This window comes from Bacteroidota bacterium (genome assembly GCA_016722375.1).
Lineage (GTDB): Bacteria > Bacteroidota > Bacteroidia > Chitinophagales > LD1 > Bog-950.
Genome location: JADKJG010000011.1, coordinates 1 through 57,671 on the forward strand (window position 1 = coordinate 1; position 57,671 = coordinate 57,671).

At 42.4% G+C, this 57,671-nt stretch carries 49 protein-coding genes, 1 tRNA gene and 3 pseudogenes; 31 read left to right on the forward strand and 22 right to left on the reverse strand.

The window, feature by feature from the left end:
- Positions 1 to 174 precede the first annotated feature (174 nt).
- From nuoL to IPP77_14535, 4 genes are all read left to right on the forward strand, one after another.
- Positions 175 to 2,076: an NADH-quinone oxidoreductase subunit L gene (gene nuoL / locus IPP77_14520; GenBank protein MBL0310831.1), complete on the forward strand. Its 1,902-nt coding sequence runs from the start codon at positions 175 to 177 to the stop codon at positions 2,074 to 2,076.
- A 3-nt stretch (positions 2,077 to 2,079) separates the two neighbouring features.
- Positions 2,080 to 3,531 (forward strand): NADH-quinone oxidoreductase subunit M, encoded by a 1,452-nt coding sequence (locus IPP77_14525; GenBank protein MBL0310832.1) that lies wholly within the window; start codon positions 2,080 to 2,082, stop codon positions 3,529 to 3,531.
- Positions 3,531 to 4,901, forward strand: a complete 1,371-nt coding sequence (locus tag IPP77_14530; GenBank protein MBL0310833.1) for an NADH-quinone oxidoreductase subunit N — start codon at positions 3,531 to 3,533, stop codon at positions 4,899 to 4,901. The genes IPP77_14525 and IPP77_14530 overlap by 1 nt, the downstream gene beginning before the upstream one ends.
- Before the next feature lie 164 nt (positions 4,902 to 5,065).
- Complete coding sequence (locus IPP77_14535) at positions 5,066 to 5,263, forward strand: PLDc N-terminal domain-containing protein (protein ID MBL0310834.1); 198 nt, start codon at positions 5,066 to 5,068, stop codon at positions 5,261 to 5,263.
- Here IPP77_14535 and IPP77_14540 read toward each other — a convergent pair.
- Positions 5,256 to 6,090 (reverse strand): annotated as a pseudogene (locus IPP77_14540) (IS5 family transposase). The gene IPP77_14535 and the pseudogene IPP77_14540 overlap by 8 nt on opposite strands.
- Before the next feature lie 254 nt (positions 6,091 to 6,344).
- On the opposite strand from IPP77_14540, the pseudogene tnpA reads away from it, so the two are divergent.
- Positions 6,345 to 6,782, forward strand: a pseudogene (gene tnpA / locus IPP77_14545) (IS200/IS605 family transposase).
- A gap of 344 nt (positions 6,783 to 7,126) precedes the next feature.
- Here tnpA and IPP77_14550 read toward each other — a convergent pair.
- From IPP77_14550 to IPP77_14560, 3 genes are all read right to left on the reverse strand, one after another.
- Positions 7,127 to 9,505: a TonB-dependent receptor gene (locus IPP77_14550; protein MBL0310835.1), complete on the reverse strand. Its 2,379-nt coding sequence runs from the start codon at positions 9,503 to 9,505 to the stop codon at positions 7,127 to 7,129.
- 3 nt (positions 9,506 to 9,508) lie between these two features.
- The gene (locus tag IPP77_14555) at positions 9,509 to 12,055 is read right to left on the reverse strand and encodes a TonB-dependent receptor (protein ID MBL0310836.1); all 2,547 of its coding nucleotides are present in this window, start codon (positions 12,053 to 12,055) and stop codon (positions 9,509 to 9,511) included.
- A gap of 117 nt (positions 12,056 to 12,172) precedes the next feature.
- Positions 12,173 to 14,179, reverse strand: a complete 2,007-nt coding sequence (locus IPP77_14560; GenBank protein MBL0310837.1) for a thioredoxin domain-containing protein — start codon at positions 14,177 to 14,179, stop codon at positions 12,173 to 12,175.
- A 216-nt stretch (positions 14,180 to 14,395) separates the two neighbouring features.
- Here IPP77_14560 and IPP77_14565 point away from each other — a divergent pair, with 216 nt between their 5' ends.
- The 3 genes from IPP77_14565 (at position 14,396) to IPP77_14575 (ending at position 17,244) form a co-directional block, all read left to right on the forward strand.
- Positions 14,396 to 15,499, forward strand: a complete 1,104-nt coding sequence (locus IPP77_14565) for a glycosyltransferase family 4 protein (protein ID MBL0310838.1) — start codon at positions 14,396 to 14,398, stop codon at positions 15,497 to 15,499.
- The gene (locus IPP77_14570; protein MBL0310839.1) at positions 15,480 to 16,610 is read left to right on the forward strand and encodes a glycosyltransferase; all 1,131 of its coding nucleotides are present in this window, start codon (positions 15,480 to 15,482) and stop codon (positions 16,608 to 16,610) included. Before IPP77_14565 ends, IPP77_14570 begins: the two co-directional genes overlap by 20 nt.
- A gap of 424 nt (positions 16,611 to 17,034) precedes the next feature.
- Complete coding sequence (locus IPP77_14575) at positions 17,035 to 17,244, forward strand: hypothetical protein (protein MBL0310840.1); 210 nt, start codon at positions 17,035 to 17,037, stop codon at positions 17,242 to 17,244.
- A gap of 129 nt (positions 17,245 to 17,373) precedes the next feature.
- Here the strand turns inward: IPP77_14575 and IPP77_14580 are convergent, their stop codons facing one another.
- Both IPP77_14580 and pdhA read right to left on the reverse strand, forming a co-directional pair.
- The gene (locus IPP77_14580) at positions 17,374 to 18,051 is read right to left on the reverse strand and encodes a tetratricopeptide repeat protein (protein MBL0310841.1); all 678 of its coding nucleotides are present in this window, start codon (positions 18,049 to 18,051) and stop codon (positions 17,374 to 17,376) included.
- Between the two features lie 51 nt (positions 18,052 to 18,102).
- Positions 18,103 to 19,092 (reverse strand): pyruvate dehydrogenase (acetyl-transferring) E1 component subunit alpha, encoded by a 990-nt coding sequence (gene pdhA / locus IPP77_14585; GenBank protein ID MBL0310842.1) that lies wholly within the window; start codon positions 19,090 to 19,092, stop codon positions 18,103 to 18,105.
- Between the two features lie 35 nt (positions 19,093 to 19,127).
- On the opposite strand from pdhA, the gene IPP77_14590 reads away from it, so the two are divergent.
- From IPP77_14590 to IPP77_14605, 4 genes are all read left to right on the forward strand, one after another.
- Positions 19,128 to 20,207, forward strand: coding sequence for a DNA replication/repair protein RecF (locus IPP77_14590; GenBank protein MBL0310843.1), 1,080 nt, complete (start codon positions 19,128 to 19,130; stop codon positions 20,205 to 20,207).
- 7 nt (positions 20,208 to 20,214) lie between these two features.
- Positions 20,215 to 20,502: a DUF721 domain-containing protein gene (locus tag IPP77_14595; protein MBL0310844.1), complete on the forward strand. Its 288-nt coding sequence runs from the start codon at positions 20,215 to 20,217 to the stop codon at positions 20,500 to 20,502.
- Between the two features lie 21 nt (positions 20,503 to 20,523).
- Entirely contained in the window at positions 20,524 to 21,882 is a 1,359-nt protein-coding gene (locus IPP77_14600; protein ID MBL0310845.1) for a hypothetical protein, read from the forward strand.
- 252 nt (positions 21,883 to 22,134) lie between these two features.
- The gene (locus IPP77_14605; protein MBL0310846.1) at positions 22,135 to 22,872 is read left to right on the forward strand and encodes a CDP-alcohol phosphatidyltransferase family protein; all 738 of its coding nucleotides are present in this window, start codon (positions 22,135 to 22,137) and stop codon (positions 22,870 to 22,872) included.
- A 47-nt stretch (positions 22,873 to 22,919) separates the two neighbouring features.
- On the opposite strand, the gene IPP77_14610 is transcribed toward IPP77_14605, so the two are convergent.
- Positions 22,920 to 23,108, reverse strand: a complete 189-nt coding sequence (locus tag IPP77_14610; GenBank protein ID MBL0310847.1) for a hypothetical protein — start codon at positions 23,106 to 23,108, stop codon at positions 22,920 to 22,922.
- A gap of 89 nt (positions 23,109 to 23,197) precedes the next feature.
- Here IPP77_14610 and IPP77_14615 point away from each other — a divergent pair.
- Together IPP77_14615 and rfaD are read left to right on the forward strand one after the other, a co-directional pair.
- Positions 23,198 to 23,270, forward strand: a tRNA-Gly gene (locus IPP77_14615).
- Between the two features lie 13 nt (positions 23,271 to 23,283).
- Positions 23,284 to 24,237 carry an ADP-glyceromanno-heptose 6-epimerase gene (rfaD, locus tag IPP77_14620; protein MBL0310848.1) on the forward strand — a complete coding sequence of 318 codons (954 nt, stop codon included), beginning with the start codon at positions 23,284 to 23,286 and terminating at the stop codon, positions 24,235 to 24,237.
- Between the two features lie 5 nt (positions 24,238 to 24,242).
- Here rfaD and IPP77_14625 read toward each other — a convergent pair whose 3' ends face one another.
- From IPP77_14625 to IPP77_14635, 3 genes are all read right to left on the reverse strand, one after another.
- A complete protein-coding gene (locus IPP77_14625; GenBank protein MBL0310849.1) occupies positions 24,243 to 24,959 on the reverse strand; it encodes a thioredoxin in 717 nt (238 codons plus the stop codon).
- A 180-nt stretch (positions 24,960 to 25,139) separates the two neighbouring features.
- A complete protein-coding gene (locus tag IPP77_14630; GenBank protein MBL0310850.1) occupies positions 25,140 to 25,466 on the reverse strand; it encodes a fibronectin type III domain-containing protein in 327 nt (108 codons plus the stop codon).
- Positions 25,463 to 25,756, reverse strand: a complete 294-nt coding sequence (locus IPP77_14635; protein ID MBL0310851.1) for a hypothetical protein — start codon at positions 25,754 to 25,756, stop codon at positions 25,463 to 25,465. The genes IPP77_14630 and IPP77_14635 overlap by 4 nt, the downstream gene beginning before the upstream one ends.
- A 265-nt stretch (positions 25,757 to 26,021) precedes the next feature.
- Here IPP77_14635 and IPP77_14640 point away from each other — a divergent pair, with 265 nt between their 5' ends.
- From IPP77_14640 to IPP77_14665, 6 genes are all read left to right on the forward strand, one after another.
- Entirely contained in the window at positions 26,022 to 26,312 is a 291-nt protein-coding gene (locus IPP77_14640) for a hypothetical protein (GenBank protein ID MBL0310852.1), read from the forward strand.
- A 103-nt stretch (positions 26,313 to 26,415) separates the two neighbouring features.
- Positions 26,416 to 28,011: a T9SS type A sorting domain-containing protein gene (locus IPP77_14645; protein ID MBL0310853.1), complete on the forward strand. Its 1,596-nt coding sequence runs from the start codon at positions 26,416 to 26,418 to the stop codon at positions 28,009 to 28,011.
- Between the two features lie 17 nt (positions 28,012 to 28,028).
- Complete coding sequence (locus tag IPP77_14650; GenBank protein ID MBL0310854.1) at positions 28,029 to 29,024, forward strand: HAMP domain-containing histidine kinase; 996 nt, start codon at positions 28,029 to 28,031, stop codon at positions 29,022 to 29,024.
- Positions 29,025 to 29,056: 32 nt separating this feature from the next.
- Positions 29,057 to 29,785, forward strand: coding sequence for a response regulator transcription factor (locus IPP77_14655; GenBank protein ID MBL0310855.1), 729 nt, complete (start codon positions 29,057 to 29,059; stop codon positions 29,783 to 29,785).
- Positions 29,786 to 29,860: 75 nt separating this feature from the next.
- Positions 29,861 to 30,382, forward strand: a complete 522-nt coding sequence (locus IPP77_14660) for a hypothetical protein (GenBank protein ID MBL0310856.1) — start codon at positions 29,861 to 29,863, stop codon at positions 30,380 to 30,382.
- 99 nt (positions 30,383 to 30,481) lie between these two features.
- A complete protein-coding gene (locus IPP77_14665) occupies positions 30,482 to 31,150 on the forward strand; it encodes a sterol desaturase family protein (GenBank protein MBL0310857.1) in 669 nt (222 codons plus the stop codon).
- Here IPP77_14665 and IPP77_14670 read toward each other — a convergent pair.
- A complete protein-coding gene (locus IPP77_14670; protein ID MBL0310858.1) occupies positions 31,147 to 31,704 on the reverse strand; it encodes a peptide deformylase in 558 nt (185 codons plus the stop codon). The genes IPP77_14665 and IPP77_14670 overlap by 4 nt on opposite strands.
- A gap of 137 nt (positions 31,705 to 31,841) precedes the next feature.
- Positions 31,842 to 35,987 (reverse strand): gliding motility-associated C-terminal domain-containing protein, encoded by a 4,146-nt coding sequence (locus IPP77_14675; protein MBL0310859.1) that lies wholly within the window; start codon positions 35,985 to 35,987, stop codon positions 31,842 to 31,844.
- Positions 35,988 to 36,260: 273 nt separating this feature from the next.
- Here IPP77_14675 and IPP77_14680 point away from each other — a divergent pair, with 273 nt between their 5' ends.
- Positions 36,261 to 36,995 (forward strand): hypothetical protein, encoded by a 735-nt coding sequence (locus tag IPP77_14680; GenBank protein MBL0310860.1) that lies wholly within the window; start codon positions 36,261 to 36,263, stop codon positions 36,993 to 36,995.
- A 28-nt stretch (positions 36,996 to 37,023) separates the two neighbouring features.
- Here the strand turns inward: IPP77_14680 and IPP77_14685 are convergent, their stop codons facing one another.
- The 3 genes from IPP77_14685 to IPP77_14695 all read right to left on the reverse strand — a co-directional run bounded on the left by IPP77_14685 (position 37,024) and on the right by IPP77_14695 (position 40,789).
- Entirely contained in the window at positions 37,024 to 38,064 is a 1,041-nt protein-coding gene (locus tag IPP77_14685; GenBank protein ID MBL0310861.1) for a hypothetical protein, read from the reverse strand.
- Positions 38,065 to 38,554: 490 nt separating this feature from the next.
- Positions 38,555 to 40,336, reverse strand: a complete 1,782-nt coding sequence (locus tag IPP77_14690) for a long-chain fatty acid--CoA ligase (GenBank protein ID MBL0310862.1) — start codon at positions 40,334 to 40,336, stop codon at positions 38,555 to 38,557.
- A 66-nt stretch (positions 40,337 to 40,402) separates the two neighbouring features.
- Positions 40,403 to 40,789: a YraN family protein gene (locus tag IPP77_14695; GenBank protein MBL0310863.1), complete on the reverse strand. Its 387-nt coding sequence runs from the start codon at positions 40,787 to 40,789 to the stop codon at positions 40,403 to 40,405.
- Positions 40,790 to 40,867: 78 nt separating this feature from the next.
- On the opposite strand from IPP77_14695, the gene IPP77_14700 reads away from it, so the two are divergent.
- Positions 40,868 to 41,317: a hypothetical protein gene (locus IPP77_14700; protein MBL0310864.1), complete on the forward strand. Its 450-nt coding sequence runs from the start codon at positions 40,868 to 40,870 to the stop codon at positions 41,315 to 41,317.
- Here IPP77_14700 and IPP77_14705 read toward each other — a convergent pair.
- The 4 genes and pseudogenes from IPP77_14705 to IPP77_14720 all read right to left on the reverse strand — a co-directional run bounded on the left by IPP77_14705 (position 41,303) and on the right by IPP77_14720 (position 45,394).
- Positions 41,303 to 42,235 (reverse strand): bifunctional riboflavin kinase/FAD synthetase, encoded by a 933-nt coding sequence (locus IPP77_14705; GenBank protein MBL0310865.1) that lies wholly within the window; start codon positions 42,233 to 42,235, stop codon positions 41,303 to 41,305. The genes IPP77_14700 and IPP77_14705 overlap by 15 nt on opposite strands.
- Positions 42,236 to 42,325: 90 nt before the next feature.
- A pseudogene (locus IPP77_14710) lies at positions 42,326 to 43,256 on the reverse strand (hypothetical protein).
- Positions 43,257 to 43,272: 16 nt separating this feature from the next.
- The gene (locus IPP77_14715) at positions 43,273 to 44,736 is read right to left on the reverse strand and encodes an MBOAT family protein (GenBank protein ID MBL0310866.1); all 1,464 of its coding nucleotides are present in this window, start codon (positions 44,734 to 44,736) and stop codon (positions 43,273 to 43,275) included.
- Positions 44,737 to 44,986: 250 nt separating this feature from the next.
- Entirely contained in the window at positions 44,987 to 45,394 is a 408-nt protein-coding gene (locus IPP77_14720; protein MBL0310867.1) for a Smr/MutS family protein, read from the reverse strand.
- Positions 45,395 to 45,580: 186 nt separating this feature from the next.
- On the opposite strand from IPP77_14720, the gene IPP77_14725 reads away from it, so the two are divergent.
- The 7 genes from IPP77_14725 (at position 45,581) to IPP77_14755 (ending at position 53,156) form a co-directional block, all read left to right on the forward strand.
- On the forward strand, positions 45,581 to 46,453 hold the full coding sequence (locus tag IPP77_14725; protein MBL0310868.1) for an RNA polymerase sigma factor RpoD/SigA: 873 nt from the start codon (positions 45,581 to 45,583) through the stop codon (positions 46,451 to 46,453).
- A gap of 858 nt (positions 46,454 to 47,311) precedes the next feature.
- Complete coding sequence (locus tag IPP77_14730; protein ID MBL0310869.1) at positions 47,312 to 48,250, forward strand: hypothetical protein; 939 nt, start codon at positions 47,312 to 47,314, stop codon at positions 48,248 to 48,250.
- 293 nt (positions 48,251 to 48,543) lie between these two features.
- Positions 48,544 to 49,992, forward strand: a complete 1,449-nt coding sequence (locus IPP77_14735) for a glyceraldehyde-3-phosphate dehydrogenase (protein ID MBL0310870.1) — start codon at positions 48,544 to 48,546, stop codon at positions 49,990 to 49,992.
- Positions 49,993 to 50,086: 94 nt separating this feature from the next.
- Positions 50,087 to 51,385 (forward strand): signal recognition particle protein, encoded by a 1,299-nt coding sequence (gene ffh, locus IPP77_14740; GenBank protein ID MBL0310871.1) that lies wholly within the window; start codon positions 50,087 to 50,089, stop codon positions 51,383 to 51,385.
- A gap of 164 nt (positions 51,386 to 51,549) precedes the next feature.
- Positions 51,550 to 51,888, forward strand: a complete 339-nt coding sequence (locus tag IPP77_14745; protein ID MBL0310872.1) for a winged helix-turn-helix transcriptional regulator — start codon at positions 51,550 to 51,552, stop codon at positions 51,886 to 51,888.
- A gap of 30 nt (positions 51,889 to 51,918) precedes the next feature.
- On the forward strand, positions 51,919 to 52,764 hold the full coding sequence (locus tag IPP77_14750) for an arsenite methyltransferase (protein MBL0310873.1): 846 nt from the start codon (positions 51,919 to 51,921) through the stop codon (positions 52,762 to 52,764).
- A complete protein-coding gene (locus IPP77_14755; protein MBL0310874.1) occupies positions 52,764 to 53,156 on the forward strand; it encodes an arsenate reductase ArsC in 393 nt (130 codons plus the stop codon). The genes IPP77_14750 and IPP77_14755 overlap by 1 nt, the downstream gene beginning before the upstream one ends.
- An 11-nt stretch (positions 53,157 to 53,167) precedes the next feature.
- On the opposite strand, the gene IPP77_14760 is transcribed toward IPP77_14755, so the two are convergent.
- The gene (locus IPP77_14760; protein ID MBL0310875.1) at positions 53,168 to 54,067 is read right to left on the reverse strand and encodes a gliding motility-associated C-terminal domain-containing protein; all 900 of its coding nucleotides are present in this window, start codon (positions 54,065 to 54,067) and stop codon (positions 53,168 to 53,170) included.
- Between the two features lie 9 nt (positions 54,068 to 54,076).
- Entirely contained in the window at positions 54,077 to 55,054 is a 978-nt protein-coding gene (gene fbp / locus IPP77_14765; GenBank protein MBL0310876.1) for a class 1 fructose-bisphosphatase, read from the reverse strand.
- A 109-nt stretch (positions 55,055 to 55,163) separates the two neighbouring features.
- Here fbp and IPP77_14770 point away from each other — a divergent pair, with 109 nt between their 5' ends.
- Positions 55,164 to 55,649, forward strand: coding sequence for a GNAT family N-acetyltransferase (locus IPP77_14770; protein ID MBL0310877.1), 486 nt, complete (start codon positions 55,164 to 55,166; stop codon positions 55,647 to 55,649).
- A 21-nt stretch (positions 55,650 to 55,670) separates the two neighbouring features.
- The gene (locus IPP77_14775; GenBank protein ID MBL0310878.1) at positions 55,671 to 56,936 is read left to right on the forward strand and encodes an aspartate kinase; all 1,266 of its coding nucleotides are present in this window, start codon (positions 55,671 to 55,673) and stop codon (positions 56,934 to 56,936) included.
- 30 nt (positions 56,937 to 56,966) lie between these two features.
- On the opposite strand, the gene IPP77_14780 is transcribed toward IPP77_14775, so the two are convergent.
- Positions 56,967 to 57,650 carry a hypothetical protein gene (locus IPP77_14780; GenBank protein MBL0310879.1) on the reverse strand — a complete coding sequence of 228 codons (684 nt, stop codon included), beginning with the start codon at positions 57,648 to 57,650 and terminating at the stop codon, positions 56,967 to 56,969.
- Positions 57,651 to 57,671: the final 21 nt, after the last annotated feature.

Here is a 57,671-nt window from a genome sequence, read left to right on the forward strand (position 1 = left end):
CTGCCGAGGTGGCGGTAGGCCTAGCGATATTAGTGACGATATTCAGAAATGTTCATTCGGTGGATATTGATGAATTGAAAAATTTGAAATGGTAGGAGAAAATAGAATACAGGGTATAGAACTCAGAATTGTCTGACATCTGATTTCTATTCTCTAGATATCCAAAAAGAAAAAGTGATTGAACTATACCTCATAATTTTATTGCCGCTTATCGGTTTTCTGATAAATGGTTTCGTAGGAAAGAGCTTGCCTAAAACTGTTTCGGGCATTATCGGTTCGGGGACGATCTTCATTTCTTTTGTTCTGTCGTGTATGCTTTTCATAGGCTTTTTGAATGGAAGCCAACATAAACTAGATCAGGATGTGTACGATTGGATTTCGTTTTCAGGATTTAATATCTCTTTTGGGTTATTGCTGGATCAACTATCGGTTATCTGGCTGATGGTAGTTACCGGTGTGGGTTTCCTGATTCATCTGTACTCGATTGGCTACATGCACGATGATGAGAAGTTTCACGTCTTCTTCTCTTATCTGAATCTATTCATTTTCTTCATGCTGCTTCTTGTACTGGGCAATAACTTCCTGGTGATGTATATTGGTTGGGAAGGCGTGGGACTTTGTTCGTATTTATTGATTGGTTTCTGGTTTAAGAATCAGGCGTATAATAACGCGGCAAAAAAGGCTTTTATAATGAATCGTATTGGCGATTTGGGCTTTTTGATTGGCATGTTCCTGTTGTTATTTTATTTCAAAACATTACACTTTGGAACCTTGCAACTTGCTCTGTCATCAGTTTCAGTTTCTCACAGTGTTTTAGTAATGATTACGCTGTTTCTTTTTATTGGGGCTATTGGAAAGTCAGCTCAGCTACCTTTATACACTTGGCTTCCTGATGCCATGGCGGGTCCAACGCCGGTGTCGGCTCTAATCCACGCAGCGACGATGGTTACCGCTGGTATCTATATGATAGCTCGCGCAAACTTTATTTATATACTTGCTCCTGAAACCATGCAATTGGTTGCGGCTATTGGTGCCGCGACCGCCCTGTTTGCCGCTACGATTGGTGTGCTTCAAAATGACATCAAGAAGGTTCTGGCATATTCTACAGTTTCCCAACTGGGTTTGATGTTTCTGGCTTTGGGGGTAGGGGCTTTTACCTCTGGAGTATTTCACGTAGTTACCCACGCTTTCTTTAAAGCTTGTTTGTTCCTCGGTGCTGGTTCGGTGATTCACGCGATGCATGGAGAACAGGATATACGAAATATGGGCGGCTTAAAGAAGTGGATGCCTCTAACCTTCTGGACTTTCCTGATTTCCTCGTTAGCCATATCGGGGATATTTCCTTTCTCTGGTTTCTTTTCTAAAGATGAAATCTTAGCGGCCTCGTTTGAGCACGGCAAGGTTTTGTGGGTTGTCGGTTCCGTAGCTTCACTGCTGACTGCGTTCTATATGTTCCGGTTGGTGTTTCTGACCTTTACGGGCAACTTTAGAGGAACGCAAGAACAAAAAAGTCATTTGCATGAGTCGTCTTGGTTGATTACAATTCCACTAATTGTTCTTTCGGCTCTTGCTGCAGTTGGTGGATTGATGGGCTTGCCGGAGTTTCTCGGTTTTCATCATTGGATGAAGGATTTTCTAGCTCCTGTCTTTGTTCCAAATCCTCATGCAGAATTTGGACAGGCACTTTCTCATTCCACAGAGATGGCACTGATGGCAGGTGCTTTTGTAGGTGCTGTGCTTTCAATCGCTTATGCTTATATGAAGTATGTATCAAGGAATAATCTTCCTGCCAAGGAAGGAGAGGAGCAAGGCTTGGGTAAGGTGATTTACCACAAATACTATATTGATGAAATCTACGATCAAGTTATTATTAAACCTTTGATGCTGATGTCGGAATTGGTTCATGATTGGATAGACCGCGGCTTGATTGATGGTTTTGTTAATCTGAGTGGAAAATTATCTATGAATATTGGCGGGCAGGTACGCAGGATTCAAACTGGCTCTATTGGCTTCTATCTTTTCGCAATGGTAATATCTATTGTTTTGATCTTTTTCTGGGTTTCTATAAGTAAGTAATTGATGTTGCTATTAATTCTATTGTTTTCACCCTTGCTGTTTGCCTTATTGGTTCTCCTATCGGGAAACCGCTTTGCAAAACATGTAGCATTGGGCGGAGCTATTCTTACTTTCTTTTCCTGTAACTTCCTGAAGCCGGTCTTTGAGGATGGAGGTTACGCAGCGATTACTTATTCGCATGAATGGATTGCTAACCCTTTGATTAACTTTTCATTGATGCTTGATGGGCTGAGTTTTATGCTCGTAGCACTAACTACCTTTTTGGTGCCGCTCATCATCTTTACGACTTACAAAAAGGAAGTTGAGAATGCGAAGGCATTTTATTCATTAATCCTGCTGATGGAGTTTGGGCTTCTGGGTGTTTTCCTTGCTTCGGATGGATTTCTCTTCTATGTATTTTGGGAATTAGCCTTGATTCCAATTTATTTTATTGCCTTGCTTTGGGGTGAAGGAAAAGATAAGGCATTCCGTAACCGAGCCATATTCAAGTTTTTTGTGTATACACTTTCGGGTTCGCTGTTCATGCTGATTGCTCTTATTTATCTGTATCAGCAGGCTGGAAGTTTCGATCTGAATAAATTTTATGCGCTTTCCTTGACGGACAAAGAGCAATCGCTCTTGTTCTGGGCTTTCTTTGTAGCCTTTGCTGTCAAGATTCCGATTTTCCCTCTTCACACTTGGCAGCCAGTTACCTATAAAGAGGCGCCTTCTGCGGGAACCATGTTGTTGGCTGGCATTATGCTGAAGATGGGTACTTATGGTTTGCTTCGTTGGCTATTGCCTATTGTACCTCATGGCGTGATAGAATGGACTCCATTGGTAATTGTATTAAGCGCTATTGGGGTAATCTACGGTTCGGTCATAGCATTGAGGCAGGACAATTTAAAGAAACTATTAGCCTATTCTTCATTTGCCCACGTAGGCCTGATTGCTGTCGGTATTTTTACACTTACGAGCGAAGGATTTCAGGGAGCAGCGGTACAGATGTTTGCTCACGGATTCAATGTGGTTGGTTTGTTTTTCGCCGCAGAGATTATCTATAGAAGAACCGGGACTAACAGCATAGCCCAGTTGGGGGGCATTCGTAATGTAGCGCCTGTTTTTGCCACTTGCTTTTTTATTGTCGTGTTGGCAAGTGTGGCTTTACCGGGTACGAATGCTTTTATCGGTGAGTTTCTGCTCCTTTTCGGAACGTTTAAATACAATATGTGGCTAGCTGGCATTGCCGGGTTTACAATTATTTTGGGGGCGGTGTATATGTTGCGGATGTATCAAAAAGTAATGTTGGGTGAAACCAATACTACGACCGAATTCTTTGCTGACTTAAGTGTAGGTGAAATCATTGTATTTGTCTTGATTATCGTTGGAATTTTTGAAATTGGATTGTTTCCTAAAATGCTGATGACGTTTATGCAACCCTCATTAGATAATATCCTGAACCACGCCCTGAGATAATGAATACCCTAATTTATACTTCTCTTCTTGGAGTTGGTTGTTTGGTAGTGGAAATGCTGAACCAACGCAAATTGGTATTGCCATTTGCCGTTGTGGGTTTGTTAGCCATCTTAGGCATGAATATTCAGACTTGGGGGCTCAACCAGAGTTTCTATCACAACATGGTGTTGTCTGATAATTTCTCTGAGGCTTTTTCCTCCTTGTTGATTTTTCTAACTATTCTGATCTTGGTTTTGGCGAATGATTTTTTTAGAAATGAAGCATCCAAAATATCAGACTATGTCTCCATTCTTGTATTTACCTTAAGTGGTGCCATAGCTATGGTTTCCTTCGGCAATATGGCTATGTTCTTTCTTGGCTTGGAAGTGCTTTCTATTTCGCTTTATATTCTGGCAGGTAGCAAGCGTAAAGATATCCGTTCGAATGAAGCGGGTATGAAATACTTCCTGATGGGAAGTTTTGCTTCTGGGGTACTTTTGTTTGGCATTGCGCTGATCTATGGAGAAACCGGAAGTTTCGACATTGCCCGGATAGGAAATTATGTACACAACACCATGCCCTCTATTCTTTTCTATATCGGTGCAGGAATGATTTTGGTCGCCATGCTTTTTAAAGTATCGGCAGTACCTTTTCACTTCTGGGCACCCGATGTTTACGATGGTTCACCCACCCTCGTCACTATTATGATGGTATCTGTTACCAAAATTGCCGCTTTTGCGGGGTTCTATCGTCTATTTAGCGAATGTTTCTCTACCACACTTCCTCTTTATGGACTCGCGCTTTCCATCATTACTGCGCTTACGATGATTGTAGGGAATTTCACGGCGTTGCATCAAAACTCTTTCAAAAGACTCTTGGCTTATTCCGGAATTTCACATGCCGGTTATATGATGTTGGGTATTATCAGTCTTTCCGGCAAGACCGACGAATCTATTTTCTATTATGCCGTAGCTTATGGTATTGCTTCCATAGCCGCGTTTGCCACCGCCATAGTGGTTGCTGAAAGTACGGGTTCTGATAACATAGATTCGTTTAATGGTTTAGGAAAGAAAAATCCTTTTCTCGCCGTGGCGCTCACCATCTCCATATTGTCCATGGCAGGTATCCCGCCGCTTGCTGGCTTTTTCGGAAAGTACTATATCTTCAGCGAGGCTATCCGCAACGGTCATATCATCTTAACCATCATAGCCATTATCAATTCAATGGTAGGCGTGTATTATTATTTCAAAGTAATGATAGCCATGTTTACTGAAGGCGATAATGGTAGTACTATTCGGGTCCCGGCTTCCTACCTGATTATCATTGGTTTCTGCGCCCTGCTAGTGATTTTGTTTGGCATCTTCCCTTCGGTCATATTGAGTCTGATTTAATAATCTTTGTCTCCTTATTTTTCTTGCGGGCCAATAAGCGTGAAAAAAGGAACGAAGCTGGGCTGACTACTTTTATATATACTTTGTCGCCTCCTTGTGCATGAGCTAAGCGAAATGAATCCTAATTTTGGCTATATTTATGTTCAATTGCAGAGGGAAACTTGATGATTTTTTCCTTAAACATTGCCGCAATTATTTTTTACTTTATTCTGATTGGCATTGTAATGTTTCTAGTTTGGCTTTGGACAATTCTCGGCATCATTCAACAAAGTTTTAATGGTAATGATAAATTAGGTTGGCTGGTGGTCATGATATTTCTTGCTTTGTTAGGCGCTATTAGACCTCTTTCCAAAATCAAATAGGCTTAGTTAGTAAGTTAGCAATAGCCGCGATTAGGTTGAGCCGCAATTTGAACCTTCTTCTTCTGTTTCGATATTTTTCAGCCAGTATTCTGAATATTTTGAGTTTTCGGATGATATTCTCGATAGCCACCCTGCTGGAGGATATCCGTTGGTTTCTTTGTTTATCTGTTTTGGTAAGCGGATTTTTCTTGCTTCTTTTCTTTGGTATTTCGGTATTGGGATGTGCCTTTTGTAATCCTTGGTATCCGGTATCTACTTCTGCGGTTATGGTGGGATGGATGGGTGTTTGGCTTTGTTTATACAGCTTGTAATCATGCTTGCGTCCATTTCCCACTTCGGTGCAAACAATCTGTCGGGTATTTTGGTCTGCTATTATCTGTGATTTTAAGGTGTGTCTTTTCTTTTTACCTGAGTAATAACGCCGCTGTTTTTTTAGGTCGCTCAATAGGGGGTTTCCGTCACATCTATCCAGACTAGCTCAAACTTATTTTCCGGACAGGTAAGTACCTTTTTGCCAGGCAAATGAAACCGGGGATCGTTGATGAGCTTATGCTCCGTATCCATAATTATTTTGCAAACCGCCGATTCACTAATGTCATAGGTAACGCCAATATGGAACATCGTTCGATACTCCCTGTAATACATCAGGAGCATCAAAACCTTGTCCTCTAAACTTAATTTGGAAGCCACTCCACGGCTTGGGTGCTTTCTTGCTTTTGCATTGCCTCTTCTAGAGCCTGCACCATCAGATGAAACACCTCTCAGGTGACTCCTGTACTACGTTTAAACTGTGCCTTTGGCTGTTTTTGAATAATTGTCCATCGCATGAAGCAAAGAAATTATCAAACTTCTGTTTTTCCACAATTCAATCAACAGAACACATAGTCTAGTGTACTTATTTTTAGAATAAACCCATTTTGGAAAGAAGTCTATTCTCTATTCGTTTGTTGGGAGAAAACTTTGGATTAAATAATTTGACTAATCCGGAAGGCTCGAAATTTTATTGGTCCTAGGCAAGGTTAAGACCCTGCACTTTCAGGGCAGTGCCTTTAGTGCTACACATTTTTGGTAAATCTGCTTAATGGGAGTAGAGAACAGGCAAGAGGGGCATTCGACCGGTCGCTTAAATGTCCATATAGTATGGATTACAGAATATCGGTATCATGTATTGCAGGGAGATATTCAAAAGCGATGAAGGGATTTGATAAAACAAATATGCGATGCGTTGGACGTAAGGATATTAAAAGGAGTGGTGAGCAAAGACCATATCCATATACACATTGAATATCCTCCAAAGTTAAGCGTAAGTGATATAGTAAAGATGCTGAAAGGTCGTACATCAAGAAGAATACAGGATGAATTTCCTGAGTTGAAGAAGAAGTATTGGGGGCGACATTTTTGGGCAGTAGGGTATGGATGTTGGAATAGTGGTAACATTACGGAAGATATGGTGCAGCAATATTTGGAACATCACAAAAGTGCGGCAAACGATGAAGGCGATAATTTCATACTGGAGTAGGGATTTATTCCATCCCCAAACCTATGCGCTTTTAGTGCATAGTATTTTAGTTAGTAGATTTTACTTGTAAATTTGACGAGTGGACCACTTGATTTCGGGTTACTTTATCTCCCCCTTTTCGTTCTGGTTTGACCACCAGAACCACCGAGTTGAAAAGTTAATAGTTTTAAAAGTATGGTAACTTCCAAACTATAAAAAAGTAGCGACTTTTTGCCTCCCCTCTGTTTTTTATTTGACAACACAGAATTAAAACAGAGATTTAATATTGGATTTGCCAACCTCCTGGTTACAAAACTGAGTGCTTGATACACAGATAAAGTTCATTTTATCCAACTAGAAAATACTTAAAAATTATACCCCACTTGAAAGGTGAAATTTCTAGGTGCTTCTATTAATGCCGGACGAAGGGTATATTCAGTATTCAAGACATTCTTGCAAATGAAAGTGAAGGACACTTTATCTTTGTAATTATAACCGGCGCGAAGGCTCATCACAAAATCTCCTTTGTTATGTGTGGCGCGGAACTTAGTCACGACAGGCAAGGCTCCGACGCTGAGGTTATCTACTTCTTTAATAAAGCTGTTATAGAAGGCACTGACACCGAGTATGACTCCTTTGTAAGTCACTTGTAAATCTGCTTTAGCCGAATGTTGTACGCGATATTTAAGTAGTTTGGTACTATTTGCATCAGCAGGGTTATAGTCTAAATTTCGTGGATACAGATAAGAGTAACCAATCAAAAAGTTGAGTGGAACACCAAATATCTTACCATTTGCAACTGCTGAAATCTCAGCCCCGGCTATAACGGTGTTTACAATATTAACGGCGCGAAATGGAACTCCATATAGTTGAAAGCTGTCGGGATAGTTTTCATATACCTGGAACTCAATCATATCGTGATAACGCATCACATAGCCGCTCAAATCGAAATAGGCAATCCAGTTACTCACCTTAACGGCTTGTTTTATCCCGATTTCTGCGCTCCACCCATTTTCGGGCCGAAGAGAGTCGTTAGGAAAGGCTTGTGCAAAACTGCGAATGGTATAGACGTACTTTTCGGCTAAAGAAGGGAAGCGGAACCCTTGCCCAAACGAGGCTCTAAGAAATGTACCTTGTGTAGCTTGGTAATTGAGTCCACACCTGAAAAGTGGAGTGACGGGTGATTGGATATCTGTTTCTTTATTCCGAAGATGGTGCAATAAATTGATGAAAGGCAAACGATTTTGTATGGTATGACCGGACAGGCGCGCATATTCCAAGCGAAGACCAGCAGAAACCGTCAGGCGTTTGAAGAACTTCTTTTCTACCTGCACAAAAGCAGAAAAGTTCATGACGTCGCGTGTGTTGAAGTATTTAATGTTGCGAATGTTGGAAGTCAATTCACCAAAGGTTTTCCCTTCTATGAGTGAATAATATCCATTACTTCCGGCCGTAAGAATGAGGTCGTATTTTTTGAATTTGCGGAGGTAGGTATAGTCATAGTAAAACTGATGTGCGAGTGAACTATCTCCCGTTGTGGAGTAGCGCAGCGTGTTGTAATATCGGAACTTGAGGCTGTGCCTGTTGTCTTTTTTGTCATATAGATTTACATAAGGATCAAAGATGAGCGTGCGTTCTTTTGTCTGAGTAAAATCTATAGGGACATAGGTGAGCGTAGCCACTCCCTTGGAGGCGAAAAAGTCTTTTGATGTTTGATGATACAAGTTCATATTAAGACCCACGGTGAGGTTGGGTAGTTTGTGGGGTGTATAACGAAGTTTGGAAGTGAGCCGAGCCTGCTTATAGTCGTTATTCATGCGAAATCCCTGGTCTTGCTGATATCCACCAGCTAAAACCACGCCAAAATCTCCATATTGTTTGGCGTGCATGATTTGTGCGCCGCCAAACATAGGGCGGCTGATTCGGCTAACAGTATCGCCGTTTTTTTTAATCACACCTTTTTTCCACCCTTGGTTCCAAGTGCGTTGACGTGGCTGACCATAGAACCCATAATTAATTAGAACCTTATTAACCATTTCTGGTTTGGGGTTCACGGTGCGCATATTTATTACGCCATTTAAAGCAGAGGAGCCATAAAACGCAGAGGCGCAACCTTTAATCACTTCTATCTGTTCTAATGCTTCGATAGGAATCATATCCCAGATAATGCCTCCATTTTCAGGGCCGATCACCGGCATTTCATCTAACAAAACCATTACCCGGTTGCCAGTCACATCGCTGAAACCGCTGCCTCCGCGGATAGAAATTGTTTTGCCCAACATATTCACACCGGGCACTTTCTGCATAGCCTCATCCATCCTGGCGCTATTCTGATTAATGACCGATGCCTTCAGTATTTCCATAGAAACTACTTCTTCGCCCAATACTTTTTCATATTTTGTACCGGTCACGACAACCATATCCAACTCATTCGCCTCTGCTGCCATTTTGATGTCCTGTCTTTTCTCCTTTACTGACAGCATCGTGACTGGAATGCTTCTTTTAGAATAGCCAACATAACTGAGTTGAAGCATGTGAGTTCCCTGCTCCACCTTTAATTCATATTTTCCATCCACGTCGGTTTGGGTGCCATTGGTAGTGCCTTTAACTTGAATGGCCACGCCGAATATCGGACTGTTGTCTTTTTCATCCGTTACGGTACCATAAATTCTGGCAGACTGTGATAGGGATACAAGTGCCACCATCAATCCGACACTTGTTAGAAAATGGGGTAGATATCTCATACTTTACTTTTTGCGGGCAACTGGAAGAACATAACTTAATTGAACGGTATAATTTCTGGGGGCTTCCATATAGGCAGGACGCGGAGTGTATTCCCAATTCAATAAATTCTTTACTAAAAACGCCACGCGAATACCTGCTTTAAAATTATACGCTAAGTGCATATTCAAAATTACATCTCCTTTCCCTTTACCATAAGGGATTGCTTCCTTCTCATTTCGATATTGCTGCAAACCCGTAAATGCACTAGTGCCTTTTAAATTGTCAAGCGTTGTGAAAACACCTCCGACAAATGCGTAATCAATGTTCTCCATATAGCTGGTGTACTGAATATTAGTATTCCACTCCAAGCCTACAACACTCAAGGTCATATCGAATTTTACATTATGACGTTGACGGTACTTTAGTACATTTTTTGAGGAGGAAGAGGTCTGTCCGTATGTTAGATAGGGTTTTGAGTCTGGGTTATTGCTCTGATTATAATAATCAACTCCGGGAAGAGCAGAACTACTCAAGGGCAGAGGAACGCCTTGGTAATTGAATAAGGTCAACTGATCGTCCCAATTCAACGAGCGCGGATCTATATAAGTATATCCTGCCATCAATTGTAACTTTGCCTTTCCCATAACAAATTCGTTGACCCATACCAGTTCGCCTCCAACTATCCTTGTCTTGCCTATGTTTTGGGAAGAAAACCCAAGGCCGAAGTTGGAGCTAAAATCAGTCCACTTGGAGGTATCGCCGAATTGTCCAAAAGTAAACTCCATCATATTGTCATACTGGTTCCAGAAACCGGAAGCATCTATAAAGCCAGTCCAAGCTTTACCTGCTTTGTATCCCTGACGGATACCTAACTCGGCGCTGTAACCTTTCTCCGGTTGCAGTTTTGGATTAGAAGCAATGGAAAGAATACCGACATTGGTGCTGACATATCGTTCTGCTATAGTGGGATAGCGGAAACCCTGGCCAAACGAAGCGCGGATAAAAGTGGCTTCTGCGGGTTGGTAGTTAATCCCGACACGAGCTAAAGGATAAGTTAATTCCTTTAAAGAATTCTGGCGAAGTTCTAAACGATTAAAATAAATACCGGGAGCGGTAGAATCGAGCACATAATGTTTCATATCGAAATAATCCCAACGTGCACCTAGTGAGATACTTAGCCGGTTAAAGAATTTAAAATCTGCTTGAACATAGGCGGAGAAGTTGTAGCTTGTGTTTTTGCCAAACAGGCTGCTGATCGCGCTTTTTGGCGGACGCACATCGTCGAAAGTATTGACAACGCCTACAATAAGATTAGACTGAAATCTACGCTTGTCAAACCGGTGTCGGTATTGGACTTCTGAATAGTAACGATTCGGAACGGAGCCTTGTCCGGTAGAATTGTGATTAGTAGCATTGAAATACCGGCCGCTTACCCTTAAGTGATTATTCTTTTTGTCTGAGTATTCTAAGAATGGATCCAGTGTAAAACGATTGTTTTTATAAATCGTCACCGTACTAGGATAAGGTTTGTATGCGTTGGAATCAACCCCATTCCAGAAGAAGAATGCTTTCCCCCAACTATAATATCCGCTAGCAGTTATTCCTATACTGAGACCTGCTATCTTTTTGAAACGGAGGCGATACTTGATGGTGCCCCGAACGGTATGGGTATCACTGGAGTCCAGATAACCGGTAGATGCATCCATTGCTCCGCCCAATACCAAATCGTGAACACCAAACTTCTGACGATAAGCAAAGTTTACCCCCCCCATCATCGGATTGTTGTTGCCCCACCATTTCATGCTAGGAGTTTTGACCGGACCTTCATAGAGGCCGCTGTAAACCGATACCCGTGCGTAGGGTTCATCCGTAGGATAGGCTGTACGTATATTGACAATGCCATTCAGCGCGCCGGAACCATAGAGCGCAGAAGCCGCTCCTTTAATCACTTCTATCTGCTCTACATTCTCCATCGGAACGATTGCCCACTTGGCATCTCCGGCATCGGCGCTTAGAAGGGGAAGATTATCCATCATTACCTGAACGCGCGAACCAGCTCCATAACTCCAGCCAGAGCCACCGCGGATATTCACTTGCCCATCGGCTATGGTAACTCCCGGTATGCGGGTCATTCCTTGATCTAGCGACGTGATGTTTTGCTCGGTCAGGTGATTACCCTTCATCACCTCCAAAGAAACTGTTTCTTCACCTAACCTCTTTTCGTATTTGCTGCCGGTCACTACCACCGCATCCATCATTTGCTGCTTTTTAGTCAGTACGACATTGAACTCCTTGTCTTCTCCGGCAACCAGCGTAATAGTCATTCTTTGTTCCACACGTCCTAAATAAGCATAGAGAACTTGGTAAGTGCCCGCTGGAAGACCCACTTCATATTTCCCGTCAAAATCAGTTACCGTGGCAATACCCTTAGATACATCCACTACTATATTGGCACTGACTAATGGTACTTGTAGTTCATCCGTAACCTTTCCGAATAGACGGGCGGTCTGGCCTTGAATTTGAAAACTGAAAAATAGCAGGAAGGCAAGGGAGTAAAGCCTGAAAATCATGCACGCTTTTTTTGGTTCAGGCAAAACTAATTTTTTTCATTACTCGTCTCCAAACGAATTGTTGGAAAATGTAGATAAGGTTTTTGCCTTGTTTAATAGGCGGTGAGAAGAACAACATTACTTCTTCATCTGCACGAGAGCTTCTTCGACTGTTTTTACCGGTAGTTTGCACGTTTTGTTTCGACAAACATAAATGTAGGTGCCGTCGTTTTTCATTTTGTCTTTCAATAAGGGAAGGTTGCTTTGAGAGGTACTTCCCAGAAAAACAGCATGAGGCAAAAAATGTTGTTGCAAAGTTTGTTTCAATTCCTTTGCATCCTTTCCTACAATAGCAACTTCAAAAGGTTCCTCCATCAAATAATCCATCAGTATAGCCCAGTTGGCATAATAAGCAGGATGCGTGAGCATATTATCCTTTACTTTAGATATGGCCTTTTCAGCTTTTTGGATATAATCCTCTCGGTCATCAATCAGGCCGAGGCGATAGAGCGCATTTGCCATAGAAGAATTAGAAGCCGGAATCACGTTGTCGGAAGTCTCTGTTTTTCGGGCAATAAGTGGCGCATCGCTGATGGAAGTATAAAAGAACAATCCGGTTTGAATATTATAGAAATGCTGAATCACATATTCGCTCATTTCATTTGCCAGCAACAGCCATTGCTCGTCAAAGGTAACTTCATACAAAGCAATAAATGCCTGAATTGTGAAACTATAATCATCCAGAAATCCATTGATACTCGTTTTGCCGTTCTTGTAATTTCTACGGATACTGCCATCCGGCTGTAGCATCTTATCGCGAAGAAATGAGGCCAGAACCAAAGCGCGGTCAAGAAACTTTTGGTCACTAAAAGATTCGTAGGCATTCGTATAACCCATCAGCATCAGGGCGTTCCATGAAGTCAATATTTTATCATCCAATGCCGGACGGATTCGTTTTCCTCTTTCCTTCAAAAGCTTTTCCTTCCATTTCTTTAGGTTCTGAGCTACGATCTCCGGTTTCAGTTCACTGTTTTCTATCCTCACCAAGTTATTCTTCCTGCCTTCAAAATTTCCTCCCGGCGAAATCCTAAACACCTTCTTGAAATCCTCAAAATCAATGCCCAGTATTTGTTTTAACTCCTCATAGCTCCAAACATAGAACTTGCCTTCTTCTCCTTCGCTGTCGGCATCGAGGGCAGAATAAAAGCCGCCGGAGCTATCGCTTAATTCACGCTCAACAAAATCCAACGTTTCATAAACTACTTCTTTATAGCGCTCATTTTTAGTTAGCCGATAAGCTTCGGCATAAAGAGAAACGAGTTGTGCGTTGTCGTACAACATCTTCTCAAAATGTGGAATCTCCCACCGTTCATCAACCGAATAGCGGGCGAAGCCACCCCCCAACTGGTCATAAATTCCACCATTCATCATGCCGTCCAGCGTGGCAGTGACTGCTTTCAACGCTTTGGGATTACCAGTGTAGTAATAATTCTGCAGTAGATATTGATAGGTAATTGGCATGGGAAACTTGGGCGCCCCTTTCCTTCCACCCAAATCATAATCCATTCCTGCATCGAGGCGATCAAAAATCATAGACCGATCGTTGGGTGAAAAAATAGCCGGTGTGTTTGAATCTAATGCAAAGCCATCCATCCCTTTAATGCCTTGTGTAATTTGTTCAGCGCGTTGCAGGGCTTCTCCTCTTTTATTCTGCCAATAATCGGCGAAGTAATGCAATACTTGTTTCCATTTTTCATTGGGGAAATAAGTGCCGGCATAAATCGGTCGCCCGTCTGGCAATGCAATGGCGTTAAGCGGCCATCCGCCGCCGCCGGTCAGCAGTTGAGCGGCATCCATATAAATTTGATCTACATCCGGCCTTTCTTCGCGATCTACTTTGATCGAAACAAAATGCTCATTCATCAATTTGGCCACCGTCGTGTCTTCAAAACTTTCATGTTCCATTACATGGCACCAATGGCACGCCGAATAACCAATCGAAATAATCAGGAGCTTGTTTTCGTTCTTTGCCTTTTGAAGCGTTTGTTCATTCCAAGGCATCCAATCCACCGGATTATGGGCATGTTGCAACAGGTAGGGACTGGTTTCATGAATCAGTTCGTTAGTAAAAGGATGTTTTGTCATGGATTGCGAATTACAGGAATAAAGATGAGCCAGCAGTAAGACCGCTGCGCTTGCTTTTAGGAAGATATTCATTGCCGCGGCAAGTTACAAAACTCTTAGGCAGTGGTTTGTCGTGAAAATGATTTTGCAAATTATCTTTTCGCAATGCGCTTGGCGAACGCCAAGTGATGCTACCCTTTTCAAAATAATTTACTTTCGGCAGGATTTTAGAAAAAGATGGAACCTGCCAAACGCATCCTCTTAACGGTTACCAATGACCTGACCTACGACCAGCGCATGCAGAAGGTTTGCCGCAGTTTGGCTCAAGCGGGATATGATGTCGAACTTATTGGAAGGAAAAGAGACATCTCCATGCCCATCTCAATCGAGCCTTATCGCCAAACGCGGCTTAAATGTTTTTTCAACAAGGGCAAATTTTTTTATTTGGAGTATAACCTTCGCTTGCTTTTTCATCTTGCCTCCATGAATTTTGATGCCATTTGTGCGGTGGACCTCGATACCGTCATGCCGGTGTCCATCATCGGCAGGCTGAAAGGAGCCAAGCTAATATTTGATGCGCACGAATATTTTAGCGAAACCCCCGAAGTAGTTCGGCGACCTTTAATAAAGAAAATATGGGAGTGGATTGACCGGACCTTTGTTCCCGGTTTTGATCTGATTTACACCGTTTCGCCCGGGTTGGCAAACATCTTTTCGACCCGGTATGGACAGCCCGTTCATGTCATACTCAATGTTCCGTTGCTGGAAGAAAAAGAAAAGAAAGAGTCTGCCCACCGTCCTGCCACGCTCATCTATCAAGGTACCTTGAACGAAGGCAGAGGTTTGGAACAGATGATTGAAGCCATGAAATCAATAGATGCCAAACTGTTGTTGGCCGGCGAAGGAGATTTGTCGGAAGAACTGAGGCAACTGGTTCGAGAACAAAACCTGGAACAGAAAGTAGAGTTTACGGGCTGGCTTTTGCCCGATCATTTGGCAAAGGTGACCGAAACGGCCGATATCGGCATCCATGTTTCGCTCAACAAAGGATTGAGCTACTATCATTCGCTCGGCAACAAGTTCTTTAACTACATCCACGCGGGCCTTCCACAGGTTTGCACCACTTATCCCGAATACCAGAAGATAAATGAACAATATAACGTCGCCCTTTTGATTCAAGATGATTCGCCCGATGAAATAGTTAAAGCAGTACAACGTTTGCAAGATAACCCTGACTTATTCGTTCGCTTAAAAAGAAATTGTGAAACTTGCAGCCGAGTTTATAATTGGCAGGAAGAATCCACCAAACTGTTGAACCACTATGCAGCCCTATTCCGGTAAACACCTCCACATCATCTCCTTCAATGTGCCCTACCCGCCCGATTATGGCGGTGTGATAGACGTGTTCTACAAAATCAAGGCGCTCCACGATTTAGGCATCAAGATTCACCTCCACTGCTTCGCCTATGGAAGAGAAGAAAGCAAGGAACTGAACGACCTCTGCCAATCCGTACATTATTATCCCAGTAAAAAGTTTTATCAGGCAATTTACAGCAGCGTGCCTTACATTGTAGGTTCGCGGAAGAGCGACGATTTGCTCACCAACCTCACCGCCGACGAATACCCCATCTTGTTTGAAGGCATGCACACCTGCCTGTATCTCAATCATCCCGGGTTGAAAGGAAAAATGAAGGGAGTACGCATGCACAACGTAGAGTGGGACTATTACCGCAGCCTCAAAGAATCAGAGCGCAACTATCTGATCAAATTCTATTTCTACTATGAATCAAAAAAGCTGCGAAAATTTGAAGAAGAACTGAAATATGCCGATAAGGTTTTCGCCATTTCCAAAAGCGACTACGAATATCTGCGCCTCAGCTACGAAAACATTTTTTTCGTCTCCGCCTTTCACAACAATCAGGAGGTAACCAGCAAAACCGGGAAGGGGAAATACATATTATATCAGGGGAACTTGAGCGTGGCCGAGAACAATCAGGCTGCCATGTTCATTGCCAAGAAGATTGCCGAGGGAATGCCCTATCAATTTATCATTGCCGGTAAACAACCCACCTCCTCGCTCAAAAAAGAAATCAAAAACATCCCAAATGTAGAGTTGATTGAAAATCCACCCTTCGAAAAAATGGCCGAACTGATGGCCGACGCGCATATCAACCTGCTTTTTACTTTCCAAAGCACCGGCATCAAACTCAAACTGCTCAACTCGCTTTATCGCGGTCGCTTTGTTTTGGTCAATCATAAAATGGTGAACAACACGGGGCTTGAAAAACTCTGTATCATTGAAGACAACCCCACCGCCACCCAGCGCCTCGTTACCGACCTGATGGACATAGAATTTACCGAACATGACATCGAAAAACGTCAGCGCCTCTTAGAAAAAGACTTTGGCAACCTCAGCCAGGCAAGCAAGATTGCCAAAGAAATGTTCGGCTAAAACTCTCCGGCCCGCCTTCTCCTCTTCTTGCCATCAACCGCCTTGCTGGTGTCTTTTGGGATTGCTTTAAAGAGGGAGACAGTGGTCGAATCAATGATAAACAGTTTTGGAAGTAGCCCTTTGTTTTGGCAGATGTCGGATAAAAGACCACGATATTTTTCCAACAAGCACTAATAAAAGTTCTAAAAGATCCGTGAATCGCGGCGGCTATTAGCGTCGGACAGCGTGCTTCGTTTGCTCGGTAAATCAAATCTCTGGGTATCAACGATAGTATCTGGCTGATAATAGGTTTGCCGCTAAAGTTTTTACTTTGTGCCATGTAGTTTTATTTGTGCAAAACCAAAACTATAACAAAAGCCGAAGTGCCTATTAAGCGCTTCGACTTAGTTTTTTACCGGACAGTACTGCATTTGCTCCAGCAAATTTGGAATCCGCTGCACCAAATTACGTTTCTGCTGCACCAAATGGTGTTTCTGCTGCACCGAATGGTGTTTCTGCTGCACCAAATATGAAATTCGCTGCACCAAATTGCTTTTTTGCTGCACCGAATTATGTTTTCGGTGAACCAAATATGAAATCTGCTGCACCAAATCAAGAATTTGCTACAGCGTTTGATACAAACATCCTTTATTAAAATAAATTCATTCATTAACCATCAAAATTTCCTACTGTGAGCTATCCATTAAACGTAATTATTGACTTTTCTGGAAACAAAAAAGCCCTGACGGTTAGGTCAGGGCTTTGATATAAAGTTGTGGAAAGATTATTTGGCAGCGGCACCGGCGCGAGCGATGTATTTTTCGATGTCGCGGCTTTCATCGCTGTTGGGATAGAGGTCGCGCACTTGGGTATAGTATTTTTCTGCCTGAGTATAATCCTTCAGATATTCATAAGCTGCTCCGGTCTTGAAGAGGTAGAGGGGTGTGTATTTTTCATTGTCGGAAAAACTGGCGGCATTTTGATATTGTTTAACAGCCTGGTCCATTTGTCCTTTCTCGGCATAGGCATCGCCGAGGGCGTTTAGACGCAGTGCACCGATGATGGGATCGTCGGTGCTGAATTTGTCTAGATATTTGATGGCGTCGTCGAATTTTTTGAGATTGAGGCAACTGATGCCGGCGTAGTATTGGGCGAGTTTTCCGGCTTTGGTCATGGAGTAATTGTCGGCCACGTTTGCGAAGCCTTTGTAGGCGGCGTTGCCGTTGAGTGCCAGATCAAAGGAGTCTTTGGCAAAGGCGAATTCGGCCATGTACATGGCTTTTTGGGCCTTGAGGTTTTGTTCGGGAAGGTATTGCATGAAAAGGTAAAGCAAACCACCGATGATTAGGACGATGGCCCCTCCACCTATCATCAGCGCTTTTTGATTTTTTTCGGTAAATGCTTCAATGTTCAACAGTTGTTTTTGAGCATTTTCAACTAAGTTATCTTTATGTTCAGCCATATTTTTATTGATGTAAGTTTTAATTACGAGGTGCGAATATAATTTCTTTGGTTAGACGGTTAAAAAGGGGTAATCGGCTTGGGTGTATATATGTTTGTATAGTTCACCGTCCTCTGGGTAGGGGGAGTTTTCGGCAAAGGTGACGCTGTCTTCTATTTCTTTTTCTACGGCTTCGTTGATGGCATCAATATCTTTCTGTGTGGCGTATTTCTTTTTGAGGATGGTTTCAAGCGTGGTTTCGATGGGGTCGAGCTTCTTATATTCTTCTACTTCTTCTTTGGTGCGGTATTTTTGAGGGTCGCTCATGGAGTGGCCTTTGTAGCGATAGGTACACATTTCGAGAAAGGTGGGGCCTTCGCCTTTGCGCGCCCGCTCGGCGGCGCGTTCTACGGCTTCATGGACGGTTTCGCATTTCATGGCATCTACCGATTCGGAAGGCATGTCGTAGGCCTCGCCCAATGTGGAAATCTTGGTGACGTTGGAGGTTCGGCCTACGGAGGTTCCCATAGCATATCCGTTGTTTTCGCAAACGAAGATGACGGGCAGCTTCCAGATCATAGCCATGTTGAAGGTTTCGTGCAAAGCACCCTGACGGGCCGCGCCATCGCCAAAGAAGCAGATGGTTACATTGTCTTTGTCGAGATATTTATCGGCAAAGGCAATCCCTGCACCGAGCGGGATTTGGGCGCCGACTATTCCATGTCCGCCAAAGAAATTGTGTTTTTTGGAGAAGAAGTGCATGGAGCCGCCTTTGCCTTTGGTGCATCCGGTGGCTTTGCCGTAGAGTTCGGCCATGGCTTCGTTACAAGTAATGCCTTTGGCAATTGCCAGTCCGTGGTCGCGGTAGGCAGTAATGACGCGGTCGTCTTGACGCAACGCACTAACGGTTCCGGCGGCTACGGCCTCTTGTCCGATATAGAGATGGCAGAAGCCGCGAATTTTTTGTTGTCCATATAACATCCCGGCGCGTTCTTCAAAACGACGCAGGCGGTACATCAGTTGGTACCAGTATAAATAGGTGTCTTTAGTTACTTTTGCCATTCACGAATTGTTTTAAAAAAAGGCAGGCAAACATAGTGTTTCTTACCAGAATTTCACTTTCCAACTTTAAGAATCACGAAAACTTATCTCTTGGTTTTTCGCATAAAATCAATTGCATTATTGGTAACAATGGAGTGGGGAAAACGAACCTGCTTGATGCTATCTATTACCTCTGTTTGACCAAAAGTTATTTTAATAGTACGGATCAGCAGAATATACTCTTTGGAAAGGATTTCTTTCGGCTGGAAGGTAGTTTTATGAAGGGGGAAGAGTCTTTTGATTTGGTATATAAACTGCCGGTAGGGAAAAGAAAGGAATTGTTGGTTAATGAAAGCTTGCTACCCAAGTTGAGTGATCACGTGGGCGGTTTTCCTGCTATTATCATTTCGCCAGATGATAGTGTCTTGATAAATGGCGGAAGCGAGGAGCGAAGAAGGTTTTTGGATAACACCATATCTCAGGTAAACCATCAATACCTGGATAGCCTAATTCAATACAATAAAATTTTAGCGCAACGCAACGCCTCCTTGAAGCGTTTTGCTGAATCGGGTAGAGTGGATAATACTTTGCTCGACTCTTATGATCAGCAAATGGTGCCATTAGGGAATGAAATTCATCAAGCGAGAAAGGCCGCTATTGTATTGTTGGAATCTTTATTTCAGAACTTTCATCGGCAGGTAAGCTATGGTAGGGAGGTGACCGGATTTAGGTATCAATCGCCACTCAATGAACAAGCGTTTGAATCCTTGCTAAAAGCTAACCGGAACCGTGATTTGGTTTTGCAGCGAACCGATACCGGTGTTCACAAGGATGATATTGAATTCAGAATAGGAGAGAACAGGCTGAAACGTTTTGGTTCTCAAGGACAGCAGAAGAGTTTTATTGTTTCGCTGAAATTTTCGCAGTATGAGTATATCAGAAAGAATAAGAATTTTGCTCCGGTTTTGCTGATAGATGATATTTTTGATAAACTGGATACCGATCGCAGCCGAAAGTTGGTAGAGTTGATTTCGGAAAATGGATTCGGGCAAGTGTTTATAACAGATACCGGAGATGCCCACATTCGTGAAGTATTGAAAGGGAAAGAAGAAATTTTTTCTTTTATTGGCTTTTGAAACGAGTATGAAAAAGAACGCAGTAACTATAAAAGAAGCTTTGGACCAGATGGTTTCTAACCTGAAACTTAAGCCGGGTTTGAATCAATCCAGAATAAAAAATAAATGGAATGAAGTGATGGGGAACTTGATTGCCAAACACACCACGGCCATTTCGCTCAAAAACGGGAAGCTATATATTCAGGTGGATTCTGCGCCGCTGAAACAGGAATTGTCTTATTCGCGGGATAAGATTAAAGAGGTGTTTAACAAAGAACTGGACGAGCCGGTGATTAAAGAAGTTTTTATCTACTAAAGCTTCGGCAGATATTGAACGATGAATTCCAGAGTATTCTCTATACTTCTTTTTCTGTTGAGTGGATTTTCCCTTTTCTCAACAGCTCAGTCAGCCACTGGCAAGAACAAAAAATCAAAAAATCATGATGTATCCCAACAGGAAGAACTGAATAATAAAGTAGATTATGATTCGACGATTGATCATAGTCGTTTGATGCTTTTGGATGCCATGCTTGAATTAAATGATGCATTGGAGGCAGGAGTGAAGGCAAGTCTGGATTCGTTGAATAGCCCGGTTGTTGGATTAGCTAACGATAAGCACACGGCCTTGTTGATTATCAAGAAAGCAAAAGAACAAGAATTATTACTCCCTTATTTACAGCATGTTCAAGATAGTTTAACCGAAGATTCGAGAATCATTGTTGCGGAAAGAAAAGAGATCCTGATGCGCTTGAATCCGTTGGATATCTTGCAGGAGGAAATAGCACCGGCTGAAACGAAAATGGAGAATCTCGTTATTAAGAATGATACTTTTAATCGTATTGAGACCGACACCATGAGGCAATTCCCCGAATTGAAATCGGGAATAGCGATCAGAAAAATTCCGGGCAACAAAACGGATACTTGGAAGCATGCACACGCCGTAGTGGATACTGCGGCCCTAGCCCGATATGAATTGAATGAAATGCAGCCGACCGAGGCTCGAGACCAATCTTCAAAAAGAGAGAGTGATACAGTTAGTCATATCAAGGCTAATTTCTTTTTAGCCCGTGCTAAAAAGGCGGTGGAATTGAAACAATATTCGCGAGCATCTGACTTGCTCGGCAAATCGCTGGATTTATGGAATCGAAATTATTCAGCTATCGTGTGTCTGGCAGATGTAGATGCTGAAACAGGCTCATATACTAAAGCATTAAAAGGATATGACCGTGCGATGAAAATAGATTCAACTCAGGCTTCACTTTTCTTTAAAATCGGTATGGCTCACCTGAATCTGAAGAAAAAGTATGAAGCTTTTGAAAATTTTTCACGAGCTATTGGTATAGACAGTCAATATGTTTTGGCGTATATGGAGCGGGCTGATATCTCAAGCGGTTGGCTCAAATATGAAAGTGCAGTTGAAGATTATAATGCGGTAATAAAAATCAATACCAATTATTATCAGGCCTATCGCTTAAGAGGGATCGCGTATTTGATGTTAAGGAATTTTGCATCGGCCTCAGATGACTTTACCCGGTATATCATATTTGACCCAAGCGATTCATCTGTCTATTATTACCGTGGTTTGGCCAAAGTCGGCAATAATGATTGGTTGGAAGGATGCATGGATCTTTCTACTGCGGCGGACATGGGACATGTGGCCGCGAAAAAGGCACTAAAAGAGAATTGTGATTTATGATTTACAAATCCGGTACATTCATAAAAAAATATTTTATACTGAACAGATGAAATAGCATGAATGGAGCACACCTTGACTTTGTAACTTGAACAGAAAATAAAAGGCAACATTATTCTTCAAAATAAAATATAAGGGTCAATCGCCCGTCCATCATACCATTATTACAAAAAACTTTTTCAGGAATTGAAATTGAAATAGCTATAAATTTTATTTACTGAGATATATTTCCTTCTTTGCACTGTTAAAAACATAATGATGGATTCATCGCCTTTAAAAAGTACTCCTGCCCCTGAAACCAAAGAGGTCATGACCAATCTCCCTCAGCCTAAACTCAAAGTATTTACAGACCGAAACAGAACCAATTTCCTCAAAGTTCCGGAGCAAAAGCTACTGGCTATCTTGTGTGAAATGATGCCTCAATGGGTTACTCCTGATTTTCTAACCTTCGTAGGGATGGTAGGAAGCGTACTGGTTATGGTAGGTTTTTTTCTGGCAAGGAGCAACGACTATTATTTTTTATTGTCTATCCTCGGCTTTTGTATCAACTGGTTTGGCGATTCTTTGGATGGACGAATTGCCTACTTCAGGAAAAAGCCACGCAAGTGGTATGGCTTCTCTTTAGACTTGAATATGGACTTCATTTCCGTTGTCATGATGGGTTGCGGGTTTTACTATTACCTGTCGGCTCCGTATAATGTTTTTGCATTTGCCGTTGTTATACTTTATAACTGGACTATGATTATGTCGCTGATGAAATATAAAATCGTTGATGTTTTTATGATTGACTCTGCCTATTTAGGGCCAACGGAGTTCCGTATTATCCTTATTTTGGTTTTGATCGGCGAAATGCTTCTGCGGGGCACCGCTGGTTATTTTACCATTGTGGTTTCTGCGGTATTATTTATAATTAACGTGAAGGATTTCTTCCGTCTGCAAAAACTCGGTACAAAAAGGGACGAGGAGGATAAGGCTAATAAGCTCCTATCATAATTGCCAGAGATTGCACGACTCCCAGAATCGGACCATTCCCAGTTTAACTATTTACACTGATACCCTTCATAATTCAACTGCTTGAAGGCTTGCGTATAGGCATCTTCTGATGCAAAATCTCTTTTACAAAGTTTAATACTGTCTTTTGGATAGTTGACACACTCGGTGCAATAGCCGCAGGATTGAATCGAGCAAATCACAAATCCACCAAGAAGAAAGAAGAGTATTGATTTCATAAATTTCATTTAACGCGAATCGAAAATATGAATATCCAAATTATCTTTTAGTACCTTCCATCCTTAATTTGCTTTAATTTGTCTTTGTTGCGGGAATAGCTCAGTTGGTAGAGCATCAGTTTCCCAAACTGAAGGCCGCGGGTTCGAGCCCCGTTTTCCGCTCTTGAAACTTACTATGATAGTCATTACAGGCGCTGCCGGTTTTATAGGTTCCAATCTTGTTCGAGCATTGAATCTTGAAGGAGTAACTAATCTAATTCTCGTTGATCATTTTAATGACACAACCAAAGCGAAAAATATTAAGGACGTGAAGTATGAAAAGATTATTGACCGAGAGGAATTTCCCCAATGGCTAGAAGCGAATGCCCACGATGTTGATTTTGTTTTTCACCTAGGGGCGCGAACCGATACCGCGGAACTCGATTATTCGGTATTAGAAAAACTCAACCCGGAATATTCTAAAACACTTTGGACAATTTGTACAGAAAAGAATATCCCTTTTCTCTATGCCTCCTCAGCAGCCACCTACGGAATAGGAGAGAAGGGCTTCAACGACGATCATTCCTTGATTCATGATCTGAAGCCGTTGAATCCTTATGGGCTTTCCAAACAGCAGTTTGATGTTTTTGTCATGGAACAATCATCGGCTCCGCCATTTTGGGTAGGCCTGAAATTCTTCAATGTTTATGGGCCGCGCGAAGCACATAAAGGACGTATGGCTTCAGTGGTGCTTCATGCCTTTCGTCAAATCAAAGAGTCAGGTGAGATAGAACTATTTCAAAGCCATCATCACGATTATAATGATGGAGAACAACTGCGTGATTTTATCCACGTCGACGATATCACCAATATATGCCTATTCTTTTTTAAACAGCGTAAACTTTCCGGCATTTACAATTGCGGAACCGGCGAGGCAAGAACCTTCAATGATTTGGCCAAAGGAATTTTCAACACCATGAACCTTCCGGTAAAGATTCGATACATCCCTATTCCCCAAGATATTCGTTCTCGCTATCAATACTTCACCGAGGCGGAAATGAGCAAGCTACAATCCATCGGCTACCACGATCCCTTCATCAGCCTGGAAGAAGGAATAGAAAAGTATGTCGGCTTTCTAAGGAAAGGATAGCTGCTTTACTTAGAAAACTTCTGAATCTGCTTTTCGATAGTGCCTTCGTCGGTCAGGCCCATTGCGCGCCACACTTCCTTGCCTTGTTTATAAAGCACCAACAACGGAATGCCTGAAATGTGCATCGTTCTCGAAATCTCAGGGTTTTTATCTACATCAATCTCTAGCAGCTCGGCTTTTGCATTATTATTCTTAATCACCCGATGAACAATCGGCTTCAAAATCTTGCAGGGACCACACCAAACCGCATTAAAATCTACCAACACCAGTTTATCTTTTGCCTTCAACTGATTCAGGTAGTCATCAAAACTCATGCCCATATCTGGTGCCTCACCCGATGAAGTTTCTACTGGCTTTCTACCGCCTATCCAGGCATTGATACCGCCTTCGAGATTGTAGATTTCCTTAAAACCATTTTTCGTTGCCAGCTCTGCGGCCTGCGCGCTGCGCGAACCCGCCAGACAGTAAACATAAAGAGGCTTAGATTTATCCATCTTATTCAGTTGGGTTTCAAAGCCCGCTTCATTTAGATTGATGTTTTTTGAATGAGCCAGATGCTTCTCCGAATACTCGCCGGGAGTGCGCACATCCAGAAGCTGTATATTCTTACCCTTTATACCCTTTTCAAATTCATCGGCATTCAGATTTTTAACCGTCGGTGACTGCCCGGTGCATGCGGCAAAAGTGAGTGCCAGCAAAAAGATAGATGTCATTAATTTCATTTACAAATATTTATTTCCCAAAAATCGTTTTATAAACCGATTGGCGAAATTAAAGTGGGGGTTAAGTATTGGCTCTTAACGAAATTTAAAATGCCCCCTTTAAGAAGTGTACTAACGTTTGTCTTAATTTATAGTTTTTATGACTCAATAATAAGGTAAGGTCCTTTTTTATGTGAGGTATTACCCCCCCACTTCATATATAGTTATCGCCTTGCTTTCTGGTCCGCTGTTGCGGCGACTATTGGCGCGAACCGAAATTAAATACCTTTTACCCGATTCTAAACCGGTCACGATGGCACTTGATTTCAAAGCACCTATATGCGTAGCATTCAGGTCAAGCCGATCAACTTCACGTAGGAGAAGAGAATAACTTCTCGCCTTTTTAATGGCCGTCCATTTTAATTTAACAGGACCGTGTTGACTAAGTTTTGTTTTACGATAAATATTCGGCTGTTTGGTTATTATTACCTTTTTGTTCTTTATTTTCAATTCATAACCGGTAGTCATATGATTTCAGGATTGCGTACTGCAATCATATTCACATAACCCGCCAGAACCGTAAAATCCCATTCCACTGCTTTCTGTGCTGCCTTTCGCTGCACCAACACTACCTTGCTACCATCATACCGGCTTAAAGTATCGCGAAGCCTGACTACCGATAAGGCCAAATTGTCCTTTTCTGCAATGGTGCCGGGAAAGTATGGATTGTCGGTCATTCGCATCAAAACCCTCATGGCTTTCATGTAAACCTCAAAGGCATTCTTATTTCTCAGGCCTGTTTTTGCAAAGTTTTTCATATTCTACATTGTACGATACTTATAATAGAAAGGTTTCAATACTACTTTAGATATTATTCCCTTTAAATTGGGACCGGTTACCAGTGAATACCCCGAATTGCATGTGCAATTCGCTGCAATGCTCATTCATTTTTACAAATAGAAAGGGACATCCAATGTTTTGCTTTAGCTTTTAAATAAAAAGAAAGAGGCTCACAAGGAAATGCTGTTTCTTTTTTTAAAAATGAACAAGCAGTGGCATCTTAGTCTCCTTCTATTTGTAAAAATGAATGAGCATTGCCGTGAGCGTCTGTTTCAATGCTTACTTAGCTATGCGATTTTCCGCGAAATGAATACTGATTTTGAGCTAGTTCATGGGAGAAAGAAAGAAATCCTTGTAAAAGTGAGCGATTTGATAATGACAGGGGTTGGAATCTGTTTGAACTATATTGAAATGGATGACAGCTTCATTCTATTGTTAGCTACTTTGATTGAGTTTAAATCGAAAAATAAGTTTAACAGAACGAACGCGAAGAAACCGCTACGCATAGACTGGGAGGCTCAAACACCATCATAAATCATTTATACATACCGGTAGCTGATCAAAAAACCTGCTGGTCGTGGGATATAAATCTCCCACATCAAAAATAAACTTAGATTTATCCTTAAAATACAAATTCATGAAAAAGATTTACACTCTTCTTGTTGCCTTTATTTTCACTTCCATCATTGCGCAATCGCAGGTTAGCTATGGCAGTTGCCAGACTGTCACCTCCGGGTCGCCCTGTTTTTTTGGGTTATATAGTTTTTGGATTGAGAGTACTTCATTCGGAACCCTGAATTTCTCTGGCGGCACTTGTTCGGGCGATGGTTCGGACGACGGTTATCAGGATCTATATAGTAGTGTTTCGGGAGCTGTTTCTGCCGGAAGCAGCTATACATTGACTATCGCCAGAGGAGGCACAGCTCCTGATTGCTGGGTTGTTGCATGGGTGGACTGGAATAACGACGGCGACTTTTCGGATGCAGGCGAGCAACTAAATACTCCTCAATTTTTAGCCAATTTCACCGGCGGAACTACCGTGGTGGTTCCCAATGTATTGGTTCCTGCTTCTGCGGTTCCCGGCGATCACCGGATGAGAGTACGAACCGATGGCAGCGATCCGGGATCAAGCCCAAATGCTTGTCAAGTAAGCGGTTCTTACGGGGATACAAAGGATCTTAAAATTGTAGTTTCAGGTTCTTCAAATTGCTCTAATGTTGGAGGAACTGCTTCTGCCAATCCAAGCACTGTTTGCAGCGGCGAAAGCAGTCAAATTTTGTTGGCAGGAAGTACGGGAACGATTCAATGGCAAACATCTACAGATGGTAGTTCTTGGAGCAATGCCACGTGCGGTACCGGTAACACCACTACTACTTACAACACTGCTGCGCTTACTTCTACTTCTTTTTTTAAGGCAGTATTATCCGAGCCAAGCTGCCCCGATGCTAGTTCGAACAGCGCCTTGATTGTGGTGAATCCATCTATTGTTCCTACCATTGCTATAACAGCTAATCCATCCAATGTAATTTGCAAAGGAGAACCGGTTAGCTTTTCTGCCACGGTTACTAACCAAGGCTCGTCTTCAGTTTATGACTGGACAGTCAACGGAACTTCCGTTAGTTCAACAATTACCTTCAACCCAGCTAATCTGGATTCTGCAGATTTAATTAAATGTACACTGACCTCCAATGCCCCTTGCGTTGTCAATCCGGGAGTATCGAATACTATCGCAATGGTAGTGAATCAAATTCCAGATGTCTCCTTCTCACTTCCTGTTTCTTCGGTCTGCAAAGGGGGTACGCTCGCCTTGAGCGGGGGAATACCTGCGGGTGGAACATTTTCCGGAACGGGAGTAACCGGAACCAATTTTGATGCCTCGCAGAATGAGGGGGATTACCAAATTGTATATTCATATAGCGATGGGAAATGCTCGAACTTGGCCCAAGACACAGTTTCTATAACACTATGTACCGATATTTCTTCCATCAATAATGAAGGGATGTTTGATGTGTATCCAAATCCTGCTTCAACCACTGTTACGGTTTCTACCAGTGAAAAAGTTTCTATGCTTCTTCTAATGGATTTACAAGGAAGAGTAGTCATGGAGCAAACCGTGAGCCACCCTACTACACAAACCCTGTCCTTTTCTGTTTCTGAACTGTCGAAAGGAATTTATTTTCTTAAAGCCGTAAACGGGGTACAAACTTTCTGTCGGAAATTAGTAGTAGAATAACGTATTTTCAGGTTTAAATGTTGGTGAAGAACAAGCCAATCGGCGCTTTTAAAATATTTTATGCCGTTTTTGCCTATATCATCGTGTTTGCACTTTGGTGGGACTATCTCTTGTATGCCAAGAATGAAGAAGCTTTTAAAGAAAAAATAGAGCTCAATCAAATAAACTTCGAGATGCTGCATCCATCCGGAGATTATTACGCTACAAAGGAGTATGCCCAGATAATTTCCAAATATTCGAGGCAAAAGGTGATGATTATTGGCGAGGGCGTCTTTTTTCTTCTACTTCTTTTCTTTGGATTGATGCGTGTTCGGCGGGTTTTTCTTCGAGAGTTAGAACTGGTGGATTTACAAAGGAATTTTATGCTTTCCATTACACACGAACTAAAATCACCTCTTTCAACCATCAAACTGACCTTGCAAACGCTTCACAAAAGACAGTTAGACATAGAAAAATCTACCAAATTAATTTCTAATTCCCTGACGGATCTAGATCGGTTGGAATCATTAGTGGACAATATTCTGTTTGCTTCAAAAATAGAAAGAGAAGAACCGGGGTTTTCTAACGAACCGACTGATGTGGCAATTGTAATTCGGTCTATAGCAGATCGTCTCTCTTATAACAAGAAATCTATCGCGATAAAAACGGAAGTTCCCAAAGAGGTATATCTGGATACAGATTTGATGGGGTTCACTTCGGTGGTTGTCAACTTGTTGGAAAATGCAATAAAGTATTCTGCGTCCGGCAGCGAAATAAATATTGGATTAGAAGATAATCTGGAAAATGTAGTGCTTTGGGTTAGGGATCAAGGAATGGGTATTGCAGAAAAAGAAAAAGGTAAAATCTTTCAAAAGTTTTATCGCATTGGAAACGAGGATACCCGCAACGCAAAAGGAACTGGTTTGGGATTATATATCGTGAAGAGATTTGTGGAGATTTATAAGGGAACTATCTCTGTGGAGGATTCTAGCCCCAGAGGTAGCTTGTTTATTATTCGTTTACCCAGACAATAACGAAAGGTTACCTTTGAATGAGATAATATATTATGATTAGGAAAACAGCGCTTAAGCAGCGTATTCTATTAGTAGAGGATGAGGAAAACCTTCGAGATGCAGTAAAAATGAATCTCGAAGAAGAGGGGTACGAGGTGGATATTGCAGCTACCGGTACCCAAGCGTTGATGAGAGCGAATAATGCTCATTATCACCTCTACATTCTTGACGTTATGTTGCCCGAAATGGATGGGTTAGTGGTTTGCCAGGGTATCCGGTTGAAAGACGGTAATACTCCCATCCTTTTTTTGACAGCTAAAGATACCAGCCAAGACAAAATAGCGGGTTTAAAGATCGGGGCCGATGACTACCTCACTAAACCCTTCAATCTAGAAGAATTTTTACTTAGAGTCAGGTCTCTCTTGAAGCGAAATTCTTCTGCAAATGGCGATTCCTCCGCAGTGAGTATTTTTAAATTTGGCAAGAACCAAATCAATTTCGATACTCTTCAGGCTATCGGTGTGAAAGGACAAGAATTTGCTCTTTCAAAAAAGGAAGTATTAATCCTAAAACTGCTGATTGAGAAAAAGAACACCGTTGTATCACGTAACCATATCCTGCAAAGCGTTTGGGGCTATGAGGTTTTCCCAAATTCACGTAGTATTGACAACTTTATAAACTCCTTGCGTCATCACTTTGAAACCGACCCCTCCAGTCCTGAATATTTCCATTCGGTTCGTGGGATTGGATATAGGTTTACCGAAAAAGCGATCGAAGAATAATTGAAAGAGTAATGGCGGAATTACTCATTATCAATTATAAATGTATCTTCCGCCCTTCAAAAAAGAAAAATAGCTATGGGTAGACCACCATCAAAACCGAAAAGATTTAAAGACGGATACTATATTGAAGTACGCACCAAGGGTGCTGATTCAGGAATGAAAATATGGAGCGAAACTCGTGAAGACATGACGTTACTTGCTGAAATGTACCGTCAGAATAAGGATGTTATTATAATGGGTGAACACAAAAAGGACCGATGGGTGGATATTGAACCGGCACCCAGACCTCGTGGAAGACAAAAGGCCATACCTAAGATTGAAGAACTAGATCCTATTGATGAACTGCTCGGCGATATAGATTTAGAAGCTATTGAAGAAGCCGGAGAGAAAAAAGGGAAAAAGGAAAAGAACGTACCGGCTGTAAAAATCAAAAAGACTGTGTCAGTAAAAGTAAAGCCCGAAAAGGCTAAGGCGGCTAAAGCCAAACCCATTGCCAAAGCAAAATCAAGTACGGCATCTAAGGTAAAGCCTAAACCCGCAGCTAAAGCGAAAGCTAAACCGGCCGTAAAAGCAAAGGTCGTCAAGAAAAAGCGATAATTTTTTTAAAACATAGCGGTAGCGCAAAGACGATGTGGATAGCAACAATAAATAGCTACCCATTTATTGCTATATTTGTTTCGTAGTTTCAACCAGCTGATGCCTAAACACTTCGTATCGAACAAAGACGAGTCTGTATCAATCTTTGAGAATAAATTCCTCGATTTTTTTACCCGTGTTCATTTTATTGTACCTCTGATTATTTATGTTCCTGTACTTCTTTATTTCCTCTACCAATCCGTTTTTGTCTTTCATCTAAGCGTTTGGACGATTGTAGGTTTTATTGTTACAGGATTGGTGGTTTGGACTCTTACTGAGTATAATTTTCACCGATTCATTTTCCACTGGGATATTCCCGGCGAAATAGGCAAAAGAATATCCTTTATGTTTCATGGGGTGCATCACGACTACCCTCGTGATAGCATGCGGTTAGTTATGGTTCCGGCCATCAGCATACCATTAGCACTCCTGTTCTATTTTGTCTTCCAGTATTTCTTCGGGAATGAATTAGTCGCCCCCTTCTTTTCGGGCTTGGTCAGCGGCTATCTATTTTACGACATGACTCATTATGCATTGCATCATGCCAATTTGCGTGGTAACTTTTGGTTAGGACTCAGGCAACATCACATGTTGCATCACTACAGCGATCCTCACAATGGTTTTGGAGTTAGTACCAAATTCTGGGATTTGATATACCGCACTACGTTTAGGCGAAAGAGCATCACTCCTATTATAGTAGAAGAGAGAACAGAAGCGGTTGAGTCCTAATTTTTAGGAAACTTCATTTTGTAGTCCACACTCACTTCTCCTTTGGATATTTTATCCAGTTTACTTTTCAAAAGACTTTTTTTCAGTGGCTTTAGATAGTCGATAAACAATTTACCTTCTATATGGTCGTACTCGTGCTGTATAACCCTAGCCGTTAGGCCGTTGAATTCCTTTTCCTGGGGCCGGAATTCATTGTCCAAATATTTAATTCTTATCGTTTCCTGACGGAATACATCTTCCCTTATTTGCGGAATACTTAAGCAGCCTTCTTCATAAGCCCATTCCATCCCACTTTCACTCAGCAATTGGGCATTGATAAACACCTCGCGAATTCCAATATCCCCATCTTCATCATCGTACATCTTTCTGGAATCTACAATAAAAAGCCGTATAGCTTTGTTGACTTGCGGTGCCGCAAGACCAACGCCCTTGGCTTGTTCCATAGTGTCAAACATGTTCTTGATCAGCTCTGCTAATCCCGGGTAATTTTTTTTGATCTCTTCTCCTTTTTTCCTCAGAATCGGATCCCCATAAGCTACAATCGGTAAAACCATATTTTTTAATTTCAAGAGCGCTAATTACTCACTAGTTATTCAAAATACCAAATTTTATTCTGGACAAGAATATTCGGGATGGTCAAGTGATAACAGCCGCACGGGTGAAGTAAATCAATGTCAGTTTACAACGCCACCTACCTTAAGAGAGTTACCGAGCCACTATAATTCTGGTCATCATAAAAAGGAATTTTCATGGTGAGATAATATACATAGGTGCCAACCGGCTGTTTAACTCCTTTAAAAGTACCATCCCATTCAGTCGTATCGTCATGAACAACTTGCCCATATCGGTTATAAATGCGGAATGTTTTGATGGTTGCAATTCCAAATTGGCTAATAGGTCCAAAAAGGTCATTACGACCATCACCATTTGGAGTAAACGCATCTGGAAGTTTTACATTATCCTCCTTTCGATTAACCCGAATATTCAATTGAGTACTATCTACACAAGGTCCACTAGTTACAATAAGCGTATAAATTATATCAGCCAAAGGAGTAGCAACCGGTTCCGGTAGCGAAACATCATTCAGATATTCGGCAGGTGACCAGAAGTAGGTGTATTGGCCACTCCCTCCTTCTGCCATTGCTCCAAGTATTGTTGGCGCGCCTGGGTCTATAATGGTGTCTGTAAATAATGGTTCTATGGTCAAACTCTCAACCACCACTACCACGCTATCCGATTGATTACAACCAGTTGTTGCGTCGGTAACCATTATATGATAAGTGGTTGTAACGGTAGGTGAAGCAACCGGACTGGCACAGTTGGTGCAGCTTAAACCATCTGCCGGCGACCACGCGAACAAATCTCCCCCTGAAGCCTCTAGTATGATGCCAGATCCAAGGCAAATGACTGTATCTTTGGTTAACACGGGTACAACGGTTCGAGGAGTAATAACAATTGTATCAATCTTTGGGCACTTGCCCCCAAAATAGGCAGTAACTGTATAAATCGTTTTTTGCAACGGGTTGGCCGTCGGATTAGGAATAGTATCATTGGTTAGTCCTGTTGGCGGGAACCAACTATAGGTAATAGGTAATTGGGGAGGTGGACATACGATCATTCTAATTTCGGGAAGTTGTTTGTAAATTTTAAATGTTGGCACGCCAATGCTGCATCCAAGTGTAGTATCACTGGTGCCCAAATGAAGGGCATTATAAGTAGTGGTCGAAATAATAATTGGATCAGTAAGGGTTTGTGACGAATCAGTCATGCTCCAACATATTTCTACCACTATGTTTGCTTTCCCATCCCAAGTAAAATTATTCTGTAAGGTAAATTCGTTCCATCCGGTAATCGTAGAATAAATCACCGCATTGAACACCGGAGTTACAGATTCCCATGCCATATCAGTAAGTTCAAGATTACCAGTACAACCCAAACCAATGTTCAGATTTTGGAAAGGCAGAGTTGTGTTCTTATTAGCCAGTCGAAAACCAATTTTGCTTATAGCTCCCCGACTAAAACCTGCAGTCAGCAGATCATCCCGACGATAAAGAATCTGGGTTCTCTGGTTGCGAATCGTTCCATTAGCATTACCACTAAACATAGAGTTCACAGAAGATTGAAGACCGGCCCGGTTCAAGTCCTTTTGAATCGGGGTTTCGGCACAATTGGCTGTATTCGTTCCGCAGCCAATTAATTCTTCTCGTGGAGGTGATCCTGAGACTATAGCCCCTAATTGAACCGCAATTCCATCACATAAAGGCACATCTGGACCTAAATCAATCTTATAAGATGTATCTACGTTCAAGATGATGCCCTGCGAACCCTGACAAGAACTGTCACGAGCCGTAAGAATATAAGTACCTCCATTTTGCCCCATCACTACAGAAGGGCTTTGAATATCAGGGGTATGAACATTTGCAGATGGTGACCAGGAATATGTGATATGTGGTGCCGGTGGTGTGCAATAATCAAAACGAACATTTGGACGAATAGAGGACGTAGAAACAAAAGTTCCTGCAACCGGAAGATTGCATCCCACCTGCCCATCCATTGCACCGGATGTAATAGAATTAAAATTTGTTCTGGACACTCTTACTCGATCATCAGAACTTGATTGATTGTTCGTGAAACAAACATCCACCAACAGATTGGAGATTCCATCCCAATTAAAAGGCGTGTTCAACACGTGCGTATTTATTCCTGCAACGGTATTATAGATAGAGCTGAAATACACCTGCGTTAATCCGGCATTAAAAGCACTCATAAAATTTCGTTCTGTACAACCCATACGAATGGTTAAGTTCCGGTAAGGTTGAGTGCTTCTCTTTGCTGCCACATCAAAAGATATGGATTGTATGGTTCCTGGTTTAACCCCTAAGTCTCTGAGTTCTGTTGCCAGAAAAAGCATCTGAATACGTCCGCTTGTATAGAAATTATTATAAGGAGTGTTTCCTCCTGCACTAAGCGAAGTATCTGCCCCCGGTTGAAATACAGAAGCAAGCCCGGTGCATGGAACAGTATTTACCCCACATGATATAGTGGATACATAAGAGTCAATGTGAATGGTGTCTCCGGCACACACATTGTTTTTGTCCGCGCTCAATATAATCTGTGGCCCCTTGCCGCCACCCAATACTACTCGTGCGGTATCTTTTCTGGAGCAACCAGTTTTTTCAGAAGTAATAAGTACTTGATAATTAGTAGTGACAGACGGCCTTGCATAAGGATTGCTAATATTTACTCCATTTAACCCGGCAACCGGTGTCCATTCATACCGATAAGGAGCATTCAGTGAATCTCCGACCACATTAAATTGTACGATATCATACAAGCAAATTGTATCCTTCGATTGATTCAGTGTAAAATCAAAGTCCGATACCCGAAAGACCGTCACACTATCCTTGTTTTTACAAGTAGAACTCAGGTTACTGGACACCACATAAGTAGTGCTTTGCTTTGGAGAAGCTAGCGGATTGGACGCATTCGGGTCGCTCAAAAAGAGGGTAGGACTCCAAGTGAACTGTGAACCACCATAGGCTTGCAATTGAACGGCCCCTCCAGATGGGCAATAATACAAATCAGGTCCTGCGGTTGTTCCGGCCAATACGTCAATAGTTAGGGCATAAGCCTGTGAACTGGCTAGGGGGCAATGATCGTTTCTAATGATAATGATGAAAGTATGCCTTCCCGTATCTAAACCTGAGGGGGTCCAGCTAAAGTTACCCTGAAGAGAATCCTTAGAACTGCGTACCACATTAAATCGTGCTCCCGGAATAGATTGACTGATATTACTTTCAACAAAAAGCGAATCTCCGTTCTTATCATAAGCTTCTACAGAAAAGGAAAGCGGAACTGCCGGGCAAACCTGAACCAAACTGGTATCAATAGCATAACCTCCCTGAACGCTCGAAGCAATATTACCGGTAAACACCGGAGCCGGACTGCCGCATCCCGGAATATTGACCACCACTATTTGCATATCGCGCATAGTCGTTCCTATCAAAATCCCGGTGCGATACTCCTGCACCAATACCGTAACCACGGCTACCTGAATACTGTTGGGCGTAAAACTCATCTGTCCGGTAGTGCCATTAAAATTAAATCCGCTAGCGGTGGCTATAGGCTGTGTAGGTGAAAATGGAAAATTATAGGAGATAGGAACAGCCCCCGCACCCAACGGATTGACTAGCGTAAAAGCCAGAGAATCGCCATCTGCATCCACGGCTCCATGATTATAGGAAAAAGGCTGGTTCACGCAGATAAACGGAACAGGCAACGTAGTAAATACTGGCGAGCGATTATTAGCAAACACCGTATTATCTAATCTGCTCTCCACATAAAGCGCCTCCGAGCTGGCGTTCAGAAGATTGGTAATGAGTTCATTTCTAGCAGAAACAGTCATACTGAATACCCAATCAGCGCAGGCTGAAGGCAAGATCACCGTATCCATGTAGGCAAAAGTCTGCACCCCCGGAAGCGTACCCTGACGACAAGAAGACAAGGCAATCACAGAGGAACACAAGGGCGATACTTCTCCGTCTATTCCGCCGTTAGGGTTTGGGGCAGGTGTTTGCTGGGGCAAATCCATACTAAAACTTTGCCCACATAAAAGAGAAGATACATTCAAGGTGATACTGGAAGGCGCTTCAATACCGCCGCAATCTCGATAAAAGTTAATCGTCACCTGATATATCCGGTTCACCGGGTCTAAGCAGACATAGGAGATATCGGCCCCCATAGCGTGTGATGCCCGGGCTTCATTCGTAGAAAGAAAAAACAAACCGAGGAACAACAAACAAACAGACCAGAAACGAGTAAAATCTTTTTTGACCATAATTTTTATTAAAATTCGAGTGCTAAAAGTATCTAATTCTGCCTCAAAGGGAAATGCCTTTGAAGAACTATAAAAAGAGATGAGCAGATTTCGAAAACGGTTGTTCCTTTTATGGCATGCAAAAACACGCTGGTTTCTTTTATGCAATTTATATCTTCGCTCTATGGGCAGGTGTGCGACTTTTTTTCTTATTTCGCCTAAAATGAAAGTAGATTTTATTTATTCTGATACCCTGTTTCTTGGCCAAAATCTTCATTTAAAACCTTTTTGCTCATGATGAGTTTGCCTCCGTTGCATTTGTCGGCCTTGTTTATCATGCTGGTCTTCGGCATCGCCTTTTTCTTGTTTCTGACCGTTTATACTTGCGGCAGGAGGTCGAACCTTTCTCCCGAGAAAGAAGGTGCAAACATTCTGCGTACTTTATCTATCATTTTTGGCTGGCTGGTCTTTGTTTTGATTATCTCCCTCACCGGTTTTCTGCAAGACTTTCAAGCGGTGCCGCCTAGAATTCTCTATATCGTACTGCCTCCGTTTATCGGTGTTCTCCTGCTTCCATTCTATAAGAATGCCATCGCCCTCCTCGATAAACTTCCCCACTTCTGGCTGATCTACACTCAATCGTTTCGAATCATTATAGGAGTCATGCTATGGATGCTCTGTCGTTATGAGATCATTCCAACTCAAATGACTTTTGAAGGAATGAACTTGGATATATTGACTGGTATCTCGGCACCATTTGTGGCCTATTATTGTTTTCGAAAAAAAACGTGGTCACCCAAAATAGCACTAATCTGGAATATCTTCGGGCTGTTGACCTTGGCAAATATGATGGTGCTATTTTTGCTTTCTTCCCCCTATCCCTTCCGCTATTTTATGAATGAACCCACCAATGCCATTCAATACAGTTTACCATTTGTATGGCTTCCCACTTTCGTGATGCCCTTTGCATTTTTGCTGCACGTGCTTTCCATCCATCGGCTGATCAGAAAGACGGATGGTTCTTTGTAATCCTATCTTACGAAGGAAAAAAGAACCGCTATTCTCCGAGGTCTATCTTGATTAGTTGGTAACTTGTGGTGGTGTAGTTATACACGCTGGCAATCAGATAATTATCTGAAAAGGCAATCCCGCGCAAGCTATAGTTGTTTGGCAATTCAAAGGCATCTACTATTTTATTTAAGCTGGGGTCAAATTTCTGGATAACTGGGGCGTTTTGAATAGACATATACAAAAATCCGCCTTTGCCAGCTAAGGTACTGGCTCCGCCCGTAGCATATTCACTACCCCAAGCGTCATTCACAAAATCATATTTACGGATGCCGTCGTAGGTCATCCCCCATAAATCGGTCCCAACTGCCGCCAAAGCATAAATGTTCCCCACCGGAACGGCCACCTGAGTTCTCGATTCCCAAATACCCGTATTAACGTTCACTCGGTTCATGTAGCTATTGGGATTCCCCCATTCATAAACCAACAACTTATTATTCAGATATTCCACATTATCCTCGTACGCCACATATATTTTCGTCGGGTCTGCATCTATTTCAGTGGCAGCGAACGTATTGCCGAGGATGCTCAGTCTTTTATAAACGTATTTCGTTCCGTTATCGTGCGGGTCAGTGATAATGTCACTTCCATAAGAAGTCATATCCCCAAAGCCTCCAGATGCAGGATTGGTGATGTTACCCAAAGATGTCACCCGCGCAATTTTTACCCATTCACGTGCCGTCGGAACCTCCATGTTCTTAACAGCTACTATCGGCTCAAGAGTCATACCTGTAATCGTGAGCACATTATCTTCCAACTTGTATGGGTATCCATTACTGTAGTTATAGACACTATCGGCTGTAAAGGTGGTTATAAGTGATGAAAGTCCGCGTTGTCCATAACTGCCAAATTCAAGCATGAAAGACAAACTGTCTGTGGTCACTTCTATAAACTTATAGGAGATTAACCCTCCAGATATAATTACATATCTCCCATTCAAACCTTCGGTCTTTTCTTTTTTACAACCTGAAATAAAGAAGGAAGAAAGAACGACAGAGAAGAGAATGAGTGTGTGTATTTTGCTTTTCATAGGGTTTAATTTTATGCGAATGTAATTTTTGCTGATAAATAATAACAGGTGTTGAAGTTTGTATGAGCCATGCCGAATGGAATACTGTTGATGTGCAAAGGTTACAGTAGATGGATATTTTTTTGGAAAACGGGAGGCCCAATCCTTGGATATGTTGTCATTACCAATCAGCAATTGCCTATTTCTGATCAGATTTAACAAATGCTCCTTTTGGGGCTTATGGAAATGGTATAGAAAAGGCTGTTTTTCCATCAAAACTGTTCGGATTTGATAGATTTCGGTCAGCACCATCATGATAGCCCTGTTTCCATCGGCACCTATGAAAACGAATCTATAATACCACATAGAAATACTGTACAACAGGGGTATTACATCCCAATTCTCAAAAAACCTTTAGCGAATAACAAGTTCATCAATAAATAAATTTTTCAGAGAACTCCTTTAATAGACACTTTGCATCATTCACACATAAAGACAGCTTTTTAAATGCTTAGTGTCCGTTGCCGTTGGCGTACATAGCTTCTACCTGCGCTTTGTATTTGTCCATGAGGATTTTGCGCTTCACTTTCATGGTCGGAGTTAGTTCACCGGTTTCGGTGGTCCATTCTTGGGCGATGAGCGTAAACTTTTTGATCTGCTCCCATTTGCCGAAGTTGATATTTAGCCGGTCCACTTCTTTCTGAATCAGTTCTTTGACTTTGTCATGGCTCACTATTTCCTGATTGGTTCCGTCTTCGATACCATTAATTTTTATCCAGCTGCGTAGGTGAAGGAAGGAGGGCACGATGAGAGCGGATACAAATTTCTCCGAAGCACCTACCACCATTATTTGCTCGATGAAGCGCGATTCTTTCATTTTGTTTTCAATCACCTGTGGGGCGATGTATTTTCCACCCGATGTTTTGAAAAGTTCTTTTTTCCGATCGGTGATTTTGAGGAATTTGTTGTTCACCCATTCGCCGATGTCGCCGGTATGGAACCAGCCTTCGCTGTCCATTACTTCGGCGGTCAGTTCGGGGCTTTTATAGTAACCCATCATGACGTTGGGCCCTTTGGCAAGGATTTCGCCATCGTCAGCAATTTTAATTTGCACACCGGGAATTGGTATGCCAACGGTGCCGCACATACGGTCTTTTTCATCCATACCATTGACGGATAGCACTGGAGAAGTTTCTGTGAGGCCATAGCCTTCGATAACCGGAATTCCTGCTGCCGAGAAGAGGGTAATGAGGCGAGGCTGCATCGGTGCCGAACCGGTAACGATAAAATTAATTTCACCGCCGAGAGCTTCGTGCCACTTGCTGAAAACCAATTTGCGAGCAATGTTCAACTGAAGGTTATACCATAATCCTTGATCTTCACCCAACTTATATTGGTTGCCGAGTTTTATACTCCAGAAAAAAAGATTCTTCTTGAAGCCGGTGAGTGCATTTCCTTTTTCCATGATTTTTTCATAGACTTTTTCGAGTAGTCGCGGCACCGTGGTGAAGCAATAGGGGCGTACTTCTTTTAGGTTGTCACCAATGGCATCTATGCTTTCGGCATAGTGAATATGGATGTACATATAAAGGTAGGCGTAGAACACCATCCGCTCGAAGGTATGACATAGAGGGAGAAAGCTGAGGGCTTTGGTTCCACGCCGAAAAGGCACGGCTTGCATGGAACTGATGATGTTGCTCGCAATATTTTTATGGGAGAGCATCACGCCTTTTGGATTCCCTGTGGTGCCGGAGGTGTAAATGATAGTGGCGAGGTCGTTTTCGTCTATCGTGTCTTTGCGCTTTTGAATTTCATTTGCATTAAACTGTTTCGGCAGAGATTCTTCAAAGTTTTTTGCACCGGGCAGTTTATCGAAGCTGTAAATATCAATCAGCGATGAAATCTTCTCTTTGAGCGGTAGGACTTTGTCGTATATAACCGCATCGCCGATGAAGGCGTATTTGATTCCGGCATTGTTGAAAATAAATTCATAGTCGCTTTGCGAAATGGTAGGATACATGGGCACGGTATGTACGCCAATTTGCAAAGCGCCGATGTCCACAAAATTCCATTCGGGACGATTAGCGGCAATCAGGGCAATTTTGTCACCTTTGGTTAATCCTAAATCGAGCAACAACTGGCTGACTTGATTGGCTTTTTCTTGCACTTCGGCCATAGTATAAGAAACCCACTCTTTGCCTTTTGAGGTAACCACTTTGGCACACAGAAAAGGCTGGGAAGGACGCAGATTATTTTGTTCGGTCAAAAAGTCGAAGAGTCTTTTTATTTCCATGTTGGTTATGTTTTTTGCGATGTTAAAATAGAAATTTACAGAAGGAGAAATTCATTTTCATCCACATCAATGATAGATATCGTCTTGCTCATTGTCCAGATTAAAGAAAGCGTCTTGGATATGGTTGATATTCATTTTGCCTTTTTCAAGAAGGATAGAGATAATGTCGAAGCGTATATCTGCGTCTGAATTATTTCTCTGCATGTATTCTTCTGCCGCCTGAATCATGAGCTTTTTCTTTTTCCGGTCAACGAACTCTTCAGGATTTCCGAAGAAGTTATTGCTCCGGGTTTTTACTTCGGTAAAGACGATGGCGTTTTTATGTTTGGATATAATATCAATCTCCGCCTTGCCATCGCGGTAGTTGTTGGCTAATATTTCATGTCCATTCTTACGAAGAAAATCAATCGCGGCCTCTTCGCCTTGTTTGCCTATGTCGTTATGTAAAGCCATTTTGTGGGAGCAAATGTAATGAGGCCTCATTAATTTAAGTAGAACATTGGTCATCTTCGCCTACCTTTGTGGTTCTAAATGAAAGCAAGAATTCTTTTTGTTGGTATGTTATTCTGCTTCGGCTCTGTTGTTTCTCAACGGAGGGCTTCGCCGGTTTGTGTTTTAGATGCTACCAAGCAAAACTGGATTTCGGGCGCGCCGGGGGGAAGATCAGGAACTAATTACCGGATTAAGGTACATATCAACACCTCGCGTTCGATAGAGTTTTTGTATTTGTGGATAGGTAAAGAGAATGTTCCCCTCAGTTTGGAGTTTTACAATCTCGATGGTCAGAAGCAATTAGCGTTGGGCGATTCGTTATTGCTTTTCAGTAGTAAAGTAGTGGGAGAGGAGTTTCCGATGTTTGAACATAGAAAGTTGCCCGTACGGTATAAAGGTGCCGCCTTATTTCAATGTGTGGTAGATAGGAAAAACAGATATTTTATTGTGAAGGAGCTTCGTCAACTTCCTCCCTTAGCTGGTCAGTAAGATTTTACGAATCTTATGTTCGTCCTTTTTGATTTCCTGTATTAAAGCCTCCATGGAATCAAATTTCTTTTCATCGCGGATGTAGCCCACGATTTCGATGGTTAAAGATTCGCCGTAGATGTTTTTATCAAAATCAAGAATATTGACTTCAATAGTTTGCTCTTTGCCGCCAAAGGTCGGGTTGAATCCAATACTCAACATACCACCAAAACGAGTCCCGGCATGTTGTACCTTCACGGCATAGATACCTGTTTTGGGAATCAGTTTTAGTTCATCGTGTATCTGGATGTTGGCGGTAGGGAAGCCCAGTTTCCTTCCGTTTTGAAGCCCTTTGACTACGGTGCCGCTCAGGGTATAGGAATGGCCCAATAGTTCATTGGCCAATTTCACATCACCCGAATGGAGTGCTTCGCGGATTCGTGTAGAACTGATGTCAATATCATCCAGCGTTTCTTTATTGATTTCTTCCATTTCATAATTAAACTTCTGCTTCATCTTTTCGAGCAGAAGGTAGTCGCCGATGCGGTCTTTGCCAAAACGGTGATTATAGCCGATAACCACGTAGCGGGGCTGAAAGTTCCGAACCAGAAAGCTGCTGATGTAGCTCTCCGCAGTTTGGTCTGAAAAATCTCGACTGAAAGGAACAATCACGACATTATCTACTCCATATTTTTCGAGCAGATTTATCTTTTCATCTATGCTATTGAGCAGGCGCAGAGATTGATCTTCCGGGTGAATCACGACTCTGGGGTGAGGATGAAAGGTGATGATGATATTCTCGCCGCCGGTTTTTTTGCTTAACGATTGAATATGTTTAATCAGTTTCTGATGACCCAGATGAACCCCATCGAAGGTGCCGATGGTGATAACCGAATCTTTAAAAACAGGCAGTTTACTTAAATCGCGAAAGACACGCATGGCGCAAATATAATTTCTCCTATAGTATGAAACCAGATATATATGTTCGAGTGGCTACTGTTCGCAATCTCTGGTAAAATAATGTTGCCATTAATTTTGACTTCGTTTTTTTATCAACTCCAAAATTTCCGTATCAAAAAGTTCAACACCTCGCTGGTTCAAATGGTTCGAATCATAAAAATAAAGAGAGTCATCTAATGTCATCGTTTCATTGAAGTTATGATACTCACCATACCGGCTGATCATACTGTCGAAGATGTGGTTGTTGGTGTATGAATTATATATCAATGGAGGAATCGGTGCGTTGACCAAAACCAGTTTGATATTTCTTTGCTTCAGCATAGCTGACTATTTCCTCAAAACATTCAAACTGGCTGGCGTTCAAATCCCATTTTGTTTTTGGGTATTGCGCATGTTGGAAGTATCCCATATCTCGTTCTACAAACCCTCCCGGGACATAGGTGTCATAATCTTTTCTTTTCGCTTCAACAAATCCGGCATTTTTATTCAACAACTCACGCATCCACCCATAAAGCAAGGTGTTATAAACCTTGATGTGGTTAATATTCAAAGCCATTTGCAACGAATGGAAATCGTTCCGGTCATTCGCTATAATATCCACAGCAGATTCAACGCCATCCAATGAAAATGTAATTGGGTAAACCTCATAAATCACTAATCTGGGATTTAGGCGGTCGAGATAGCGGTTCAATAGCAGGCGAGTTTGAATGGGAGTTTGTGCACTCGAACCCAAGTTGAATGACTTGATTCCGTGCTTGGTAAAATACCGCGTGTCAAAACCTCTGTATGCGTGAGATGAGCCCAAAAATAAAACATCAACATCCTTGGTCGTTTTCAGTTCTGATATGCGCGAAGATGTGTGTCCATAAGAACCGACGCGATAATTAAGATTTGTCTTAAACACTTGCGGAAGATATTCGCCCGATACGTATAACAAGATGATATATACAATTGTGGTGAATAAGAAAAACAAAAGCGTGGACTTGATAAAATATTTCATCGGGCTTGCTTCATGTTTAAAACTGGAAGTAGATAAACGGCGTTTCATTGGTTTGCATGAACATGCCGATGAGAAACAAGATAAATGAATAGAGTGCCCACCGGACAGGTCTTTTCCATTTCATCCCCACATTTGCTAAAGCGTATTGGCCTTCTCGGCCTACCCATTCCATCAGTAAAAAAGCCCCAATTAGAAGGACAAGACCCAATCCCCCTTTCATTATCAGATCATAAACCTGGTGGTAGCCTGCTTTATGTACAAGACCGAGCAACATATCGCCTACGTATTGAAAAGCATGACCAATGCTTTCGGCTCTAAAAAATATCCAAGCAAAGACGGTTAGGCCAAAGGTCGTTAGCATCAGGATAGCCTCCCTAATAGTGGGTAAGAACTTTCCCCGAGCAATGATGTCCATGTGATTGCGATTATTGTTGGATAGCAACAGCGGCATGAAGTAAAGAGCGTTTAATGCGCCCCAAGCTATAAAGGTCCAGCTTGCGCCGTGCCAAAACCCACTGACCAGAAAGATAATAAACGTATTGCGAATCTTCATCCCTATACCCCCTTTGCTTCCTCCCAATGGAATGTAGAGATAGTCTCTGAACCAACTGGACAAAGAGATATGCCAGCGCCGCCAAAATTCGGCAATGTCTCTGGAGAAATACGGGAAGGCAAAGTTTCTGAGCAGTTCAAAACCTAAGAGCCGGGCGGTGCCCAAGGCTATATCTGAGTAACCGGAAAAATCGCCGTAAATCTGGAAGGTGAAAAACAAAGCACCTAAAACCAAAGAAGCTCCCGAGTATTCCGATGAATGGTTGAAAATCATATTGGCGTACTCGGCACAGTTATCAGCAATCACTACTTTTTTAAAAATGCCCCACAGTATTTGTCGTAATCCATCCACCGCTTTGACATATTCAAATTTGCGCTTCACCTTCATCTGCGGAAGCAAATGAGTAGCTCGCTCAATAGGACCGGCAACCAACAATGGAAAGAAAGACACGAACAGACTATAATCCACCCAGTTTCGGGTAGCTTTTATTCTGCGGAAATAAATATCAAAGACATAAGACAGTCCGTGGAAAGTATAAAAGGAAATCCCTACCGGCAAGATGATGTTGAGCGTATTTGGGCTAATATCCTTTTCGAAAAATGAAAAGGCAGTCACGAAATTGTCAACGAAGAAATTGTAGTATTTGAAGAATCCCAGAAAGCCGAGATTGATGATGACACTGGCCCAGAGCAAAATTTTCCTCTGGGTTTTGTGTTCCACTTTTTCAAGCGCCAGACCGACCGAATAATCTACTGCCGTGCTGAAAATCAAGAGGAACAGGAAGCGCCAGTCCCACCAGCCATAAAACAGATAGCTGGCTGCTATCAGCAAAATGTTCTGCCATCTCAAATTCCGATTGGTGACGAACCAATACAGGATAAATACAATTGGAAAGAAAATGGCAAAGTCAAGGGAATTGAAAAGCATGTGGGCTGCTGATAGTTTAACCGTGGTTTAGGAGTGCCAACTAATGAAATGAACTATTCTGGGTTTTTGTTTCCGAACCGACAAAAATTCATGGAGACAACCCAATCTTTGCGAAAGGAGCGGTGAACGAGATATTTCAAAACATACAATCACAGGATGCAACAAATGTAATAGTTCGGTTTACACCCCCAAATCGCCGCTTGAAGTAGCTCAATTGCGACAGGTTGCCGGTTCGTGTCTGGTGAAAGCCCTAAAACTTGAAATAAATAATAGTGCTGCCAAATCCATAGCGGCTGTGATAATCATTTTCAAAACTCTTCACCTGTCGGTGCTTCTCTAATATTTTATGAATTTCCTGTTTCAGTTTTCCCTTGCCCAGACCATGAACAACGCGCATTTCCAGACGGCCTGCGGCGATGGCTTTATCCAGCAATCCCTCAAAAGACTCTAATTGAACAAACAGCGCTTCTTCAGGCGCTATGCGGCCTTTGCCGGTACTCAGCTTTTCTAAATGCAGATCAATAACATCTTCACTAAACTCAAACTTAGTGCTGTTTGCCGGATTGGCAGCGCCCGTCATATACATGCGCAACAACTCGGGGTCAAAGCCCAAATCGCCGGAGGCTACATCTGGTTTTTTCTTCTTTTTCTTCATCACTTATTTGCCTTAATTCTGCCAGCAAAGAAAATACTTTTTGCCTAGATGTTTTGTGGTATAGCAACACTATATACTAAATGATATTCTTTGTTTTCTGTTGCTAAATTTGCTTATGAATCGAAAAATATTCTCTTTAGTAGCATGAAACACATTTAACACCTCAGGCTCTCAAACCTATTTCATCCTATGCGACAATTAAAAATCACTAAACAGATTACCAATCGCGAGAACGAATCGCTGGAAAAATATTTACAGGAAATCGGCAAAATAGATTTGCTGACTGTGGAAGAAGAGGTCGCCTTAACGCGCGAGATACGCAAAGGCGACAGCAAAGCGTTGGAAAAGCTGGCCAGAGCAAACCTTCGCTTTGTGGTTTCGGTGGCCAAACAATATCAGCATCAGGGATTGGGCTTGTCCGATTTAATCAACGAAGGAAATTTGGGCTTGATAAAAGCGGCGGAACGATTTGATGAAACGCGCGGTTTCAAGTTTATCTCCTATGCCGTGTGGTGGATTCGTCAATCTATTTTGCAGGCGCTGGCCGAGCAAGCGCGAATCGTTCGACTGCCTTTGAATAAAGTAGGCTCTCTGAATCGCATCAATAAAGCCTTTATGCGATTAGAGCAGGAGTTTGAACGCGAGCCTACGCCAGATGAAATGGCCATGTTGCTCGATATTAAGGTGGAGGACATAGAAGATACCCTTGGTGTTTCGGGCAGACATATTTCGATGGATGCGCCGTTTGCGAGTAGTGACGACGGTTCGTCCTTGCTGGATATTATGGTGAATAAAGATGCCGAGTCGGCAGATAATCAGTTGCTATATATCGAGTCGCTGCACGAAGAAATTGAACGCTCGCTGGCTGGAATTCCTAAAAAACAGGCCGACATCGTTCGGCTGTATTTTGGTATTGATACTGAACAACCATTGAGCGTGGTAGATATTGGTAAGAAATTAGGCCTCAGCAGCGAAAGGGTCCGGCAGCTAAAAGATAGAGGACTGGAACGACTGAGGCACAGGACGCAGTGCAAGAACTTGAAAGCCTTTTTGGGGCAGTAGGTGCATTAAACCAGTTCCTACATTAAATCAATTCAGATTTTTCATTTTTCTAACTCCAAGTTTGCTCAAAAATTATTGGAAGCAGGCGAAACAAGTCCTAAACTAGTAGTGCAACTTAGCGGTGGCTATAAGCTAAGTAATACATCAGCAGCCGCGGCAAAAATCGGGAAAAAAATCTTAGTACGGTCGTGCTAGACTTAGAAAAACAATAAACTTCTCGGCCCAAATAGTTACTCCGGACGCGAAACTATCCGGACTCCATCCGTAGGATAGGACTTGAGAACAGGCAATAAATTTCTTCTACCAAAAGGCAATAAATTTCTTCTACCAAAAGATAGTTCCTCTGGAAGGAGAACAATTCACTATGGATAGCCTTACTTGGATTTCAATCCGTAGGATTGATGCCTATGGTAGTAAGGTCGTCTGTCCATCTACCTAATCCCGTAGGGATGAACGATGGGAAGAGAACGCACCACACCTTGACTTAATAATATGGCGCGATATGCCTTAGCTGTCATAGCATGAATTCCCTAACCTTAATATTTAGCCCTACGCATCAACAAACTGCTATCCCAATAAAAATCCATCCTCTTGATTTATGCTAATGGAATAGTTTGTCTATTATATAGATACTTAGCATGTGCTAAAAGTCTATATTCTTTACAATATAGAACCTTAGCACATGCTAATAGTTGTAATTGGTTATAATGATGAAGTTTAGCATCTGCTAAACACTTTATTTTTATTAAATGGTTCTATTAGCATATGCTAATGCTCCATATTATAAACAAACCTTTATATTAGCATTCAGTAAGAGGCTAAATCCTATTCAGTTTAGAAGATAATATATCCGAAAGTATGTCTGCCGAAGCCAAATTCTACCCATCGAGCAATACAGAAAGGATTACTGCAATTCGCAGCGCCTGGAATACCAATAATCAACCGGTCTTCGCGGACGTTTTAACACCTGCTACCCAAGCAAGGCTCAATCTGGTGAAGCCGGACTATGAAAACAAACTACGTGCTTTCTCCGCCTATAAGGCGGCGCAGGCCACCCATGTGGCAGAGAAAGAAAAGGCGAAAAATGCGTTGGCAATCTATGTGTCTCACTTCATCCAGTCTTTGAATCTGAGCATTGCGCGAGGCGAAAAGCCGGCGGCGGTGCGGGCGATATATTCCTTGGAGGTATCGAGCGAAAAAGTTCCTTCCCTGCTTCAGGAAAGCGAAATCATCTACTGGGCGCGTAATTTGATAACCGGCGAAGCCGCACGCATAGCGGCAGGGGGCGTGCCCATGAGCAACCCTTCTATTGGCGACGTTCAATTGCGGCAAACGACCTACTTGAACCTGGTGACCAGCACCTTGATTGATAAATCGAATTTGAAGAAAGCGCGCAACGAAATAAAGAAGGTGACGGTGGAGGTGAACCGCGTAATCAGGAAAGTATGGAACGAGGTAGAGACTTATTATGGCGAAAGGGCGCGCCCCTCTATGCGGCGCTATGCGCGGCGCTGGGGTGTGGTGTATGCTCGCAAGGGCGCCACCAAAAAGTTGAGAGGCATAGTGGTAGATATGCAGAGCGGCGAAATGCTGGCTGCCGTTGAGATAAAATTTGCCAATGGCAGAAACCGGTTCATCACCAGTAATGACGGCCAGTTCATCATCAGCACTACGCTCATGAAAACGCAGAAGCTGCACTTCACCTGCAAAGGCTATACGCCGGTTATTAAAGCTATTAAGTTGATAGAAGGACAAGGTACCTATCTGGAAGTACCGATGCAGCGGGTGGCGGAGTGATTTTTGCTGAGTTTGGAATGCTGAGTGTGAACTAAACCTTCCATCTTCAAAGGGACCCTTGCACTTTTCGTGGAAACGGGAGGGTTTTTAGTGCTGATTGGGAGTGCTGAGTGCTGAATGGAATACAGGAGGGCGTTCAGCACTCAGCATTCATCATTCAGCATTATAAAAGTTATTTTTTGTCAGGAATGAGGAGAGTCATTATCGGGGCTAAATTCATCCGCTTTTCTTTTCGCATATTCGCGGCTCAAATTTTCAAACCTTAATTATCAAAATTAAATTATAACAGCGTTATGGCAGTGAACTATGAAAAGGAACTGAGTGAATGGATTAATAATGAGAAACTGGCACTTGATTTATTGAATGCCGGTAGCCATTTGCAATTAGAAAAGTCGGTAGAGATTGTGCTTTTCCGCCGCAAATTATTCGACAAAAAGATAAGCAGCATTATCAATGACCATGATTATGCACAGAATTTTGCCGGAGTACCCGTTACGTTAGAGATAACCACCGGTCTGGCACAGGCCATGACCAAGATGAAACTCGCTCCTTCCAGAATTGACTTGGGAAGATTGGCGCATGAATGGCTCGATGAAGGCAAAAACTTCAAGAGCTATGATGCCTTCGTGAATGAAAAGTTGAAAGACTTTATCGGCGAAGGAAAGAAGGTGCTGAAACCCCGTGACATTGTGTTGTATGGCTTTGGTCGTATCGGTCGTTTGGCGGCGAGGATTTTGATTGAACACGCCGGAAGCGGTCACCAACTTCGTTTGAAAGGAATTGTTATCCGCGAACATGCCGATGATGATTTAGAAAAACGCGCCAGCCTGTTGCGCAAAGATTCTGTTCACGGGCGCTTTGCTGGGGTGGTAGAAGTGGATAAGGAGAACAATGCCATCATCATCAATGGCCATACCATCAAAATGATTTCGGCTAAAAGCCCTGCGGAAGTGGATTACACACAGTATGGAATCAAAGATGCTATTGTGATTGATAATACCGGTGCTTGGAGAGATGAAAAAGGATTGGGCGAACATTTGAAGGCCAAGGGTACCAGCATGGTGCTGCTCACCGCGCCGGGCAAAGGAAGCATTCCAAACATCGTTTATGGAATTAATCATGAACCCTACAACATGAGCAACGGAAAAATATTCTCCGCGGCTTCCTGCACCACCAATGCTATTGTGCCGGTCATTAAAGTGATTGAAGATAACTTAGGCATAGAGAAAGGCCACATGGAAACCGTTCACGCATACACCAATGACCAAAACCTACTCGACAACTATCACAAAAAATCGAGAAGAGGGAGAGGAGCACCGATCAACATGGTCATTACTGAAACCGGTGCCGGCACGGCGGTATCGAAGATATTTCCGCACATGAAGGGCAAACTCACTTCCAACTCGGTTCGTGTTCCGGTTCCGAATGTTTCGCTGGCTATCCTTCAATTAGAAGTGAAAAAACAAACTTCGGTAGAAGAAGTGAACCAGATGCTTCGCAACGCTTCTCTTTTTGGAGAGCTAATAGAGCAAATAGATTATTCTACTTCTGATGAATTAGTATCGAGCGATGTAGTGGGCAATTCGCATGGATGCCAGATTGATAGCCGCGCTACGATTGTATCGGAAGATGGCAAGCGGATAGTGATTTATTGTTGGTATGATAATGAATACGGCTATACTTCGCAGGTTATTCGCTTGGCCAAACACCTTGCCGGTGTCAGGAGATTAGTTTACTACTAGAAACTAATTTTGATTCAGATTCAGCAACTTATTTCACTGCCATCCGCTAACCGTTAACCGTCAACCAGATCATGTTTGAGAATTTACAAGAAAAATAGAAGGAGCCTTAAAGGCCGTTAAGGGGCAGCACAAGCTCACCGAACTGAACATTGCCGATACGGTGAAAGAAATTCGTCGTGCGATGGTAGATGCCGACGTGAATTATAAGATTGCCAAAGAATTCACCGACCGGATAAAAGAAAAGGCGCTGGGACAGAATGTGTTGAACGCTCTGAATCCCGGACAGGTGATGACAAAGATTGTCAGCGATGAATTGACCGATTTGATGGGAGGGAAGGCCGCCGACTTCAACATCAAAGGCAATCCTGCTGTTATTCTCATTGCCGGTCTGCAAGGTTCCGGTAAAACCACCTTTACCCATAAACTGGCCTATTATTTAAAGACGAAAAAATTTAAACGTCCTTTAATGGTTGCTGCCGATGTATATCGTCCTGCCGCCGTTGACCAGTTGATTGTGCTTGGCGAACGGATTGACATACCGGTTTATCATGAAAAGGAGAGCAAGAATCCGGTAGAGATAGCAGAGCATGGAATTGCTCATGCAAAATCGCTTGGACTGGATTGTGTGATTATAGATACCGCCGGTCGCTTGGCGGTAGATGAGGAGATGATGAAGGAAATCTCTGCGGTAAAGGCAAAAACCAAACCGGATGAGATTCTCTTCGTAGTAGATTCCATGACCGGTCAGGACGCGGTAAATACGGCAAAGGCTTTTAACGACCGACTTGATTTTGATGGCGTGGTATTGACCAAACTGGATGGAGATACTCGCGGTGGTGCTGCCTTGAGTGTTACTTATACGGTTGGCAAGCCGATTAAATTTGTTTCGACCGGCGAGAAGGTGGAGACCTTAGACGTTTTCCACCCGGAACGGATGGCTTCGCGAATCCTTGGTATGGGAGATATTGTTTCGCTGGTAGAAAAAGCGCAGGAGCAATACGATGATAAAAAAGCCAAAGAGCTTGAGGCGAAATTTCGCAAGAACCAATTTGACTTTAACGACTTTCTTTCTCAGTTAGCCCAGATCAAAAAGATGGGTAACATCAAAGACCTGATGGGAATGATTCCCGGTGTGGGGAAAGCAATGAAGGACATTGACATCAACAATGATTCTTTCAAAAAGGTCGAGGCTATTATCCTGTCTATGACAAAACAGGAAAGAGTGCAACCCTCTTTGCTCGATGCCAAACGAAAAATCCGTATAGCTAAAGGCAGTGGAAACACAATTCAGGAGGTGAATCAATTTCTCAAGCAATTTGAGGAGATGAAAGACATGATGAAGAGCATGAACAAGATGCATCAATCTGGTCGGCCCATGAAGTTTGGCAGATAATACCCGGATATTTTCCTGGACGAAGTAATTTCCCTTTTTTCTATATAGTCTATTGATTCCTTCTCCGGAACAGGGGCCAGAATGTATGGCTGATAGAAAATAATTGGCTTAAAATTTGGAAGTACCATTTCCTTTATCGTATATTTGCGATATTAAATGAGGATATGGCAGTGAACAAGAGAGAAGAGTTTGGTGAGGCACAAATTGAAATAGCTGATTTTGCCAAGGCCCTCAGCCATCCGGCCCGCGTGGCCATCCTGAAAATACTGGCGGAAAGAGATCAGTGTGTCTGTGGTGAAATTGTCGAGGTACTTCCCTTAGCACAATCAACAGTATCGCAACATCTGAAAGAACTGCTCAATGCCGGTTTGATTATCGGATCGGTAGATGGCCCCAAGTCTTGTTACTGTATCAACTGGAAAGTCTTTCAACGATTTGAAAAGTCATTTACCCGCTTCTTCATCAAAACAAAGAGCCACGAGGAAAAGCGCAATTGCTGTTAATTATTCATTCATCATATTAAATCAGAAACAATGGAAAACGTACAAGAAATCAAATCAGTAGTCAAACAGAAATACTCTGAAATTGCCGAACAGAGTAAAGAAATGAATCAAAGCAGTTGCTGCGGCTCCGGCGGATGCAGCGAGGAAGTGTATAACATTATGACGGAGGACTATTCATCCGTAGCAGGTTATAATCCGGATGCTGATTTGGGCTTGGGTTGCGGCTTGCCCACCAAGTTTGCTAAAATTAAGAAAGGCGATACGGTCGTTGATCTGGGAAGCGGTGCCGGCAATGATTGTTTCATTGCTCGACATGAAACGGGCGAATCAGGAAAGGTAATCGGCGTTGACTTTTCTGAAACTATGATTAGCAAAGCGAGGCTCAACGCAGAAAGGCTGAAGTTTAATAACATAGAATTCAGACAAGGAGATATTGAAAACATACCAGTGAGCAATGATCAGGCAGATGTGGTTGTCAGTAATTGTGTTCTGAACCTAGTGCCGAATAAAGAAAGAGTGCTCAGCGAAGTTTACCGAGTGTTGAAACCCGGGGCTCATTTCAGTATCAGTGATGTGGTGCTAATCGGTGATTTACCCGAAGCGATGGTAAAGAACGCGGAGTTGTATGTCGGCTGTGTTTCCGGGGCGATTCAAAAAGATGCTTACCTTTCAATGGTCAGCAAGGTAGGTTTTAAGAATATGATTGTTCAAAAGGAAAAGCCGATTGTTGTTCCCGATGATCTGCTACTCAAGTATATCTCCCAAGAAACCATCGAGGAATACAAGAAGAGTGGTAATGGGATATTCAGTATTACGGTTTATGCAGAAAAGCCGGCTGACAAGGCTGCTTGCTGCGGACCGGACTGTTGCAGTTAATGAAGAAGAACCTTCTTTTTGTTTGCGTTGAGAACAGTAACCGTAGCCAAATGGCGCAAGCCTTCGCAATAATACATGGAGAAGATATGGTAAACGCGTTTAGCGCCGGTTCTGCTCCTTTGGGAAAAATAAATTCTAGAGCGATTGAGGTGATGAGGGAGATAGGTTATGACTTGTCTGCGCATTCCTCTAAATCGCTTGCATTAATACCAGATATAACATTTGACCATGTAGTGACGATGGGATGTGGTGATGCTTGCCCTCATGTAAAAGCAATTCAAAGTTTGGATTGGCAAATACCGGATCCGAGAAACATGGATATGGAAGGATTCAGGGAAGTGAGGAGTCTGATAGAGGAGAAGGTTAAAGAACTTCTTCTGGAGGATTATTAACTAACGATTTATCACCTGTTGATAATCAAGTAGCTGTGGGATTTTCTTTTGTCCACCAGTTCCAGAATATAAAAGTAGGTGCCATCGGGGATAGGTCTGCCTGTGGACATTGTATTGCCGTCCCAATCGTTTTTGTAATCTGTACTTTCATAAACGATGGAACCATAGCGATTAAAGACTTTGAGAGAAGCTGGTGAGAAGTATTCCAAATCTGTAAATACTAAAAGGTCGTTTTTCCCATCGCCATTGGGTGAGAAACCTTCGGGGCTAAATACTTCGCCGGGGCAGTAGATGTAAATGGTTGCCTGACCTGTGTCGCAGCCAGATTGATCGCAAACGAGATAGTAGAATTTTGAATTACCACAGGAAAGCGGCACGCGGACAAAACGAATAACTCCAGTAATGGAATCAAAAATAATCTCCCCTAAATCCGGATCGAACGAGGTACTATACACAGATCGAACAAACAGTGAATCGCCTTCGGCATCGGTATCATTTGCGAGAACGGCAAGCTCAGTGGTGTCTTGACCTTCGGCAATGATAAATTCATCTTCCCATCCTTTTGGGACAGCGTTGCTACCTATGATAATAATGAATACGGAGGCTGTGTCGCAAAGATTATTGGTATCGCAAATAGCATATTGAAATGAATCCAGTCCAAAATATAGGGGTGTAGGAACATATCTGATTTGAACGCTGTTAATAATAGAGGCGGTTCCTCGACTTGGTAAGGTAACTAGATTGAGCGTCAATGCACCCCCCGCATAATTTGTATCGTTTTGAGCGACCGAAAGAATGTTATCAGAAGATTGAGGAACAATCGCCGTATCGTTGATAGCCGAAGGAGGACTTTGCGCCTTGATAAAAGATATCAAGATAAAGAGAAGGAAAAAGGCAGATAGTTTCTTCACCGGTTCTGCTTAATTTTTTAAAAAATCCATCGCTTTATTTACCATCTCCATCGAACCAATAAAAATCGCTGTGCGCTCGTGAATAGCTGTAGGTCGAATTTCAAGCAAACGCATTTTCCCGTCTGTAGCTTTTCCTCCTGCTTGCTCAACCAAAAATGACATAGGGATACATTCATACAGCAATCTTAATTTTCCTTTTGCCTCCCCTTTGTTGGCCGGATAAATAAAGATACCTCCCTTTATTAAATTGCGATGTAGGTCGCCCACCATCGAACCAATGTAGCGCAAAGAATATGGTCGAGAAGTTGCCTTATCAACTTCTGTACAATGGGCTATAAAGCTCTTCACGCCTTCGTCAAACTTTGAAGCATTCCCTTGATTGATAGAATAGATCTTTCCGTTTGCCGGAATTTTCATGTTCGGATGGGAAAGATAAAATCCTCCATCCTCCGTATTCAATGTAAAACCATTTACTCCGTTACCTACGGAAAGAACCAAGATAGTAGAACTGCCGTAAATCACATATCCTGCCGCCCTTGTATGAATTCCCTCTTGAAGAAAATCCCCTTCATTCACTTCGCCGATGGCGCTTAATCTTTCATTGACTGAGAAAATGGTCCCTATCGGTGCGCAAACATCAATATTCGAAGAGCCGTCCAACGGGTCAATGGCAACGGTGTATTTGCCTTTTTCATTTAAAGTAGCGATTCCTTCATTTTCTTCGGACAGATAACCGGAGCAGGTTTCGCTGGCGGTGAGGTAATCCATCATGATTTTATTTGAAAGATCGTCGAGTTTTTGAACGGTTTCTCCCTGTACATTTGTATTACCTGTGGTACCTGTTATCCCGCTGATACCGGCATTGTTCACCAGACGGCTGATAATTTTACATCCCTCCGAAAGAGATACAATGAGTTTAGTCAAATCAAGAGGTGTGGAGGATTCGAGAAAAGTGGAGAGCGTAGTTCTAGGCTGCATACCGGTCAAAAAATTTATAATTGCGAATATATCAATTGTCCGTTGTCTGCTACTTTAGAACTCTCCCTTTTATAATCTTTCTCAGCGTATATATTTGCCACTCTAATTTAAGGGGGATATGAGTTTTGTGATTCGGCAGGGTATAGAAAGGGATGTTCCGGGAATTTTAGCCTTAATCAAAGAATTAGCAACGTTTGAACACGCTCCTGACGCAGTTAAGAATACTGAAAAGATGCTTGCCGAGGATGGCTTTGGGACTAATTCCATTTATAAAGTCATTATTGCTGAAGATTTGAAATCTAATGCGGTAATTGGTATGGCACTTTATTATATGGCTTACTCTACCTGGAAAGGCCGCATTTATTATCTCGATGACCTAATTGTAACGGAATCCTCACGGGGTTATGGTGTTGGCCGTCAACTGATGGATGCATTCTTGAAGGAAGCAAGGCAAGCAAAGGTTAATCAGGTTCGATGGCAGGTCTTAGACTGGAATATACCGGCCATTGAATTCTATAAGAAAATGAGAGTAGAGTTGGATTCTGAGTGGATCAACTGTAAAATGACTCATGAGCAAATCACTCGATATCTTGAAAAACCATAGAACCACCTAATCAAAACACCAATGAATATTTACAAATTCGGGGGAGCCTCGGTCAAAGATGCTGGGGCCGTAAAAAATGTTATTAGCATTCTGAAAGAAAATAACAGTAAGGAAAAGGTAGTGGTTATTTCTGCTATGGGAAAAACTACGAATGAATTAGAGTCTGTTGTGGATTTGTATTATGCCGGGAAGGCGGAATGGGATAAAGCGCTGGATGGTGTTTATGAAAAACATTTGACCATTATCATGAGTCTTTATGATGGGAATGTAAATTCCAAAGTGGTTGTAGATGTAAAGAAGCTGATTGAATCTGTTCGAAGGTTTCTAAATAGAAACACTTCACGCAACTATAATTATATCTACGATCAGGTGGTTTCTGTCGGCGAATATATTTCTACGACTGTAGCAAGCGACTACGCCAATTCCGTAGGATTGAAAAACACGCTGTTGGATGTCAAGGAAGTATTGTTTACCGACAATGCTTATACGGAAGGGAAAGTGGATTTTGAGAAAACGGAAACTGCTATAAAAACAAAAATTGCGGATTTAATAAAAACCGGTTTTGTCATCACCCAGGGATTTGTGGGTAGCACCCCAGAAGGATTCTTCACAACACTGGGGCGCGAAGGCTCGGATTATACTGCCTCTATCTTTGCCTATTCACTCGATGCCGAACGGATGACCGTTTGGAAAGATGTAGAGGGTATTATGAATGCGGACCCTAAGGAATTTCCCAACACAGAATTATTGAGCGAGATTACTTACCATGAAGCTATTGAGATGACTTACTATGGTGCCAGTGTGATTCACCCCAAAACCATCAAGCCCATACAGAATAAAAATATTCCTCTGGAGGTTCGTTCCTTTGTGAATTATAATAAGAGGGGTACGATCATATCGGCTAATGCCAACGTCAATTTTCTACCACCCCTGATTATCCGAAAGGCGGATCAAATACTACTTTCCTTTTCTGCTAAGGATTTTTCATTCATTGCAGAAGAACACCTCAGTAAAGTGTTCTCTACCTTTGCTCAAAATCGCTTGCGTATTAATCTGATGCAAAATGCGGCCATAAGTTTTTCTATCGCCGTAGATTATATATCCGAAAAGGTAGAGAATGTTATCTCAGAACTTCAGGAAGACTTTTCTATTTCTCGCAACGACAAGCTCACCTTGCTCACCATCCGACACTACAATCAGGGTATTATTGACCGGATGACCCGCGACAAGGATATTTTGCTTCGGCAGGTTTCACGTACAACTATTCAGGTTTTGATGCGGGAGTAATTAGGCTTATTCCATAGGAAGAAACACAAATCACCTTATCCAAAAAATCTTCATCGAACTCCAGTTTCCTGGCTCATGCTTCTCATTCATATAGCGAGCATACATAGCTACCTTTTTCCCCTCATCTGCCGCATCAAAAAAGATGTCCGTGTACATTTTGCTTAGCATCAGCCGAAAGCGACATTCGGAAGGGCCGCCTTGATGCTCCCCTATGTCATAAACTATATGGATGAACTCTACATCTTTTGGTTTCCCGGTCTTTTTGACTCCTGCTCTCGGGCGAGCATAAGGAGGCTTCACCCGAACCCTTACTTGAAAATTCTCTATGTATTTAATCGTTAGTTCCGGAATTTGATAGGGTGGTGGTATAAACGTACGGGGTTTGGGTATTAATTTGAATCCAGCCGTCATCCGATCTATATCGGTCATTTTCAGATTCCCTGCGATCCAAGTTTTAATGAAATCGCGCAACAACTTCACAAACTCTTTCTTTATCTCGTTCTTCCTTTTAACGTCATTATGTGTGCAGTGATGTTTGCCAAAAGTCTTTATTCGATATTCTTTCCATGATTTTTGAAGGGCTACCAGTTTTTCAACTTCTTCATCTGGTATTTGCCAATTACGCGTGCGACCAATCAATCTGTAAAGCACGGCACTCTGAAATTTGTCAAATTCAGGATCGCTGGTAGGTATAGTATAATTGAACTTATTCACTGAAAGGCAATTTTAGGATGT

What these genes read in the sequence shown, in the direction of transcription:
- IPP77_14565 (MBL0310838.1), top strand. Translation starts at nt 14,396, where the DNA reads ATGGAACCTGCCAAACGCATCCTCTTAACGGTTACCAATGACCTGACC.
- IPP77_14630 (MBL0310850.1), bottom strand. Translation starts at nt 25,466, where the DNA reads ATGACTACCGGTTATGAATTGAAAATAAAGAACAAAAAGGTAATAATA.
- IPP77_14550 (MBL0310835.1), bottom strand. Translation starts at nt 9,505, where the DNA reads ATGAGATATCTACCCCATTTTCTAACAAGTGTCGGATTGATGGTGGCA.
- IPP77_14665 (MBL0310857.1), top strand. Translation starts at nt 30,482, where the DNA reads ATGCCTAAACACTTCGTATCGAACAAAGACGAGTCTGTATCAATCTTT.
- pdhA (MBL0310842.1), bottom strand. Translation starts at nt 19,092, where the DNA reads ATGGCAAAAGTAACTAAAGACACCTATTTATACTGGTACCAACTGATG.
- IPP77_14675 (MBL0310859.1), bottom strand. Translation starts at nt 35,987, where the DNA reads ATGGTCAAAAAAGATTTTACTCGTTTCTGGTCTGTTTGTTTGTTGTTC.
- IPP77_14605 (MBL0310846.1), top strand. Translation starts at nt 22,135, where the DNA reads ATGATGGATTCATCGCCTTTAAAAAGTACTCCTGCCCCTGAAACCAAA.
- IPP77_14680 (MBL0310860.1), top strand. Translation starts at nt 36,261, where the DNA reads ATGATGAGTTTGCCTCCGTTGCATTTGTCGGCCTTGTTTATCATGCTG.
- IPP77_14655 (MBL0310855.1), top strand. Translation starts at nt 29,057, where the DNA reads ATGATTAGGAAAACAGCGCTTAAGCAGCGTATTCTATTAGTAGAGGAT.
- IPP77_14635 (MBL0310851.1), bottom strand. Translation starts at nt 25,756, where the DNA reads ATGAAAAACTTTGCAAAAACAGGCCTGAGAAATAAGAATGCCTTTGAG.
- IPP77_14530 (MBL0310833.1), top strand. Translation starts at nt 3,531, where the DNA reads ATGAATACCCTAATTTATACTTCTCTTCTTGGAGTTGGTTGTTTGGTA.
- IPP77_14555 (MBL0310836.1), bottom strand. Translation starts at nt 12,055, where the DNA reads ATGATTTTCAGGCTTTACTCCCTTGCCTTCCTGCTATTTTTCAGTTTT.
- IPP77_14775 (MBL0310878.1), top strand. Translation starts at nt 55,671, where the DNA reads ATGAATATTTACAAATTCGGGGGAGCCTCGGTCAAAGATGCTGGGGCC.
- IPP77_14560 (MBL0310837.1), bottom strand. Translation starts at nt 14,179, where the DNA reads ATGACAAAACATCCTTTTACTAACGAACTGATTCATGAAACCAGTCCC.
- IPP77_14580 (MBL0310841.1), bottom strand. Translation starts at nt 18,051, where the DNA reads ATGGCTGAACATAAAGATAACTTAGTTGAAAATGCTCAAAAACAACTG.
- IPP77_14770 (MBL0310877.1), top strand. Translation starts at nt 55,164, where the DNA reads ATGAGTTTTGTGATTCGGCAGGGTATAGAAAGGGATGTTCCGGGAATT.
- rfaD (MBL0310848.1), top strand. Translation starts at nt 23,284, where the DNA reads ATGATAGTCATTACAGGCGCTGCCGGTTTTATAGGTTCCAATCTTGTT.
- IPP77_14570 (MBL0310839.1), top strand. Translation starts at nt 15,480, where the DNA reads ATGCAGCCCTATTCCGGTAAACACCTCCACATCATCTCCTTCAATGTG.
- IPP77_14595 (MBL0310844.1), top strand. Translation starts at nt 20,215, where the DNA reads ATGAAAAAGAACGCAGTAACTATAAAAGAAGCTTTGGACCAGATGGTT.
- IPP77_14695 (MBL0310863.1), bottom strand. Translation starts at nt 40,789, where the DNA reads ATGGCTTTACATAACGACATAGGCAAACAAGGCGAAGAGGCCGCGATT.
- IPP77_14730 (MBL0310869.1), top strand. Translation starts at nt 47,312, where the DNA reads ATGTCTGCCGAAGCCAAATTCTACCCATCGAGCAATACAGAAAGGATT.
- IPP77_14745 (MBL0310872.1), top strand. Translation starts at nt 51,550, where the DNA reads ATGGCAGTGAACAAGAGAGAAGAGTTTGGTGAGGCACAAATTGAAATA.
- IPP77_14755 (MBL0310874.1), top strand. Translation starts at nt 52,764, where the DNA reads ATGAAGAAGAACCTTCTTTTTGTTTGCGTTGAGAACAGTAACCGTAGC.
- IPP77_14735 (MBL0310870.1), top strand. Translation starts at nt 48,544, where the DNA reads ATGGCAGTGAACTATGAAAAGGAACTGAGTGAATGGATTAATAATGAG.
- IPP77_14640 (MBL0310852.1), top strand. Translation starts at nt 26,022, where the DNA reads ATGAATGAGCATTGCCGTGAGCGTCTGTTTCAATGCTTACTTAGCTAT.
- IPP77_14645 (MBL0310853.1), top strand. Translation starts at nt 26,416, where the DNA reads ATGAAAAAGATTTACACTCTTCTTGTTGCCTTTATTTTCACTTCCATC.
- IPP77_14700 (MBL0310864.1), top strand. Translation starts at nt 40,868, where the DNA reads ATGAAAGCAAGAATTCTTTTTGTTGGTATGTTATTCTGCTTCGGCTCT.
- IPP77_14750 (MBL0310873.1), top strand. Translation starts at nt 51,919, where the DNA reads ATGGAAAACGTACAAGAAATCAAATCAGTAGTCAAACAGAAATACTCT.
- IPP77_14670 (MBL0310858.1), bottom strand. Translation starts at nt 31,704, where the DNA reads ATGGTTTTACCGATTGTAGCTTATGGGGATCCGATTCTGAGGAAAAAA.
- IPP77_14690 (MBL0310862.1), bottom strand. Translation starts at nt 40,336, where the DNA reads ATGGAAATAAAAAGACTCTTCGACTTTTTGACCGAACAAAATAATCTG.
- IPP77_14725 (MBL0310868.1), top strand. Translation starts at nt 45,581, where the DNA reads ATGCGACAATTAAAAATCACTAAACAGATTACCAATCGCGAGAACGAA.
- IPP77_14685 (MBL0310861.1), bottom strand. Translation starts at nt 38,064, where the DNA reads ATGAAAAGCAAAATACACACACTCATTCTCTTCTCTGTCGTTCTTTCT.
- IPP77_14535 (MBL0310834.1), top strand. Translation starts at nt 5,066, where the DNA reads ATGATTTTTTCCTTAAACATTGCCGCAATTATTTTTTACTTTATTCTG.
- IPP77_14660 (MBL0310856.1), top strand. Translation starts at nt 29,861, where the DNA reads ATGGGTAGACCACCATCAAAACCGAAAAGATTTAAAGACGGATACTAT.
- IPP77_14625 (MBL0310849.1), bottom strand. Translation starts at nt 24,959, where the DNA reads ATGAAATTAATGACATCTATCTTTTTGCTGGCACTCACTTTTGCCGCA.
- IPP77_14525 (MBL0310832.1), top strand. Translation starts at nt 2,080, where the DNA reads ATGTTGCTATTAATTCTATTGTTTTCACCCTTGCTGTTTGCCTTATTG.
- IPP77_14650 (MBL0310854.1), top strand. Translation starts at nt 28,029, where the DNA reads ATGTTGGTGAAGAACAAGCCAATCGGCGCTTTTAAAATATTTTATGCC.
- IPP77_14600 (MBL0310845.1), top strand. Translation starts at nt 20,524, where the DNA reads ATGAATTCCAGAGTATTCTCTATACTTCTTTTTCTGTTGAGTGGATTT.
- IPP77_14705 (MBL0310865.1), bottom strand. Translation starts at nt 42,235, where the DNA reads ATGCGTGTCTTTCGCGATTTAAGTAAACTGCCTGTTTTTAAAGATTCG.
- IPP77_14715 (MBL0310866.1), bottom strand. Translation starts at nt 44,736, where the DNA reads ATGCTTTTCAATTCCCTTGACTTTGCCATTTTCTTTCCAATTGTATTT.
- IPP77_14610 (MBL0310847.1), bottom strand. Translation starts at nt 23,108, where the DNA reads ATGAAATCAATACTCTTCTTTCTTCTTGGTGGATTTGTGATTTGCTCG.